Below are 54,842 nucleotides of genomic sequence, written 5' to 3'. Positions count from 1 at the left end.
TGGGCGGGAAGAGGCGGCAGCCAAGGGAGCGGTCGAATGACTGCCTCCACAATCAGGTCTGTCATCCCGGGCGCCCGCAGGGCGACCCGGGACCCAGGGGCGGCCAGTCGTGCCGGTGGCTCCTGGGTCCCGGCTCTCCGCTTCGCTGCGGCCGGGATGACAGGATTTGTTCTGTTGGGGATTGTGCTGGCGCTCGTCGCCATCCGCCCAGCCCACGCCGCCACCGGCCCCGTCATCACCGCCCCCGCCGGCGCCGTCCGCGGCGTCACCGCCGACGGCATCGACAGCTTCCGGAACCTGCCCTTCGCCGGTCCCCCCACCGGCCAGAACCGCTGGAAACCCCCGACCCCCGCCCCGACCTGGCCTGGCATCCGCGACGCCACCGCCTTTGGCCCCGCCTGCATCCAGCCGCCGGCCCTGCCGGGCAGCATCTATTCCGAGGATCTCAAGGCCTTCAGCGAGGACTGCCTCTCCCTCAACATCTGGAAACCCCAAGGCGCCTCGCAAGAGAACGCCGCCAAGGCCCCCGTCGTCGTCTGGATCCACGGCGGCTCCCTGGTCAGCGGCGGCGCCCGCTCGGGCCTGTACGACGGCGCCCTGCTGGCCAGACGCGGCGTCATGGTCGTCTCGATCAACTACCGCCTGGGCGTCCTCGGCTACCTCGCCCACCCCGACCTGTCGGCGGAATCCCCCGACGGCGTATCCGGCAACTACGGCCTGCTCGACCAGATCGCCGCCCTCGAATGGGTCCGGCGCAACATCGCCGCCTTCGGGGGCGATCCGGACAACGTCACCGTCGCCGGGGAGTCGGCGGGCGGCCTCTCGATCCTCTATCTGATGACCGCGCCCAAGGCCCGGGGCCTGTTCCACAAGGCGATCATCCAGAGCGCCTACATGATCTCGACCCCCTCCCTGAAGGAGGCCCGCCACGGCGAACTGGCGGCCGAAACCATCGGGACCAACCTGGAATCGAAGATCGGCGTCAAAGGCCTCGTGCGCCTGCGCGCCATGGACCCCACCGACCTGACCTGGAAGGCGGTTCTGGCCGGCTATCCCCCGTTCGGCAACATCGACGGCAAGGTGCTGCCCAAACAGCTGGTCGACGTCTTCGACGCCGGCGAACAGGCGCCCGTCCCCGTCCTTGTCGGCTTCAACAGCGGTGAAATCCGCTCCCTGCGCTTCCTTGCCCCCAAGCCGCCGGCCAGCGCGGCCGTCTACGAGGCGACCATCCGCGAACGCTACGGCCCCCACGCCGAGGCCTTCCTGAAGCTCTACCCCTCCAGCGACATGCAGGAGAGCATCTACGCCTACGTCCGCGACACCATCTACGGCTGGACCGCCGAGCGGGTCGCGGCCAAACAGACCGCCGCCGGCCAACCCGCTTACCTCTACCTGTTCGACCACGGCTACCCTGACGCCGACAGCCGCGGCCTGCACGCCTTCCACGCCGCCGAGATTCCCTACTTCTTCGGCGCCTCAGACCGCTTTCCGACCGCCTGGCCGAAGATGCCCGGGACGCCGGAAGAGGCCGCCTTCGGCAACGCCCTGGCCGGCCAGTGGGTCAGCTTCATCCGGACCGGCGACCCCGGCCAGGGCTGGAACGCCTACGGCTCGGCGCGCAACTACATAGCCTATGAAGACCAGCCCAGGCCCAGGGCCGGCCTGATGCCGGGCATGTACGCCCTGCATGAGGACGTCATCCTGCGCCGCCGCGCCGTCGGGACCATCCCCTGGAACTGGAACCACGGCCTGCTGTCGCCGCCGCTGCCCCTGAAAGCCCAAGAAATGCCTGGTGCTCAACGCCAATGATTGACGGAGCCATGCAGTCCTATGCGCTGACCCTCGACAAGGTTCTGACGCACGCCGAGAAGTGGCATCCCCGCGCCGAGGTCGTCACCGCCCGTGAAGGCGGCCTGCGCGACCGCGTCACCTATGCCGATCTGGCCGACCGCAGCCGCCGCGTCTCCGGTGTCCTGCGGAACCTGGGGGCAGGGCAGGGGGATCGCGTCGCCACCCTGGCCTGGAACAGCCAGCGCCACATGGAGGCCTGGTACGCCATCATGGGCATGGGCGCGGTCTGCCACACCCTGAACCCGCGCCTGCACCCCGACCAGATCGCCTGGATGCTGGGCCGCTCCGGCGCCCGGATCATCGTGGTCAGCGCCGACCTCCTGCCACTGGCCCGCCAGATCGCCGAGCAAGCAGGCGGCGTCGAACGCCTGCTGGTCATCGACGGCCAGGCGCAGGAGAGCGCTGCGGGCCGCCCGGCCGTCCAGCAGCTCGAACCCCTGCTCGAAGCCTGCCAGGACCGCCCGGCTTGGGGCCAGTTCGCCGAAACCAGCCCCTGCGGCCTCTGCTTCACCTCGGGCACCACCGGCGCCCCCAAGGGCGTGACCTTCACCCATCGGTCCAGCTTCCTGCACGCCCAGCGGCTGCTGCAGGTCGACGCCATGGCCGTGTCCTGCGCCGACAGCGTGCTGGCCGTGGTGCCGATGTTCCACGCCAACGCCTGGGGCCTGCCCTTCGCCGCGCCCGCCGCCGGGGCCAGGCTGGTCCTGCCCGGCCGCCACAATGACGGCGAGAGCCTTAGCCATCTGATCCGCGCCGAGGGGGTGACCACCGCCGTCGGCGTGCCCACCGTCTGGCTCGGCCTGCTTGAGCATCTGGAAGCCACTAAAACCGAGGTCCCGACCCTCAAGCGCATCGTTGTCGGCGGCGCCCCCATGCCCGCCGCCCTGATGGAGCGGCTGGAGAGCCGACTCGGCGTCAAGGTCCAGACCACCTGGGGCATGACCGAGCTGTCGCCGTCCGGCACCGTCACTCCGATCAGCGACCCGGTGCGGCCCGCCGGCAATTCCGGCAAGCCGACGCTGGGCGTCGACCTCCTGATCACCGATCCGGAAGGCCGGCCGCTGCCCGAACAGCGCAACACCGAGGGCAGCCTGCGGGTCCGCGGGGCGGCTGTGGTCGAGCGCTACTTCGGCGAGACCACCACCGCGCTCGACGCCGACGGCTGGTTCGATACCGGGGATCTGGCCCGCATCGACGACGAGGGAAACCTGGTGATCACGGGCCGCGCCAAGGACCTGATCAAGTCCGGCGGCGAATGGATCAACCCGGTCGAGATCGAAACCGTCGTCAGCGCCCTGCCGCAGGTTTCGCTGGCTGCGGTGATCGGCCGCGCCGACGCCAAATGGGGCGAGCGGCCGCTGCTGCTGGTGGAGTTGCGCGGCGCCGGCGAGGTGTCGGATGAGGCGCTTCTCGCCCCGTTGAAGGGCAAGGTGGCCCCCTGGTGGATCCCGGACGGCATTGTCCGCCTGCCCAGCATGCCCTTGGCGGCGACGGGCAAGATCGACAAAATCCGGTTGCGCAGCGAATACGGCCGGGCGGCGCCTTGACGCTCGCCGGGTCAGTCCTGAAAGAGTACCGCGTGCCCCAAGCCCAGACATCGCCGCGTCGCTCCACCAAGGCCGAACAGCGCGCCGAGTCCATGGAGCAGATCCTCGACGCCGCCGAGCTGCTGTTCTCCAAGAACGGCCTGCACGGCGTCACCCTGAAGGACGTCGCCAAGGCCGTCGGCGTGCACCACACGCTGCTCAACTACTATTTCGAGGACAAGAAGAAGCTGTTCGACGCGGTGTTCGCCCGCCGCGCCGGGGTGACCATCGAGCGCCGGATGAAGGCGCTGAACGACTATGACGCGGCCACCGGCGGCAAGCCGACCGTCGAGGGCGCCCTGCACGCCTTCCTCGACACCGACCTCGATCTCTACATCCAGGGCGGCGAGGGCTGGCGCAACTACGGGGCCCTGGGGGCGCTGGTCTCCAACACGCCCGAAGGCTCGATGCTGATGGACGAGCATTTCGACCGCGTCGTCCTGCGGCTGGTCGAGCTGCTCGAAAAGGCCATGCCCGACTGCAGCCGCGAGGACATCTTCTGGGGCTACCACTTCGTTACCGGCGCCCTGATGCTGACCCTGGCCCGCACCGGCCGGATCGACCGCCTGTCCGGCGGCCTCTGCAGCTCCGAGGACTTCGAGGCCATCAAGCTGCGCATCGCCACCTTCATGGCCGCCGGCTTCCACGCCATCTGCAAGTCGCGCCCGGCCCTCTGAATTTTACCCAGGCGGAATTATCAGGTCCGCGAGCGACCCTCGCGCCGCGGCCGCATGCCAGGGCCGTTCTAGGTGGATCCCGGTTGGTCCTCCGATAGGCGCCGGGGCGGTCCTCCAGACGGCTTCAGGTGGTCCTCAAGGTGGTCTTAGATGGTTGATTTTAAACGAGAATAATTTTCGCCCGTCGCCGATTTCCTGCTATACTCGCTTCAGAGGCCGCAAGAGCCTTCCGGGGTGGTTTGATGTTCGACCAGCATGTCCAGCGGCTGAAGACCGACGGCTACACCATCGTCGAGGACGCCATCGCGCCTGACCTCATCGCCGAACTGCTGGAAACCGTAGAGCGGCTCGAACGTGACCTCGGCGCCAAGCCGGCGATGAACCCCTTCGAGGGCGACAACACCGTCCGCATCTACAATCTGCTGGCGCTCGGCGAGGTGTTCGCCAAGGTGCCGGTCCATCCCGCCGTCCTGCCGCTGATCGACGCCGTGCTCGGCCCCGAGTGCCTGATCTCGTCCCTGGCCTCGATCGCAATCGACCCCGGCCAGATCGCCCAGCCGATCCATGCCGACGACCAGATCATCCCCATCCCCAAGCCGCACCCGGCCGTAGTCTGCAATTCGATGTGGGCCCTGACCGACTTCACCGACGAGAACGGCGCCACCCGCCTGGTCCCCGGCAGCCACCGGCTGGGCAATCCCGAGTACGGCGGCGACTACGAGACGATTCCCGCCGTCATGAAGGCCGGCTCGGTGCTGATCTGGGATGGCGCCCTGTGGCACGGCGGCGGGGCCAACCGCAGCCGTGGCCGCCGCACCGGCATCGCCATGAACTACTGCGCCGGCTACATCCGCCAGCAGGAGAACCAGCAGCTGGGCCTGCCGGTCGATCTTGTGAAGACCTTCGAGCCGCGCCTGCAGGAACTGGTCGGCTACGGCGTCTACCGCGGCCTGATCGGCCAGATCGAAAAGCAGAGCCCCGCCCAGCGGCTGCTGGACGGGGCTCCATACAAGGTCATGTGGGACCGCGAGGCGGATGCGGCGGCTAGAAAAGCTCGACCGTAACCCGCAGGCCGAGCACGATCGCCGGGTCAGCTCCGGACTCGCCGCCCGGATCGAGGATGATCTGCAGGTCGGGCTGCAGGGTCACCCGGTCGTGGATGCGGTCCGAATAGGTGATCTCGAAGCCGGTCTCGGCGTCCGAGGCGTCCAGGCCGCCGCCGGCCATGTTGGCCTGCATCTTTGAGGACAGATAACCTTGCTGGACCCCCACCGAGAAGGCGCTGTCGGGACGGTCCTTGACCACCCGCTCGACCAGCACCCCGGCCTGCCAGCCGCCCTTGAAGGGGCTGGTGTCGCCGTCGGAGACGCCGGCCCGGAAGAAGCCGGTGACCTGGGTCCCGTTCTCGTCGCCGGCCAGCACCCGCTCGCCGGTGACATAGAGGCCCTGGGCGGTGCGTTTGACCGGATCGCCGGCCAGGGTCACATCGCGGATGTCGTCCTGCTCGTCGGTGTAGCGCCAGACGCCGACCGACAGGCGGATGTTGCCCGTGATGCCGACCTCGGCGATGGCCAGAGCGCCGGAGTCGAACTCCGTATGGACGCCGCCGGGGTCGCCCGGCACGCCGGCGTGGGCGTTGAGCACGGCGCCTCGCACATAGCCGCCGTCCCACTCATGGTTCAGCCGCACGGCCAGGGCCGTGGAAGGGAAGATCGACGGACCATTGGGACCCGTCGCCGCCAGCTCCGAGCCGATGCCGAAGGAGGGATTGATCAGCAGGCCGGCGCTGTCGTTGGCGTAGAACTCGCTGTTGAGGTCGTACAGCCCGGCCAGCACCGTGGTCTTCTCGCCCAGCGGCGCCTGCAGCCACAGTTCATAGAGGCGGACGCCCTGACGGCCGACCTCGATGTTGTCGACGCCCTGCAGCGTGCCGGCGTTGTCGTTGGGGATGCCGCCCTGGTTGGACAGCACATAGCCGTGCAGGACGGCGCCGTCCCAGCCCATGGCCTTGCCCAGGTCGAGGTCGGCGATGATGTCGAGGTTGTCGAGCAACTCGCCCTTGCGCTGGATGCCGCCGGCCACCGGGCCGATGGCGTCCGCCGTATAGGCCGCCTCGACGCTCCAGGCGCCGGACTCTTCCTCTTGAGCAAAGGCAGGTGTCGAGGCGGCGAAGGCAGCCGCGGCGAAGATCAGGGCCGCGCGGTTCTGCGCGGACTTCAAAGAAAACATTCCGTCCTCCCGACGTGTTCGAGAGTCAGAATTGACGAGACTGTCTAAATCCCGGTTAATTTTGAGAATTTCCGTGAGAACTCAGGAACAGTCTGTGAGAACTCAAGCATAACGCAATACCGGTTTTGGGTCGGGCCGAAGAGTCTGGCCAAGCGAACGCACTCTATAAGAATATACTTCCCGGGTCGGAGAAAAGGCGCTGTGGGCGCGTCGTAGGGCTTTGTCCCGTCCATGGAGAGGGCGATTCTCAAAGTTAATCGTACGGCAAGGTTCTCTGGATACTTCATAAACCATCCCGGACCCGGGGGTGGGAGACTGCAATGAATTTCTCGTCGATCAACGGCAAGGTCATGGTGGCCGGCATCGCCGTTCTGGCGCTGGCGGGCGTGACCGCGGGCGCGGGCCTGTGGGCCGCGATCAACCTCAGCGGCAACCTCGACAACGCCACGCGGTCCTCTTCGGTCCTGCGCAACCACCTCTATTCGGACATGATGCACGACGCCTTGCGCGCCGATGTGCTGTCGGCCCTGCGCGCCGCCGATCCGACGACGGGCGTCAGCTTCGACGAGGTCAAGGCTGACGTGAAGGAACACACCACCGCCTTCCGCGAGGCCGTCGCCCGCAACAAGACCCTGGCCACCGACCCCGCCGCCAAGGCGGCCCTGGGGGCGCTCGAAGCTCCGCTGGCCAGCTACATCGCTTCGGCCGAGAGCACGGTCGCCGCCGCCGAGCAGAGCCTCGAGGCCGGCGCCGACGCCACCCCTGACTTCATGGCCCAGTTCCAGGTCCTTGAAGGCAAGATGGAGGAGGCCTCCGAGAAGATCGAAACCGCCGCCAGGGCCGAGGCCGAAAAGGCCACCGCCGAAGCGGGTCTGGCCCAGATCCTGATGCTGGTCATGCTGGGCTTCGGCGTCGTGTTCGCCGGCCTGCTGATCGTTGTGGCCCGCAAGGCCCTGGTGGGGCCGCTCAGCGACATCACCGTCGCCCTGACCCGCCTGTCGAAGGGCGACATGTCGGTCGAGCCGCCGCACTCGGGCCGCAAGGACGAGCTTGGCGCCATGGCCAAGGCCCTGTTCTCCTTCCGCCAGGCCGTCATCGACCGCCAGGCCGAGCTGGAAGCCGCCGACGAGCGCGAGAAGATCGAGGAAGAGCGCCGCGAGAACGAAAAGCGCCGCGCCGCCGCCGAACAGACCCAGAAGGACGTCGTCGAGTCCCTGGCCCAAGGGCTGTCCAGCCTGGCCGAGGGCGACCTGACCTTCCGCATCAACCAGCCCTTCACCGCCGACTACGAGCGCCTGCGCAGCGACTTCAACGCCGCCGTCGACCGCCTGCAGGCGACCATGCGCACCGTCCGCGAGTCGGCCGATGGCATCCATACGGGTACGGATGAAATCTCCCAGGCCTCCGACGACCTGTCGCGCCGCACCGAGCAGCAAGCCGCCAGCCTCGAGGAAACCGCCGCCGCCCTGGACGAGGTGACCGCCACCGTCCGCCGCGCCGCCGAGGGGGCCATCCAGGCCCGCCAGGCCGCCGAGTCCGCCACGGCCGAAGCCGAACAGAGCGGCGCCATTGTCCGCGACGCCACCGCCGCGATGAGCGCCATCGAGGAAAGCTCGCGCCAGATCGGCCAGATCATCGGCGTCATCGACGAGATCGCCTTCCAGACCAACCTGCTGGCCCTCAACGCCGGCGTCGAAGCGGCGCGGGCCGGCGAGTCCGGCCGCGGCTTCGCGGTCGTCGCCCAGGAAGTGCGGGCCCTGGCCGGCCGCTCGGCCGACGCGGCGCGCGAAATCAAGCAGCTGATCTCGGCCAGCGGCGAGCATGTCGGCCGCGGCGTCTCCCTGGTCGGCCAGACCGGCGAGACCCTGCTGCGCATCATCGACAAGGTCGGTGGCGTCAACGTCCTGGTCTCGGAGATCGCCGCCTCGGCCAACGAGCAATCCACGGCCCTGGCGGAGGTCAACACCGCCGTCAACCAGATGGACCAGGTGACCCAGCAGAACGCCGCCATGGTCGAGGAGACCACCGCCGCCAGCCACGCCCTGGCCCAGCAGGCCGAAGGTCTGGCCACCCTGATCGGCCGCTTCCAGGTCGGCGACCAGAGCCGCCGGGCAGCGCCTGCGGCCCACAGCGCGCCGGCCACGCCGGCCGCCCAGGCCCCGGTCCGCACCTACACCGCCATGAAGCCCACGGGCCGTGGCGGCGCGGCGCCCAAGGTCGACGAGTGGGAAGAGTTCTAGGCGTCTAGGCCCCGGCGACGGGGCCGTTGTAGGCGAAGCCGATGATGTCGCGGGCCAGCGCCTCGTCGTCCATCGTCGAGACCAGCACCTCGCCCAGCATCTCCAGCAGGGCCTCCATCCGGCCCTCCGGCAGGCGGTTCAGGGCGTCGCGGTTCCAGTCCCGGATTGCGGCGAAGCCCCGCTCATAGGCCGCCCGCCCGTCCGGCGTCAGGGCGACCAGCACCTGGCGGCGGTCGTGCGGCGGAGTAGAGCGCGTCACCATCCCCTGGTCTTCCATCTGGTCCAGGGTCCGGGTCAGGCTGGAGCGCTCCAGCGTCGTGTATTTCGCCAGTTCGTTCATCGTGCAGGGCTCCATCCGCTGCACGGCCAGCAGCGAGCGCCACACGCCCATCGGCAGGCCAATGGCCTTCAGCGCCTGTTCGATGCGCACCTCGCGGCGGCGATGCACCTGATAGATCAGGTAGAACAGCCGCTCCGGCGTTTCGGCCAGGAAGTCGCTGCCGGATCGCGGCGTCTCGCTCACGCCGGCTTCGCCATGTCGGGTTTGGGGGGGCTCTTCATGCGGCGGAAGGCCATCAGATCCTCAACCCAGTCGGGATCGTCCAGCACGTCGTCCAGCACCCGCCGGATCATGCCTTTCAGGACCGACAGCTCCTCGGGCCGGATCACCCGCGAGACCCGCCGGTTGAACGGCTCGACGGCGTCCAGGCCCTGCAGGAAACGGTCGCGGCCGGCGGAGGTCAGCACCAGATGCACCTGACGGCGGTCGGTGCGGTCGCGTTCGCGCTGGATGAGGTCGGCCTCGACCATCTTGTCGACGGTTCGGGTCAGGGTGGTGCGGTCGGCGGCGCAGAAGGCGGCGACATCGCCCATCGTCGCCCGCTCCAGCCGGTTCAGCGTCGACATCACCTGCCACTGCAGCAGGCTCAGACCCACCGGGGCCAGGACATCGCCCAGCGCCGACTCACGCTGGCGGACCAGATGATGCAGCAGGAAGAACAGCTGGCCAGGGGCCAGGCGTTCGTCCAGGGGGGCGTCCAGCGGGCCTTCATCCGCCGGTCCCAGGGGCTTCGGGCGCCCGCTCATGACTGTCTGGTCCTGGCCATAAGGGAGTGCATCAGGTTCCGACCTGAATGGCAATCATTTACAGCAGTCCGGGCTACGAATAATCGTCGCTGATGATTAACGGATGTTGCGATATTTGCATGACCGAAATTCGGTAACGCCGATATATGTAAATGCACATTTTCCTTGACTCACGCACATTCCACCGGTACCTCGATGCTCAAGTTTGCGTAGGGACGGGCCGATGACGCAGGGCTCCTCTCCGAACCAGCGTCAGAACCTCGGGGATACCGTCTTGCTGACCATCACGACCAATGACGACCTGCGCGCCCGTCTCGACGCCCTGGACATCGACGTCGGTTGCGCCCTGGCCTTTGGGCGCGCCACTCTGCAGGCCCTGGCTTCGATGTCAGCCGAGGCGCGCCACGCCATCGACCGCAGCCTCGCCGACGAAGCCGCCATCGTGCGGGTCGAGGAAGTGAACGCCAGCGCGGCCATCGCCGCCATTCTGACCGAGACCCGTCAGTCGATCGTCGCCCCGCCGAACGAGGTGGCCGACGCCGTGCGCGAAATCGAGCGCCTGCTCGTCGAGCAGGCGGCCAAGCTGCCGCGCGTTTCCGAACTGTCGGCGTTCAGCCGCAAAGCCTCAGCCTGCGGCTGAGGCTTCCCGCAGGCGGGTTGTCATGGCCTCGAGCGAGGCCAGAACGGCCGCTTCCTCGGCCCTTGAGGCCCCGTCCAGCAATCTGACCATCGAGGCGGCGTAGAGACGGGCCGCATCGACCCGCCAGCCCTCCTCGCCCATGCATTCGATGGCCCGGCCGAACAGCCCGCCGCAGCGGGCCAGGGCCTCGAGGCCGCAGGCTCCGGCGACGCCCAGCACGCCATTGGCCAGCCAGGCCAGTCGGTCCCGATCAGGGGCCGGGGCGGCGGCCAGGGCGGCGATCTCGCCGACCCAGCCCTTCAGGGACTCGCGCATGGGACTCTGCATGCGCTGGAGCTGGTCGTCGGCGCTCTTCAGCACCGTATCGACGCGCAGGCCGGTGTCCGTATTGACCGCGGCGGCCAGCGGGTTGTGGGCCTTGAACATGCGGACGGCGCTCACAGCACCACCCGCGAAGGCTTGATCAGCATATCGATCGCGTCCTGAGACATGTTGGGCTCCGAGGCCAGTCCGATTGCGGCGTTCAGGTCGCCCCTGCGGCGTCCCTTCATGCCCAGCGGCGGCCCAAAGGCTTTGAACCGCCTATCTGGACCCACATAGCTTTCCGCTTCGACAAACATCCGCGAATCGCGGCCCAGCCAGATGATCCGCTGCAGAAGGATCATCGGGGTCACGGGCTTGGCGACCACGAAGTTGGCGCCGCAGTCGCGGGCCATGGCCACTTCGTTGGCGTGGGTGGCGCCGGTGACCACGAGGACGGGAACGGTGCGGTTGTTTTCCGGTCCGGCGCGGCGCAGCCAGCGGATGAAGCCGAATCCGTCTTCCTTAGACATCGCCGCCTCGACCATCACCAGATCGAACTGGGCGCCATAGAGGGCGTCCTTGGCCGCCTCGACCCACTCGCACTTGTTCTGCTTGCGCAGGTCAAAGCCGTTCAGGACCCCGCCCAGCATGTCCAGATGCGCCCGGTTGTCGTCCAGCAGCAGGGCGCGGCTGCGGGAGAGGTCAACCTTGGTGCTCGATGACAGGGGAGGAAGGGTCGTCATCGGTCAGAACAGGTCGAAGTCGCCCGACTGCGGGTCCTCGAAGATCAGGGAGTCGCCACGGGCGGCGGCGGACAGACGGCCGGCGAGGTCGTGCAGCGTGACACCGCCCAGAAGGCCATTGAGGTCCAGGCCGATGTCGTCGGGGAGCTGGTCGATCAGTCCCCAGACGAACTGGGCCAGGGCCTGCAGGCTCTGGGTCATCAGGTCGAGCGCCTGCAGTTCCTGGACCATGGCCGGGTCCGGATCGGGGCCGTTGCAGACCTCCTGCAGGCGGAGTGCCTGGGCCTGCAGCCGGTCCAGCTCGTAGGCGACGCCGTCCAGCACGCAGCTCAGCCGATGGGGGGCGGCGGAGGCGTCGGGAACAGCGGCGACCTGAACGGCGGCTTGGCTCATCAAAACAGCTCCAGATCGCCGGAAGAGACAGCCGCCACGGGCGGGGCGACGGCCAGGGTGCGTTCGCGCACGAAGACCACGGGTTCGTTGTCGCTCAGCAGCTTCTGCTGGGCCTGGCCGGTGGTCGGCCAGTAGCGGATGCGGCGAGCCTTGTCCCCGCCGGTGTCGCCGCCGACCACGGCAATGCCTTCGGCCCCCAGGAAGCGGTGGGCGAAGGCGGCGTTGTCGGCCCCGATGTTCCGCAGCCGGTCGAACATGCTGGCCCCGCCGAACAGCTTGGCCTCCAGGCGCTCGCGGCGGGCGCCGGCGACCAGCAGGCTGTTGATCAGCCGTTCCATGGCGTTGACGCCATAGCGGCGGCCGGCGTCGCTGTCGGCGGCGGCGTCGCCTTCGGGCAGCAGGAAGTGGTTCATGCCGCCGACGCCGGCGACCGGATCGCGGATGCAGGCGGCGATGCAGGAGCCGAGGATGGTGGTGATCGCCACCCCGGCATCGGACGAGACCTGATGCTCACCCTGACCGATGTGCAGGGTGCGGCCACGCGCTTCGGCGACAGCTTGGGACAGGCTTGTCGTCATGCGGTCAGCGCGCCAAACACGGCTTCGATCTTCTCCTTCAGGACCTGAACGGTGAAGGGCTTGACCAGGTAGTTGTTGACCCCGAACTGCACGGCCCGCTGCACCAGATCGGTGTCGGCGCGGCCGGTCAGCATGATGAAGGCGGTCGTTCGGAAGGGCGGGTGTGCCCGCACGGCCCGCAGCAGGCCCAGGCCATCAAGCTTGGGCATGTTGTAGTCGCTGATGATCAGGTGGGCCGGCTTGGCGAGGAGCTCGCGCAGGGCGGCCTCGCCGTCGGCGGCCTCGCGGATATCCTTGAAGCCCAGCTGCTGCAGACCCGAGCGCACAAGCGAGCGGATGGTCATCTGATCATCGACGACGAGCACGGAGATGGCGGAAGAGGCGGGCATTTTGCTCTAACCTTCGGAGATCTGGCCGCAGGCCGCGAGAATGTGCGCGCCCATGCGGGAAATGGAGGATTGGCGCTCGACCGCGCCAAGTTCGAAGGCCGCCCTGGGCATGCCGTAGACAACACAGGTCGCCTCGTCCTGACCCAGCGTGCGCGCCCCCGCCTCGCGCATGCTGAGCAGACCTTTCGCGCCGTCGCGGCCCATCCCGGTGAGGATGGCCCCAACGGCCTTCTTGCCGACGGCCGTGGCCACCGAGCTGAACAGAACGTCCACGGACGGACAGTGTCCGCTGACCGGCTCGCCTTCCGTCAGGCGGCACCGCAGGACCCCGCCCGAGCGCACCACCGTCAGGTGGCGATCGCCGCCGGGCGCCAGGAAGACGCGGCCCGGCTCCAGCACCGCGCCGTCCTCGGCTTCGGTGACATGGGCGGCCGAGGCGCTGTCGAGGCGCTTGGCGAAGCTCTTGGTGAAGGTCCCGGGCATGTGCTGGGTGATCACCGTCGGCGGACCGTTGGCCGGCAGCGTCGGGATGACCGACAGCAGGGCCTCGACCCCGCCGGTCGAGGAGCCGATGGCCACGACCGAACCGTTGGGCTTGAAGCTCGACGCCGGCACGGCGGCCTGGACCGGGACCGCATCGCCCAGCGGGCGCAGGCGCGAGCGCGCGGCGGCCTTGACCTTGTCGGTCAGGGTCCCGAAGGCGTCTGCGGCGTTCATGCCGGGGCCGGGCTTGCCGACGCAGTCAACGGCGCCCAGAGCCAAGGCCTCGATGGTGATGTCGGCGCCGGCCTGGGTCAGGGTCGAGATCATGATCACCGGCGTCGGGCGCAGGCGCATGATCTTTTCCAGGAACTCGATGCCGCTCATGTTCGGCATCTCGACGTCCAGGGTGATGACGTCGGGGTTCAGCCGCTTGATGGCCTCGCGGGCCTCCAGCGGATCGCCGGCCTGGCCGATGACCTCGATCTCCGGATCGCGGCGCAGCACGGCGCAGATCAGGCTGCGCATGGTGGCGCTGTCGTCGACGACCAGGACGGAGACGCGGCTCATCGAGCGTTCCCCAGCCGGTAGGCGGTGAGGCCGTCACTGACCAGCCGGCCGCCGTCGCCGCTGACGCGCTCGGAGTGCCCGATGTAGAGCCGGGCGTCGGGGTTCATCACGTCGATGAACTTCTTCCAGACCTGCTCCTGGGTGGCGTCGTCGAAGTAGATGACCACGTTGCGGCAGAAGATGACGTCGAACTTGCCGCTCATCGGCCAGGGGCGGATGAGGTTCAGCTCGCGGAAGGCGATCAGGTCCTGGACCTCGTCCGACAGCCGCCACATGTCGGCGCCGGCGTCGGGGGCGCGCACCAGGTGCTTGCGGTCGCTGCTCGGCACCGACTCCAGCGCCTCGCGGCTGTAGACGCCGGCGCGGGCGGTGGCCACGACGTTGGGGTCGATGTCGGTGGCCAGGATCTTGACGTCATGGCGCGCCGCGTCGGGCAGGACATTGAGCAGCGTCAGGGCCATCGAATAGGGCTCGGGCCCGGTCGAACAGCCGGCCGACCACAGGCGCACCCGGCCTCCGCTGCGCGCCTTGGCCGCCAGGGCCGGCAACACCTTGTGGCGCAGGTCCTCGAAGTGGTGCGGCTCGCGGAAGAAGCGGGTGACGTTGGTGGTCAGGGCGGCCAGCATGCTCTGGCGCTCATCCAGCCCGTCCTTGCCCTGGATCAGGGCGCAGTACTCACGGAAGCTCGAGAGGCCCAGGATGCGCAGCCGCTTGGCCAGCCTGGAGTAGACCAGGGTGGCCTTGGTGTCGGGCAGGTAGATGCCCGCGTCACCATGCAGCACGGCGGCGATGGTGCGGAAATCCTCGCCCGTGAAGGCGAATTCCCGACCACCGCTTTGCGCGGAAGGAGCGTCCAGAGCAGCCATGGAGATCAGGCGGCCTCCGCCGTCGTCTGATCGAGGATCAGATCGAGGTCGAGCAGGCTGATCATCCGGCCTTCCAGGGCGATCAGGCCCCGGACGAAGTTCTGCATGGCGTCGCCCGCCAGGTCCGGCGTGCGCTGCACCTTGTGCTCGGCGGTCGAGAGGATGTCGCAGACTGCATCGACCAGCAGGCCGACGATGCGGCTCTTGATCTGGACCACGATGATCACGTGGCGGGCGCTTTCCTCGGCGACGCCGATGCCCAGCCGGTCGGCCAGATCGACGACGGGCAGGACCGCGCCGCGCAGGTTGATCACCCCGCGGACGAAGCGCTGGCTGTGGGGCACCGGCGTGGCCGGCGTCCAGCCGCGGATTTCGCGCACGGCCATGATGTCTACACAGAACTCCTGCTCGCCAATGCGGAAGGAAATCAGTTCACTGCCCTCACGGGCGCTGGCGGCGGCTTCGGTCATCGGGGTCATCCTGCGAGGGCCATCGGAGTGGGGGTTGGGACATCGGCCTTGGGGCTGCCGCGGCGATGCGTGGCGACCAGGCCGTCGATGTCGAGGATCAGGGCGACACGGCCGTCGCCCAGAATGGTGGCGGCGGCGACGCCGTCCGTGGACTGGTAATTGGTCTCGAGGCTCTTGATCACGACCTGCCGCTGGCCCTGGATGAAATCGACCATCAGGGCCACGCGGCCGACCTCGCTCTCGACCAGCAGGGCGACGCCCTCGCAGGGATCGAGCGGCGAAACGCCGAAGCCGAGCGCGGCGCCGGTGTCGATCAGCGGCACATACTCGTCGCGGATCTGCAGCACCCGCTGGGTCGGGCCCAGCTTGCGGACCTCGCCGGGGCGAGGGCGCAGGCTTTCGATGATGGCGGTCAGGGGCGCGACCAGGGTCTGCTCGCCTACCGTCACCACCATGCCGTCCAGCACCGCCAGGGTCAGCGGCAGGCTGAGGCTGAAGCGCGAGCCCTGGCCGGGGATCGAGGTGATCGAGATGCGGCCGCCGAGGGCCTGGACCGAGCGCTTGACCACATCCATGCCGACGCCGCGGCCGGAGATGTCGGAGACGGCGGCGGCGGTCGAGAAGCCCGGGGCGAAGATCAGGTTGTCGATCTCCTCGTCCGACAGCTGGGCGTCGGCGGCGATCAGGCCGTTCTCGATCGCCTTGGCTTTCACCCGGGCGCGGTCGACGCCCTTGCCGTCGTCGGCGACCTCGATGACGATCCGGCCCGAGCGGTGCGCGGCGGTCAGGCGCACGACGCCCTCGCTGGACTTGCCGTTGGCTTCACGCTCGGCCGGCGTTTCCAGCCCATGGTCGATGGCGTTGCGGATCATGTGGGTGATCGGGTCGCTGAGGCGCTCGACCACGGTCTTGTCGACCTCGGTGCCTTCGCCCTCGGTGACCAGGCGGACGCGCTTGCCGGTGGCTTCGGCGACTTCGCGGACCAGGCGCGGCATGCGCTGGAACACCGACTTCACCGGCTGGGCGCGGATGGCCATGACGCTGTCCTGGATGCCGCGGGTCAGCAGCTCCAGTTCGGTCAGGGCCAGGTTGACGTCGGCGGCCTTGCCGGCCCCGGATTCCATCACCCGCTGGGCCAGCATGGCCTGGTTGATGACCATCTCGCCGACCAGGTTGATCAGCCGGTCGACGCGATCAAGGTCAACGCGGATGGTTTGCGGAATGACCGCCTGTGGGGCGCCCGTGGCGGCGGCCTCGGGTTTTGGGGCAGCGTCAGCCACCGCCACGGGGCTTGCCGGCGGGGAGTGGGGCTCTGCCACCGGCGCCTCCTGAACCTGCGCCAGCAAACTCCCGAGCAGGTCCTGGGAAGAGGTGTCTTCCTCGATCGGCGGCTGGATCAGCGCCGAGATGTCGAATTGCGGGTCTTGCGGTTCATCGGCCATGGCCACGTCACCCCATGAGGGCGTCTCGAAGGACGGCGCCTCGGTTCCTTCGCGGACGATGTTGAGATCGCAGTCCTCATCCACGAAGGCGAAGGCTTCGCGGATGTCGTCTTCGGCCACCGCGCCGGGCAGGCGGATGGTCCAGGCCAGGTAGGTCTGGCGCGGCTCCATCTCGTCGAGCCCCGGCAGGTCCCTGTCGTCAAGGGCGACGATGGCCTGACCCATCTCCGCCGTGCAGAGGCCGGTCAGTTCACGCAGCACCAGGGCGGCGTCGTTGGCCTTGGCGTAGAGGGCGTTGTGCGGGCGGAAGTTGACGACCCATTCGGCCTCACCGGCCGGAGCCGCGTCGTCCAGCGACAGCGGGAAGGGCTGCGGCTCGAAGGCGATCGGCGCGAAGTCAGCCGGGCCGTCCAGGGAAATGGTCAGCGGCTTGAAGCTAAGGCCTTCGATCTCGGCCGGTTCCGGCTCGAATTCCCCGCCGCCGCCACCGACGGTCAGGGCCATCAGGGCGGCCCCGATCTGCTCGGAGCGGGCCTCGTCGGCCACCGTGCCGCCCCGGGCGGCCGTGACGTGGTCGGCCAGCATGTCGGCGGCCCGCAGCAGGGCGGCGACGATGGTCTCGGAAGACTCGACCTTCCCTGAGCGGATCTGGTCCAGCAGGGTCTCAAACACGTGGCTGAAGCGCACCAGCGGGTCGAGGCCGAAGGCGCCGGCGCCGCCCTTGACCGAGTGCACGGCCCGGAACACCGAGTTGATGGTCTCGGAGTCGGCCGCGCCTTGCTCCATGGCGAGCAGGCCTTCTTCCAGCTGCGCCAGCAGCTCATCGCATTCGATGAAGAAGGTGGCCCGGATGGCCTCCATCGGATCTTCAGCCATGGGGTCAGGCCACGCGCTTGATGGCGTCGACCAGCTTGACCGGGTCAAACGGCTTGACGATCCAGCCGGTCGCGCCGGCGGCCCGGGCGCGGGCCTTCTTTTCCGGCTCGCTCTCGGTGGTCAGCACCAGGATCGGCTTGGACTGGGCCCTGTGGCCGGCCCGCACCGCCTCGATGAAGCCGAAGCCATCCATCCGGGGCATGTTGATGTCGGTGACGATGACGTCGGGCGTTTCCTGCTCGAGGGCTTCGAGGCCGGCGACGCCGTCCTCGGCCATCACCACCCGATAGCCGGCGGCGCGCAGGGTATGACCCAGCATTTCACGAATGGTGCGGGAGTCGTCGACGGCGAGAATGGTCAGGCTCACGAGGCGATATCCTCTTGGATCCAGTCGGTCGCGCCGAGGACGGCGAGACCGGCGGTGAAGGCAGGCGAAGGTTGGGTGAAAATCAGGTTCTGGCCGTCCTCGGCCCAGGTCTTGCGGGCGGCCGCCAGCACCTGGAAGCAGGGCCCGCCGAGGCGTTCAACCTCACCGGCGTCCAGCGTCAGGGCGCCGCCCCGGTGGCTGAGCAGGCTGTCGCGCAGGGGGCCGGCGTGGTCGGCGGTCAATCGGGCGTCGAGTTTGACGGTGGTCATGCTTAGAACTCCTCCCAGCCGTCTTCGGCGGGGGCGAGGGCAGGGGCCGGCTTGCGCACGGTGGCGCCGCCGAGCGAGTAGTTGCGGAGGTCGGGGCGAGCCCCGAAGTGATTGTCGGCGCGCGCGGGCGGCGCGGCGATCACGGTCGGCGCCGGGCGGCGGTCACGCGGGGCGGCCAGGGCAGAGGTGAGGTGCGAAGGGGCGAGGTGCGCAGGGGCGACGTGCGCGGACGCGCTGGCGGCCAGCCGGAACCCGGCGACCAGCCCGCTCAGGCCATCGGCTTCCCGGACCAGGCTATGGGTGGCCGCCGTTGCCTGCTCGACCATGGCGGCGTTCTGCTGGGTCACCTGGTCCATCTGGTTGACGGCCACGTTGACCTCGCCAAGGCCCGTGCTCTGCTCCTGGGCGGACGCGGCGATCTCGGCGACCAGGCCGTCGATCCGCGCGACCTGTCCGACCATCTTCTGCAGGGCCTGGCCGGTCTTGCCGACCAGCTCGACGCCCTGCCCGACCTGGACGCCGCTGGCCGAGATAAGCGTCTTGATTTCCTTGGCGGCGCCGGCGGAGCGCTGGGCCAGGGCCCGCACTTCCGACGCCACGACGGCGAAGCCGCGACCGGCGTCGCCGGCCCGGGCCGCTTCGACGCCGGCGTTGAGGGCCAGCAGGTTGGTCTGGAAGGCGATCTCGTCGATCACCCCGATGATCTGGCCGATCTGGCGCGAGCTTTCCTCGATGGCGCTCATTGCAGCGGTGGCCTTTTCGACCATCTCGCCGGTGGCGACGGAATCGGCGCGGGCGACGGTGACCACTTCGCTGGCCTCACGGGCGCCCGAGGCCGTGCGTTTGACCGTGGCCGTGATCTGTTCGAGGGCCGCGGCGGTCTCTTCCAGGCTGGCGGCCTGCTGTTCGGTGCGGCGCGACAGGTCGTCGGAAGCGACGCTGATCTCGTCGGCGCCCGAATGGATGCCCCGGGCGCCGCTCGCGACCGCCGCCAGGGCCTGGCCCAACCGGGCGACCGCATCGTTGAAGTCACGCCGCAGGGGCTCGTAGGCGCCGGTGAAAGCCGCATCGATGCGGCAGGTCAGGTCACCGTTGGCGAGGCTGGAAAGCGCCTGGCCCAGGCCCGCGATCATGCGGGTCTGTTCGTCCTCGGCCGCCTGGGTCATCGCTTCGTGGCGGCGCCGCTCTTCTTCAGCCGCCTGGGCGTCGCGGGCGGCGTCCGCCGCGGCCGCGTCGCGGGCCTGACCGGCCTGGCGCAAGGCCTCGATCTGGCGCGCCAGCTCGCCCAGCGCGTCAGTGCGGCCCAGGTGCGGCACCGGCGACTGCACGTCGCCGGCGACCAGCGCCTGCGTTCGGTTGGCCAGGGCGGCGATCTTGCCGCCGGACCCCAGCGAGGAAATTGCGAAACTCATCCGTTGAAGCGCCCCAGAGGACAAACGTCCACGGAATCACGTTTCTCGGATGTGAGAAAACATTTGGTTAAGCTTGAGCGCTCTGACCCAAATCCGGATACTCAATCGGTCTGGATCGGGTCTCGAAGACCTGTCAGGCCTGCCGATCGCCGGCCATGACCAGCAGGGCGCGGCAAGGTGTCGCCCCCTCCCTGAGCAGGGCGTATCCGGCCCGGGCGTCGAAGTAGACCCCGTCGCCGGCCCGCAGCTTCAGCGGGGCGTAGATTTCCGAATGGACGGCCAGGGCCCCGTCCAGCACCATCACATAGGCCTCGCCCTCATCGCGGTGGAAGCCGCCGTGGGCTTCGAGGTCGCCCGCCGTCACCTCGATGACCACCGGGGTAAAGGCCTTGCTGATCAGTTCACCGCCGGCGATGCGGCCGGACCCGAAGGGCAGGGTGATGGGATCGCCCTCGCCGGCCCGCGCCACCGCCCGCCGCCCGACCGCACCCGGGTTCTGCGGCGGGCCGGCCGTGGTTTCGCCATCGGCCTCGGCGCCGATCAGGCGCTCCATGTCGATCTCGAGGCCGCGGCAGATGCGCAGCAGGTTCTCATAAGACAGGGAGGTCTGGCCCAGTTCGACCTTCGACAGGGTCGATAGCGGCACGCTGGCCTTCTTTCCGAGTTGGGCCAAGGTCCAGCCCCGCGCCAGCCGAAGCTTGCGGATCGCCAGACCAGCCTTTGCGGAAAGACGTGAACTCATACGGGTAGTCGCCCTGCCCCCTGGGTGACCAAATTCGTCGAACGCGAATCGGTGATTGTGTCTGCTGTTCCCTATTATGGGATATGGAGGTCTATATTCGCAACTGTGTGAGGATAGTGACCAGCGCCTTGAACGGCCGCGCCGGAAGGTCGTTCAATGAAAGAGCCATTTCCGCAGCGCCTGCATGTCGGATTTCGACAGAATTGGTGGACTTCAAAAGTTGTATCGCCTTATGGGGCGCTAAATAGTCGTGTCGATGCACTCATTTTAGGCTCGGCCAATAGTCGCCGTGGCGGGCAAGCGACGCACATCTACGGGCCGCTCAGACCGCAAGGCCAGGATCGCCCTCGAGGATCTCCTGCCTCAGCTGAGGATGTTCACCCGGCTTCCACAGCGAAACGCGGTGAGCCACGCGATAGCGCATCGGGCCGCCATCATCCGTCTCGCTGCGTTCGAGCGGCACAGGGATGCAGACGAACTCGGCCTCCAGCTCCTGGGCCGAGGCCCGCACGGTCGTGTAGCCGTGACCGGCGTAGTCGACGAACTTCAGATGCGGCGCCAGTTCGGGATTGCGCGCCGCCCGCGCCTTGGCCGCATCGCCGGTCTCCTTGAGCAGGAAGGCGGACTTGATCCCGTGCATGATCGTCATGCCGAAGCTGCACTCCATCGAACCGTCCGGTCCGTCATGGATGTAGAGCGGCCGCAGGGGCCGGTCCCTGGGCATGGTCAGGGCGTTGACCTCGCCCATCGTCTGGGCCGAGATCGAGCCGGTGATGAACTCGACGCCGACTGGATCGAAGGTACGCGGCGGCAGGGTCTTGCTGGGATAGCCGGCCCAGAAGGCGTGCCGGTCGCCGGCCACGACGGTGAAGCCGGTAATCCCCTCGGCCTTGATCATGTCGAAGATTTCGCCGTGCTCGACGGTGTAGCCGCCGGCGGTCACGCCATATCCCGCGCCCTTGGGCCAGCGGTCGGCCAGCGCGGCCGGCAGGTTCGCGGGGTCGGTCCGTCCGGTCAGGGTGCCGAACGAATGGCCCCAGATCTTCCACGGGGCCTTGGCGGCGCGCAGCCGGTCCTTGAACCAGGCCATCTGCTCGATCCCGAGATAGGCTTCCGGCGGGGCGGTCACATGCGGATTGTCGATCTCGATGTCGCCGACCTTGATCCTGGCGGGCGGGTTGCCGCCGTTGTAGGCGCTGGCCGCGTCGAGCACGGCGTGCAGCGCCTCGGGCATGGCGTTGAACTTGATCTCGGGCAGCCCGCTGTAGTCGCCGCCCGGCGACATCAGCGACCGGTTGTCGGTCAGGATCATGTCGATGTTCTTGCCGTACCGGAATGACCGCTGGATCTGCAGCGCCTTGATCGCCGCCAGATTGTTCGGCTCCCGCGCCAGGCCCCGCGCGTCCAGTTCCTCGACCGGCTTGTTCTCCACGGCCGGGGCCTCGAAGACGTCGCCGCTTCCCGGCTTGCGGACCCGGGCCGGCTGATACTCGTACCAGGCCTGGCTGGCCGCGACTTTCAGCGTCTGGGCCGGACGGATCTTGCCATCGACGATCTGCTGGCTCTGGAAGGAGCGCCAGTTGAACTCGTGGTTGTCCCACACCGGAACGAAGGGCCACCGGGCCCGGGCGTCCTGCAGGTCCGGGTCCGACAGATAGCCGCGATAGGCCGTGCGGTAGTCGTCCAGATCGGTCGGAATGTGGAAGGTGGTGACCTTCTCCCCGTGCGGGTAACGCACCACGTCGCGCAGCCGCCGGCCCCGCTCCATGCCGCCCGGCCGCTCGTCGCGATACCAGACCAGCTCGTAGATGAAGTCACCCAGATGCAGCACGAAGCCCAGCTGTTCGGCGCGCGGCCGGCGGGCGTCCTCATACATCATCCGGCGATAGGCGTTCATGGCGCCCTGGGTAACGTCCTGACAGCTGACGAAGGCGAACCGGGTCGGCCGGTCATCATCGTCGGCCGGCGCGGTCAGGGTGCGGCCGACCCGGCTGGTGTTCCCGGCCTCGTCGATAAAGCGATACCAGTACTCTCGCGCCGGCTTGAGGCCCGCCGCCAGGAAGCGGCAGGTCCAGTCGGTGGCCGGGGTGACCGCCACCTTGCCGCGCGCCACCACCCTGGCGAACTTCGCATCGCTGGCCACCTCGACGCTGAGCCGGTGCGAGGCGGCGTCCTTGTCCGGCGCCCGCCGGGTCCACAGGATCACGCTGTCGCTGCGCGGATCGCCCGAGGCCACACCCTGCGGATAGAGGTCACGGCGCTCGGCGCGGGCCGCCGGCCTGGCCTGGGCGGCGGTCCCGCCGAAGGCCAGCGCCGCGCCGAGGGCGGCGGCCTGGACGGCAAAGGCCCGCCGCGACAGTGCAAACTTGTCCATGGTCCAACCCTCCCGAAAGACCGGCAGGTTCACGGACGACTTTCGCCTCGGGGCGGCAAGTTAAGTTTCGTTCAGAAGGGCGCGGCCCGGCTGGCGGAGAGAGCGGGATTCGAACCCGCGGTAGAGTTTCCCCTACACACGCTTTCCAAGCGTGCGCCTTAAACCACTCGGCCACCTCTCCACGCATGCCGTTGGCCTGCGGTTGCGCCGCTAGGGCCTGTCGGCCCCCGGCGCGGGAAGGCGCGCAATATACTCAGGGGCGCCCCCGTAGCAAGCGCGGTCTTCAAGGGGCGCGCCGCGCCAGTCTGGCGGGGTTGAAAAGCGAGCCTTCGGCCTCGCGCTCAAGGGTGTCGGCCAGATCGCCGGGACGCCAGGCGGCGAGTCGGGCGGCTGCGTCCCGTTCCCGCCCGCGGACGGCCCGGGCGGCATCGGCGAGGGCGGCGTCGGCCCGGCGTAGGGCGGCGCGGCTGGCCTCCAGCCCGGCGTAGCGTTCGTCGATCCTGCCAAGCCCGGCCCGGGCGGCCCCGATCATGGTCAGGGCGGTGGCGGCGTCGCCCCCGGCCAACGCGTCCCGGGCGGCGGCGACGGCGCGGTCGGTGTCCTCGAGCAGGGCCCGGGCCGTACGGGCCTGTCCGCCGGCCGGGCAGGCGGCCGGGTCAAGGGCGCGGACATAGGCCGACAGGCCCTCCAGCACAGCGGAGCTGGGCGGCGGGCCGTCAAACTCCTCGGTGACCAGGCCTTCGATGAAGCGCGGCAGGTCGCGGCGGGCCGGGTCCTGCGACACCTTCAGCCCTGCCTTGGGGCCGGAGAGGTCGGGGATGATCACCGGGTCGTCGACGCCGTTGCCGCGATGGCTGCTGAAGCGGGAGGTGGTGACATCGGCCGTGCCCGGCGGGCCGGAAACGCCCGGGAACTGGAACAGCCGGTTGTCGCGCCCGTCGCGATGGCAGCTGTCGCAGCTGAGGCCCGCCCGCGCCGCCGCTCCGCCGAGCACCAGCGGGCTGCGGAAGGCGGCGCGGCCGACCTCGACGCTGTGGCGGGCTTCAGGATCGGCGGGGAGGGTCAGGCATTCGCCGGGCCCCTCGACCAGCGCCCGGTCACGGTCCGGTCCCGTCGCCAGCCAGCGCATCTCGGCCAGCAGCGGCGGGGCGGCGGCCGCAAGCAGGACCGTGGCGACGGCTAGGAGGGCTGGCCGCCGGCCGAAATCCATCGCCTCAGTTCCTCCGCTTCCGGACAGCCGAAGTCGCAGGCCGCATCGAGCCGGGCCAGCAACCCCTCCGCCCCGGCCCGATCCCCGCGCACCACCTTCAGCTCGCCATAGTATTCCAGCGCCCCCCGGTGGGCCGGGGCGATGGCCAGGGCCTGCTGGTAATAGCTTTCGGCGATGTCGTACTGGCCCATGCGCCGCTGCACATAGCCCTGGTAAGTCAGCACATCCGGATGCGGCCCGAACACCAGCCGGGCCCGCGACAGCTCACCCCAGGCCTCGGCCCAGCGCTTCTCGTTGATCAGCCCGGTGGCGTTGGCGTAGGCCAGATCGCCCTCGGCGGCCCCCGGAATCGTCAGGAAGGACTGCGGGGCCGGCGCGGGAGCGGCCGCCGGCGGGGCGAGGGCCGCCTCGATGGCCGCGATGCTGGATTTCAGCAGGGCCGCGTCGGCGCAGGCGCCGGCGCAGGTCGCCGCCCGCGCCTTCAGGCCAGCCAGTTCCTCATTGGCCTTGTCGGTCTCGCCCAGCCTGGCCTGGGTGACCGCGAGCTCGCGCCGGGTGGCGATGTCGTCGGGCTTCAGTTTGGCCGCCTTCTCGTAAGCCTTGCGCCCGCCCTTGAGGTCGCCGCCCTGAGCCTTGGAATAGCCGAGCAGGAACCAACCCTCGGGCAGCTTGGGCGCCGCCTCGGTGACCCGGCTGAAGGCCCGCTGGGCGTCCTTCCACTTGCTGGCCTTGAGGGCCTCGACACCCTTCTGGTATTCGGCGGCCGGATCGAACATCGGGCCGGACGCGCTTGGCGCGCCGCCGCCGCCGCCCCCTCCGCCGCCGGCGGCGAGCAGGGGCGAGGTCGGGACCGAGATCAGGGCAAGGGCCGTCAGCGCGGCCAGTACGGGACGGGACATGGCATCCTCCCAGGAGCTGCTTGAGCCACACCACTGTTACACCGAAGCGGGGCCTTCGCCAGCCTCTGTGGTGAAACCGGCCACGAGTCCCTATCTTGTCGCCAACAGCTTCGGAGCCCCGCCATGTTCTTCAAGAAGACCGCCGAATTGCCGACCGCCGACACCGCCCTGCCCGGCCGGGGCCAGCCGATCCTCGGCGAGCATGAGCGTCACTTCGTCAATGGCGCCCCCCTGCACGGCCCCTGGCCGGAAGGCCTGGAGACGGCGGTGTTCGCCATGGGCTGCTTCTGGGGCGTCGAGCGCATCTTCTGGCAGATCCCCGGCGTCTATTCGACGGCGGTCGGCTATGTGAACGGCTTCACCCCCAACGCAACCTATGAAGAGGTCTGCTCGGGCCGCACCGGCCACACCGAGGCGGTGCTGGTGGTCTACGACCCCAAGGTCGTCTCTTACGGCGACCTCCTGAAGGCCTTCTGGGAAAACCACGACCCGACCCAGGGCATGCGCCAGGGCGGGGACATCGGCACCCAGTACCGCTCGGGCATCTATCCGCTGAACGACGCCCAGGCCTCCGCCGCCGTCGCCTCGAAGGCTGCGTTCCAGCAGGCCCTGTCCGACAAGGGATACGGCGAGATCACCACGGAGATCGCCGAGGCGGGCCCCTTCTACTACGCCGAGGACTACCACCAGCAGTACCTGGCCAAGAACCCGGGCGGCTACTGCGGCATCGGCGGGACGGGCGTGACATGCCCGATCGGCGTCGGGGTGGAAGCGTGAGCCCAGAGGAGTTCGACAAGGCCGCCCGCGCCCTCCCGGGCGTGACCATGGACGTGCTGTGGGGCGACCATCAGGTCTACAAGGTCGGCGGCAAGATGTTCTGCATCTATGGCCCTGACACCGGCAGCTTCTCCTTCAAGGCCAGCGACATCGCCTTCGAGGCGCTGACCGAGACCGGCCGCGCCATCCCCGCCCCCTACATGCAGCGCGCCAAATGGGTGCAGTTCGCCTCGCTGAAGGCCGAGGACGCGGCGGAGGTGGCCGACTGGCAGACCTCGGCCCACGGCATCATCGCCGAGAAGCTGACCAGGAAGGCCCGTAAGGAACTGGGGATCGACTAGTCCACGCAGAGGGCCGGGCCGTCGGCCTTGCCGTTGTCGACCTCGGCATAGCAGCCGAAGCGATGGTTCTCCGCCTGGCATCGCGCCGGTCCCAGACCATTGCCTTCGGCCGGCGCCAGGCAGAGGCCCTCGCAGTCCTTCCGATCACGACAGGGTTTGCCGGCGTCCTTGTAGCGAATGACGCAGGTCTCCATGCCCATCATGCCGCGACCCTCGACCGTGCCGCCCCGGTCGAGGCAGGCCTGCCGTTGGGCGGGCGGCATGGCCTTTTCTTCCGGTCCGCCGGCGGCGGCGACGGCGGCGACGGCGTCGATGGCCGGTTCCGGTGTCGCCGGCCCACAGGCCGAGGCGACGAGAACAATGGCCAGCAGGGCGAGGATTGACCGTGTCAGGGACTACTCCGTCCCGCTCTCGTCCAGCGCCTTGCGCAGCTCCTGCACCGCCCTGGCCGTCGGGCTGCCGGTCTGGCGCCAGGCCAGCAGCAGGACGGCGCCCAGGGTGGCGATGGCGAAAGCCGCCGGGCCGAACATCCAGGCCGCCGCGGCCAGCGCGAAGTAGTAACCCCGCACCCCGGTGTTGAAGGCGCTGAGCGCTCCGTTCAGCACCCTCGCGCCGGCCTGGCCGATGGCGTCGACGATCTTGGGATCGGGGGCGGGCTGGCCCTCGATCGTGTCCGGCGCCGCGCCGAAAATGGTCAGGGTGTAGTTCATCTGGCGGATCGCCCAGATGAAGTCGAGCAGCCCCCGCGCCAGGGTGATCAGGATCAGCGCCAGCTGCGTCTCGAACAGCAGCCGGCCCTGGGTCTTGATCAGGGCCAGCGACGAGAGCGAGCGGAAGCTGTCCTCGCCGCCCAGCAGCACACCCGACACAGCCGCGATCAGCAGCAGGCTGGAGCTGGCGAAGAAGCTGGCCGAGTTCAGCGCGTGGCCCAGCAACTGGCCGTCCATGAACCGCCCCTCGCGCCGGCTCATGGCCAGCATCCAGGCGACCCGCACCCGCGCCATGTCGCTGTTCAGCGAGCCCTCTGCCCCGCGCAGCCGGCGCAGCACCGGCTCGTAGAAGACCCAGCACAGTACATAGAAGCCGAGCGCGGCGAGGTCGGCCGGGGCGATCATCAGTCCTCCAGGATCTGGCTGTGCGTCTTGGTGTCCCGCAGCAGGATGCTGACCACCAGGCCCAGCACCATCACCATCGTGACATAGACATAGAAGCCGCTCTCGATCTTGGCCTGCTTGAAGGCGAGGGCCGCGTACTCGGCGCTGCCGCCGAATACGGCGTTGGCCACGGCGTAGGGCAGGGCGACGCCCAGGGCCCGCACATGGGTCGGATAGAGCTCGGCCTTCACCACCGCCGAGATCGAGCTGTAGCAGGACTGGAACAGCAAGGCGGCCAGCAGCAGCAGGAAGGCAGTGACCGGGCTGGTCGCCGTGGCGATGGCCGACAGGATCGGCCAGGTCAGCACCACCCCGCCGGCAAAGGCAGTGATCAGCATCGGCTTGCGGCCGAACTTGTCCGACAGCCAGCCGAACAGGGGCTGGGCCAGCATGAACAGGAACAGCGCCGAGACGCTGATCAGGGTCGCGGTGTCCTTGGTGAACCCGGTCGTGTTGACCAGGAACTTCTGCATGTAGCTGGTGTAGACGTAGTAGCCGAGCGACCCGGCGGCGGTCAGGCCCATGACCGCCAGCGTCTGTCGCGGATGGGCCTTGATCGTCGGCCAGATCAGCGAGGCCAGCAGGGCGAAGAACAGGACCACCGCGGCGATCTGGGCCGGGCCCTGGATGGCCTTGACGGTAAAGGCCAGGATGGCGGCGACCACCACCCCGCCCAGCATGCCGGACACCCACCAGATCTGGGCCGGCGGCACCTTGACCTGTTCGGTCTTGGCCTTGAACGACTGGCTCTCTTCCAGCCGGCTGCGGATCCAGAACACCACCACGGCCAGGGCCGCGCCGATGAAGAAGGGGATGCGCCAGCCCCAGTGGTCGAGGGCCTCGTCGCTCATCGTCTGCTGCAGCACCACCAGCACCAGCTGGGCCAGCAGGCTGCCGGCGATCAGGGTCACATACTGGAAGCTGGACCAGAAGCCGCGCCGCTGCTTGCCGGCCACCTCGCTCATGTAGGTGGCGCTGGCCCCGTACTCGCCGCCGACCGACAGGCCCTGCAGCAAACGCGCGCCTAGCAGGATGACGGGGGCCAGACCCCCGACCACGGCATAGGTCGGCGCCACCGCGATGATCAGGCTGCCGGCGCACATCAGTGACACCGACAGGGTCAGCGCCGCCCGCCGTCCGGCCCGGTCGGCGTAGAGGCCCATCAGCCAGGCTCCCAGCGGCCTTGCCAGGAACCCGACCAGCGACACCGCCGCCGCCTTCAGGAGCTGGGCGGTCTGGTCGCCCTCGGGGAAGAACTGTTTGGCGAAGTAGAGGCTGAGGAACAGGTAGGCCGACCAGTCGTACCATTCGACCAGATTGCCGGCCGATCCGCCGAGGATGGCGCGCAGGCGCTGGCCGGCGGTCATGCCGGGCGCGGAGGCCTCCGGCGGCAGCGGACCTTCGGCCCCGGTCTCGGTAACGCTCATGCCCGCACCCCCTGGAGTCTTGGCCCCTCGATTTGAGGCGAGGTTAGGCGACTGATTCCGGAAAGGGGAGGGCGAAACGAAAAACGCCGGCCCTGAAGGCCGGCGCTTCGCAGCTCAAAGGCAGAGCAACTAGTTCAGAACCCAGCCGCGGGCCGGCAGGACGAAGGCGTCCTCGTCGTCGGTCACCAGGCCGAGCAGTTCGTTCAGGCTCGGACGCAGCACGCTCGGCAGCAGGCTGTCGCCGACCGCGAACGGGGTGTCGATGATCAGGAACGACAGCGACTGATAGGCCCGGCCGCCGATCATCAGCGGCTCGTCGGCGTCATAGCCGCTGGTCGGCGTCAGGATGGCGCTCGGGTCTTCGACATTCGAGAAGGCCGGGATCGGCGGGATGGCCAGATCCAGGTCGAGGACGCTCAGGTCGCCGTCGCCACCGTCGGAGCCCGAAATCAGGACCAGCGGCTCAACGGTCTTGCTGTGGCTGGGCAGGGCCTGGCCGTCGGGGCCATCATCGTCATTGGCGGGGACGACAGGATCTTCCGCCTGATCCCCGGTGTCGGCCTGGTCGACCACGTCGTGGGTGATGATTTCGGCCAGCTCGGTCTGGGCGAATTCCAGCGGCTGGATGTGCTGCAGGCCGTATTCACCGGCCGAGAAGTCGTCGATGTAGAGGGCGCCCGGCACCCGTCCGGTGATCACGATCTCGCCGATGTCGTAGCCGAAAACGCTGTCGCCGAACCCGTTCCCCCGGAAGTCCAGCATGCTGTCGTCGTTGAAAATCATAACCGTCAGTCCCCAACCATCGCCCACAATCCCGGACGATCAGCGTTATTGCTAGCACGCAGAGGGCAAAACGCCAGCCCTTGCACCGCAAGGCGGTACGGATTCTGTGCAGAACCGTGGCCCATGCGGCACAAACCGGATTGGTCACCGTTCCCTCACGGAATTCTGCTACTAAGTAGGGGACAGGGAGAGACAACGACCATGGGCCCAACCGGCCTTGCAGTGAGGGGATCGCGCGGCCTGCTGCGGCAGATCCGTGAGGCCATGGCCGGGCAGATTCCGGCCCAGGCCAAACTCGACATGGTCGTGCGCATCATCGCCCGCTCGATGGTCGCCGAGGTCTGCTCCCTCTACCTGCGCCGCAGCCACGGCGACCTGGAACTGTTCGCCACCGAGGGCCTGGCCCGCGAGGCCGTTCACGTCACCCGGCTGAAGGCCGGCGAGGGCCTCGTCGGCGAGATCGTCCGCCTCGGCCGCCCGCTGAACCTTTCCGACGCCCCCAACCACCCGGCCTTCGCCTATCGCCCGGAGACGGGCGAAGACCCCTACCACGCCTTCCTGGGCGTGCCGCTGCTGCGCGGCGGGCGGGGTATCGGGGTGCTGGTCGTCCAGAACGCCACCACCCGCAACTACAGCGAGGAAGAGGTCGAGGACCTCCAGATCATCGCCATGGTGCTGGCCGAACTGGTCGGCTCGGGCGACATCCTCGGCGAGGCCGAGCTCAAGGACGTCGAGATCGCGCCGCACAAGCCCGAAAGGGTCAAGGGCGCCAAGTTCGCCGACGGCCTGGCCTATGGCGTTGCGGTGCTGCACGAGGCCCCGGTCGCCGTCGGCCATCTGCTCAGCGACGATCCGGTGGCCGAAGAGGCGCGGCTGAAAGAGGCGGTCAGCGGCCTGCAGGCCCAGATCGACCAGATGCTGGACGGCAAGGACGGCCTGATCGGCGCCTCCTACGAGGTCCTCGACACCTACCGCATGTTCGCCCACGACCGCGGCTGGAACCGGTCTCTGGAAGAAGCCGTGCGATCCGGCCTCACCGCCGAGGCCGCCGTCGAACGCGTCCGCTCCGAACACCGCGCCCGCCTGGGCAAGGCCAAGGACCCCTACCTGCGCGAACGCCTCCACGACCTGGAGGACCTCAACGACCGGCTGCTGCGCCACCTCTCCGGCGAAGGCGCCGTGGCCCGCGAGCTGCCCGACAACGCCATCCTCATCGCCCGGAACCTCGGCCCCGCCGACCTCCTGGAATACGACCGCACCAAGCTGAAGGGCATCCTGCTGGAGGAAGGCTCGACGGCCAGCCACGCGGCCATCGTCGCCCGGGCCCTCGACATTCCCTGCGTCGGCCGCCTGCCCGGCCTGCGCGACCGCTTGAGCCAGGGCGACCCGGTCATCGTCGACGCCGAGAGCGGCGAGGCCTTCCTGCGGCCGCGTCCCGACGTCATCAAGGCGATGAACGCCCGGCTGGAGGTCCGCACCCAGCGCAAGGCCGAGTTCGCCAAGCTGCGCGACACCCCGGCCTTCACCCGCGACGGGTCCAAGATCACCCTGCTGATGAACGCCGGCCTCGCCGTCGACCTCGACATCCTCGGCGAGACCGGGGCCGAGGGCATCGGCCTGTTCCGCACCGAGTTCCAGTTCATGGTCGCCGAGGAGCTGCCGCGCCTCGAGGCCCAGACCGCCCTCTACAGCAAGGTGTTCGACGCCGCCGCCGGCATGCCGGTCACCTTCCGCACCCTGGACCTCGGCGGCGACAAGCTGCTGCCCTATATGGAGGCCGAGCGCGAAGAGAACCCGGCCCTCGGCTGGCGGGCCATCCGCATGGGGCTGGACCGTCCGGCCCTGCTGAAGATGCAGGTCCGCGCCCTGATCTGGGCCGCCAAGGGCCGGCCGCTGCGGATCATGTTCCCCCTGGTCGCCAACGTCGACGAGTTCCGCGCCGGCCGCGCCATGGTCGAGGCCGAGATCGCCTGGGCCCTGCGCCGGGGCCGCCCCGCCCCCAGCCGCCTCGACGTCGGGGCGATGATCGAGGCCCCGTCGCTGATCTGGCACCTGGACGCCCTGTTGCCGATGACCGACTTCGTCAGCGTCGGCACCAACGACCTGATGCAGTACCTGTTCGCCGCCGACCGGGGGAACCCGCGCGTCGCCGACCGCTACGACCCGCTGTCGCCGCCGGCCCTGCGCGCGTTGAAGATGATCCAGTCGGCCTGTGCCGAAACGGGAACCCCTGTCTCGGTCTGTGGCGAAATGGCGGGCCGGCCGCTGGAGGCCTTCGCCCTGACGGCCCTCGGCTTCGATCGCCTGTCGATGCCGCCGGCCGGCATCGGGCCCGTCAAACAGATGGTTTTGTCCTGTGATCGCGAGGCCGCTTCACGCGGCGTCAACACCCTGATCAAGAGCGCCGCCGGGTCCATCCGGGGCGAGATCGAGACCCTGGCCCGGAAATTGTATGTCGCGGTGTGACCATTAACCTCACGGGGGGTTACCGCATTGAAATCCGGGCCTTTTCTTGTTATCCACAAAGGATCGTTAACGCTTCTCGCGGTAGGAGAAGCGAACGGCGGGACTCTCGCCTCATGCGCGAGCTTCGCTGTTTGCGTTGAGTGGGGGCTTTCCTAGTCATGGCGCTGGATACCGGCGGGGTTACGTCTTTGTATCGCACGGGTGAGTACGATCCTTCGGCTGAGGTTACGCGCAACGATGCGCCGACCCTGCAGGACGGCTACGACATCGGCGCGGCCCTGAAAGCCATCCGTCAGTTCCACGGCGTGACGCTGCAGGACCTGGCCGACGCCACCCGCATCCGCCAGACCTATCTCGAGGCGCTCGAGGCCATGCGGCTCGACGAGCTGCCCTCGCGCCCGTTCGCCGTCGGCTATGTGAAGGCCTACGCCCGCCACCTCGGCCTCGACGCCGACGAGGCGGTTGAACGCTTCCGCAACGACCACCCCGAGCATGACGAGGGCCTGCGGGCGCCGGTCGGCGTGCGCAAGGAACGCGATCCTCGCCTGGCCCTGGTGCTCATCGCCGGCCTCCTGATCGGCGCCTCGATCCTGTTGTGGAATGTCGCCCAGCGCGCCATCGCCGAAAAGGCCCCGAGCAAGGCCGTTGTCGCCGAGGCTCCGGGCGTCGGCGCGCCCACTGACATCGGCGGCCCCATCCAGGTCGGCGGGGCCATCCCGCCGCCGGTGGAATCGACCACCCCCGACGCCTACGTCACCCCCGGCATGGCCAACAACGGCGACGGCAGCGAGACCGCCGCCAAGGCCGCTGAAGCCCCGGTGATGTCGCTGCCGGTCGGCGCGGCCTTCAAGCCGGAAGGCGCCATCTACGGCGCTCCGGCCGGGGCGACCGTTGTCATCAAGGCCCGCCGCAACGGGACGTTCGAGGTCAAGGGCGCCGACGGCTCCAACTACTTCACCCGCGTCCTGCAACAGGGCGAGGCCTACCGCGTCCCGGCGCTCAAGGGCCTGACGGTCACGGTCAGCGACCCCGGCCTGTTCCAGGTCTTCGTCGCTGGCCGCTACACCGGCCCGCTGCCGGGCCTGGTGACGCAGACCGGCTCGCTGGCGGCGCCGGCTCCGGCGCCGGCGGCTCCGGCGGCGCAGTAACCCTCCCTCCCCGAATGGGGAGGGCAGACGCGCGGTTACGCGCGTCGGGTGGGGAAGTGGGATCCTGACTTCAACGACGATGCACTGAGACGCCTAACTGGCGGGGCCGGTGGCTCACCGCCCCACCCGGCGCGCAACGCGCGCCTGCCCTCCCCATTCGGGGAGGGAGGTTAGAGCCCGAGCCACTCCGGCTTTTCGACGGATACCGGCCGACCCTCGACCGTCAACGCCCCGTCGATCCGGTCCAGCCGCATCAACCCCAGCGCCAGCCCATCTACCCCCGAGGCCGTCACACCGGCGCGAAGTTCGCCATTCAACACCTCGGCCCCCGCCGCCACCGCCGGCCCCTCGACCCGCAACGGCAACATCCGGCTCTTCACGACCCCGCGCCGCTTCATCCGGCTGGTTGTTTCCTGGCCGACAAAGCAGCCCTTCTTGAAGTCGATGGCGTTCAGCAGATCGAGGTTGGCCTCGATCGGATAGGTGGCGTCCTCACCGAAGTCGGCCATGTCCGGCACGGCCAGCGCCATCCGGTGCGCGTCCCACGCCTCGCGCCGGGCCGTGTCCTCGACCGCCAGCCCGTAGCCACGCCATCCCAGCGCCGCCAATCTCGGATCAACGATCCAGCCCGCCCCCGGCCCCTCGCCGAACGCGACAAACACTCCGGCCTCGTCCGCCGCGATCACGACCTTTGACCGCAGCCGGTACATCGTCAGCCGCCGGATCAGATCCTCGCGCCGGTCCGCCGCCACATCCAGCAGCACCCCGTCGGCCTCGCCCAGAATGAACAGATCGACCAGCAGCCGCCCCTGCGGCGTCAACAACGCCCCATAGCGCAACTCGCCCACCCCAATCGTGTCGACGTCCTGCGTCAGCAGCCCCTGCAGGAACCCGCGCCAGTCCTCGCCGGACACCCGGACCAGCGCCCGGTCGGTCAGCCTCAATCGCGACATCGTCATGCGTCCATAAGTGGCGCGCCCAACAATGGAGCGCCAGAGGCAACACGGCTACACTCCCGCAAATGGCCTCAACGCCCTTCCCGATTCTCTTCATTGGCCCCGGCCGCATCGGCGACGCCGTGCTCAGCACCGGCCTGATCCACAAGCTCGCCCGCGAAGTCCCCGGCGCCCGCTTCACCATCGCCGTCGGCCCCGCCGCCGCGCCCCTGTTCGCCGATCTGCCCGGCCTCGACCGGATCATCGTCATGGAGAAGCAGAAGGGCAGCGGCCACTGGTTCAAGCTGTGGAACCAGGTGCGCCACACCGCCTGGGGCCTGGTCATCGACATGCGCGGCTCGGCCGTCTCCACCTTCCTGCGCCGCAAGCGCCGGGCGGTGCACAAGAAGAGCTTCGGCGAACCGGTCCACAAGGTGATCGAAGCCGCCCGTCTGCTGCAGATCGACGGCGAGCCGCCGGCCCCTCACCTCCATGTCTCCGACGAGCGCCAGGCCGCCGCCGACGCCCTGCTGGCCGGCGGCAGGGAGCCGATCCTCGCCATGGGCCCCGCCGCCAACTGGTTCGGCAAGACCTGGCCCATCGACCGCTTCGCCCAGGTCGCCAAGCGCCTGATCGCGCCCCAAAGCGCAGGAGGGGCCGGCCCGATGGCCGGCGGCCGCCTGGTCATCCTCGGCGGGCCGGAGGACGTGCGCTACGTCGACGAGCTGCGCCGCTCCCTGCCCAGGGACCAGTGCCTAGACCTCACCGGCCAGCTCGGCCTGCTCGACGTCTATGCCGTCCTCAATCGCGCCCGCCTGTTCATCGGCAACGATTCGGGGCTGATGCACCTGGCCGCCGCCGCCGGCTGCCCGACCGTCGGCCTGTTCGGCCCCTCCGACGACCGCCTCTACGCCCCCTGGGGGCCTCAGAGCCGCGTTGTCCGAGGCCCCCGCACCTTCGAGCAGTTCAAGAAGGTCGACCCCGGCCTCAACCAGACCATCGGCCACATGCTGGACCTCAAGGTCGAGCCGGTCGTCGAGGCGGCCACGGAATTGTTGGCCGCTACGGCTTGATCCCGGCGGCCCCCGGCGGGACAAGAGCCCAGCCTTGCAGGAGCCGCTGATGACCCAGACCTACGACCTGATCGTTCGCGGCGGCGAAGTGGTGAACCATTCCGGCCGGGGCTTCGCCGACATCGGCGTCCGGGCCGGCAAGATCGCCGCCATCGGCGACCTCTCCCAGGCCAGCGCCGGCGAGATCTTCGACGCCACCGGCCTCACCGTCCTGCCGGGCGTCATCGACAGCCAGGTCCACTTCCGTGAACCCGGCCTCGAATGGAAGGAAGATCTCCAGACCGGCGGCCGCTGCGCCGTGCTCGGCGGCGTCACCGCCGTCTTCGAGATGCCCAACACCGAGCCGACCACCACCGACCCGGACGCCCTGGCCGACAAGCTGGCCCGGGCCAGGAACCGCATGGACTGCGACCACGCCTTCTACATGGGCGGCACCCATGAGAACGCCGCCTTTCTCGGTGAACTCGAACGCCTCCCCGGCTGCTGCGGGGTGAAGGTGTTCATGGGCGCCAGCACCGGCACCCTGCTGGTCGCCGACGACGAGGGCGTCGAATCCGTCCTCAAGTCGATCAACCGCCGCGCCGCCTTCCACTCGGAAGACGAATACCGCCTGGCCGAGCGCCGCCCCCTGGCCCGCACCGGCGACTGGACCAGCCACCCGGAGGTCCGCGACGCCGAAAGCGCCATCCGCTCGACCGAACGCCTGGTCCGCCTGGCCCGCAAGGTCGGCCGCCGCATCCACGTCCTCCACGTCACCACCAAGGAAGAGGTCGCCTTCCTCGCCCACCACAAGGACGTGGCCAGCGTCGAATTCACCCCCCAGCACCTGACCCTGCACGCGCCGGAAGCCTACGAACGCCTCAAGGGTCTTGCGCAAATGAACCCCCCGATTAGAAGTTCGGACCACGTCGAAGGCCTGTGGGGCGGCATCGCCAGCGGCGTCGCCGACGTCCTCGGCTCCGACCACGCCCCCCACACCCTCGAGGAAAAGGCCCGGCCCTATCCGGCCTCGCCGTCGGGCATGCCCGGCGTCCAGACCCTCGTTCCCATCATGCTCAATCACGTCGCCCAGGGCCGCCTCAGCCTCGAACGCTTCGTCGACCTGACCAGTCACGGCCCCCAGCGCGTCTTCGGCATCGCCGGCAAGGGCCGCCTGGCCGAGGGCTATGACGCCGACATGACCATCGTCGACCTCAAGGCCAGACGGGTCCTCAAACACGCCGACATGGCCACCCGCAGCGCCTGGACCCCCTTCGACGGTATGGAGGTCACCGGCTGGCCGATGGCCACCATCATCCGCGGCCGCGTCGTCATGCGCGACGACGAGGTCGTCGCCCCGGCCCTCGGCGAACCGGTCCGCTTCCAGGAAACCCTCGGAGCCTGAATATGAATATGTCTAGACATATTCATCGAGGTTCAGTCGCCCGAAACGAGATTCCGCGCTACCGGCGCTCTCGACGCGGCGGAACAGGGTGGTTCCGGATGGTCGCCCGGTAGGTCCCGAAGAGGTCGAAAACGCGTGTGCGGGCGGCTGGATGCAGGGCTATGGTGGTCAATACACCGTTGAAAACAAACAATAAAAATCTCGCCTGGGGTCGTGTCCGTGGTATAATCGCTTCGATCGTCACCCGCCTGTCGAATCCACCCCGCACCACCCGTCTATGCTATCAGACGCGGGCGCTGCGCCCGGTCGCAGCCAAACGGGGACTCTGACCCATGCAGTACATGATCCTGATCTACGAACCCGAAGCCCACTACGCGACGGCCAGTGAAGCCCTCCTCAGCGAGATCGTCGGCAAGCACATGGCCCTCTCGCAGGAGCTGCGCGAAAAGGGCCTGCTGGTGTCCGGCGATGGCCTGCAGGGCACCGACACCGCCACCACCGTCGCCACCGGCCCCGGCGGCGTCCAGACCGTGCATGACGGCCCCTTCGCCGAGACTCGCGAACAGCTCGGCGGCTACTATCTGATCGACGTCCCCGATCTCGACGCCGCCCTCGCCATCGCCAAACGCATGCCCGTGGTCGAAGGCGGCAAGGTCGAGATCCGACCCATCATGATCTACTGATGGAGGGACGGCTGATCGAGGCCGCGCGGGGGCGTGTCGTGGCCGCCCTGGCCGCCCGCTTCCGCGACCTCGATCTGGCCGAAGAGGCCTTCGCCGAAGCCGCCGCCAGCGCCGTCGAGGCCTGGCGGCGCGACTTCCCCGATGATCCGCCCGCCTGGCTGTGGCGCACCGCCTACCGCAAGGGGCTCGACGCCATCCGCCGGTCGGCGACCCGCAAGAAGGCGCTGCACGACGCCCCGCCGCCGCAGCCGTCCCCCGAAGACGCCATGATCGCCGCCGACCAGCCGATCCCCGACGAGCGCCTGCGGCTGATCTTCGTCTGCTGCCACCCGGCGCTCGACCCGGCCGCCCGCGTCGCCCTGACCCTGAAGATCGTCCTCGGCCTCTCCACCGACCGGCTGGCCCGCGCCTTCCTGGTCGCGGAAGCCGCCATGCTTGCGCGTATCACCCGGGCCAAGAAGAAGATCGCCGCCGCCGGCGTTCCCTTCGAAATCCCCGGCCCGGACCAATGGCCCGAACGCCTCGACGCAATCTTGAGCACCCTCGAGGTCGCCTACGCCCAGGCCTACGAGGACGCCGCCCTGACCAGCGAGACGGCCGCCACCTTCGCCCCCGAAGTCCTGCGCCTCTCCGGCCTCCTCGCCGACCTGCTGCCCCAGGAGCCCGAGGTCCTGGCCCTGGCCGCCATGGTCCGCTTCGCCGAAGCCCGCCGCCCGGCCCGCCTCGACGAGACCGGCGCCATGGTCCCCCTCTCGCTGCAGGAACCCCACCTGTGGCGCGGCGACCGCATCGCCGAGGGGGCCCAGCTGCTCGACCGCGCCGCCGACCTCGCCCGTCCCGGCCCGCGCCAGATCCTCGCCGCCATCCACGGCGCTCACCTCTCCCGCCAGGAAACCGGCGTTACCCCCTGGGGCGACATCGCCCGCCTCTACGACGCCCTGGTCATGCTGCGTCCCGGCCCGGTCAGCGAGGTCAACCGCGCCGTCGCCTATGCTGAGGCCTACGACCCCGACGAGGGCCTGCGCGCTTTCAACCGCATCGCCCCGCAACCCGCCTGGCTGCCCTGGCAGGCGGCCCGCGCCTTCCTGCTCGACCAGACCGGCCAGCGGGCGGCGGCGGCTTCGGCCTACGACGCCGCCCTGGCCCTCGATCCTCCGCCGGCGGAACGCCTCTACCTCGAAAGCCAACGACAACGCCTCGGCTAGAGAAACCGCGCCCGGCATGCGATAGCGAAACCATGGACGGCAGCCAGACCCCCGCACCCTTCCGCGACGCCCGCTATGCTCCGCGCCGGCTCGATGTCGAGCGCCGCGGCGACGGCAGCATTGTTCTGACCAACCCCACCCCCTGGTCGGACCGCTTCCTGACCACGACCGCCCCGCTGGTTCACTGGGCCGCCGCCGCCCCCGACCGCGTCTGGCTGGCCGAGCGCGACGGCGAAGGCTGGCGCACGGTCACCTACGCGCAGGCCCACAGCCAGGTCGCCGCCCTCGCAGGCGCGCTCAAGGCGCTCGACCTCCCGCCCGCGCGCCCGATGCTGATCCTCGCCCGCAACGGCGTCGATCACGCCCTGATCTCCTACGCCGCCATGGGCCTGGGCATCCCGATCGCGCCGGTCTCGCCGCAGTACGGACTGAAGGGCGCCGATCTGGCCCGCCTCGAATACGCCTGCCAGGTGCTCCAGCCCGCCGTCGTCTATGCCGACGACGCCGACGCCTTCTCCGGCGCCCTGGCCGCGCCCTTCCTCGCAGGCCTGCCCGTCATCGCCAGCCGGAACCCCCGCTCCGGCGACATCCCCTTCGCCGAGGCCCTGCAAAGCCCGCCCGCCGCCTTCACCGCCACCCCCGACGATACGGCCAAGTATCTTCTGACCAGCGGCTCCACCGGCCGCCCCAAGGCGGTCATCGGCCTGCACCGCAACGTCTCGCTGAACGCCGCCCAGATCGCCGCCTGCTTCGACGACCCCGATCCGCCGGTCGTCGTCAACGCCGCCCCCTGGAGCCACAGCCTCGGCGCCAACGCCATCCTGCACATGGTCCTGCACCGCGGCGGGACCCTCTTCATCGACGCCGGCCAGCCTGTTCCCGGCCGCTTCGACGAGACCGTCCGGAACCTGAAGGAAGTCTCGCCGACCTACCACAACATGGTCCCGGCCGGCTGGGCGCTGTTCGCCACCGAGTTGGAGCGCGACGAGGAGCTGGCAAAAACCTTCTTCGCCCGCGTCCGCATCCTGCAGTACGGCGGCGCCTCGCTCGGCCAGTCGATCATCGACCGGGTCCAGGCCGTGGCGACCCGCGTCTGCGGCCAACGGATCACCTTCGCCACCGGCTATGGCTCCACCGAGACCGGCCCGACCGCCTGCAACATCCACTGGCTGAACGCCCGCTCGGGCATGTGCGGCCTGCCGGTGCCCGGCACCAGCGCCAAGCTGGCCCCCGTCGGCGAGAAGTTCGAACTGCGCATCCGCGGGCCGCAGGTCAGCCCCGGCTATCTCGGCGAGCCCGACCTCTCCGCCGCCGCCTTCGACGAGGACGGCTACTACAGGCTGGGCGACGCCGCCCGCCTGGCCGACGACGCCGACCCGGAAGCCGGCCTGGTCTTCGACGGCCGCCTGGTCGAGAACTTCAAGCTGGCCAGCGGCACCTTCGTCGCCGCCGGCGCCCTGCGCGTCGCCGCCGTCTCGGCCATCGGCGGCGCCGTGTCCGACGCCGTCGTCTGCGGGGAAGGGGAGGAGGGCGTCGGCCTGATGCTGTTCCTCGACCCGGCCTACAACGCCCGCCACACCCCGGACGAGACCCGCGCCGCCATCACCGCCGGCCTCTCCAGAATGAACGCCGCGGCCAAGGGCGGCGGCGGCCGCATCTGGCGCGCGGTCATCCTCGACGGCGCCCCCGACGCCGCCAGCGGCGAACTGACCGACAAGGGCTACATCAACCAGGCCCTGGCCCGTGGCCGTCGGCCGACCGAACTGGCCCGGCTGTTCGCGGCGGAGCCGGACGAGGGCGTGATCGTCCTCTAGCCGGCGGGCCCGCCCCCAATTCTGTCCGGTTTGACCGACTACCGCCCGCGCCGCCAAGGCCCTATCACCGGGTCATGAAGCGCCTTCTTCTCGCCCTCGCCCTGCTGCTCGGCCTCGCCGCGCCCGCCGCCGCCCAATCCTCTGGTTCGGCGCCCTTCGCCGGCCCCGGAACCCCCGTCGTCATCGGCCAGGGCTATGATCTGCCGACAAAGCACTACCCCAAGCCCCGCCGCATCAATGTCCAGCTGCCGCCCGGCTACGACGACGCGGAGAACAAGGACCGCCGCTACCCGGTCCTCTACCTGCTCGACGGCGGCGCCGGCTGGCAGGACTTCGCCCATATCGCCGGTATCGTGCAGCAGGGCGGGACCTGGGGCATCAACCAGCCGGTCATCCTGGTCGGCATCGAGAGCGGCGACCGCCGGGCCGAACTCACCCGGCCTTCGACCGACGCCGGTGAGCAGAAGGACTTTCCCACCCACGGCAAGGCCGGGATCTTCCGCCAGTTCCTGGTCGACGACCTCAAGCCCGCCATCGACGCCGCCTACCGCACCGACGGGACCGACGGCCTGATCGGCGAGTCCCTGGCCGCCCTGTTCGTGGTCGATGAATTCCTCAATCACGGCGGCGACTTCGATCGCTACATCGCCATCAGCCCCAGCCTCTGGTGGGGCCAGCAGGCCCTGGCCAAATCCGCCGATGCCAGGCTCGCCGCCCCGAACCAGCCGCCGCGCACCCTGTGGCTGTCCATCGCCGATGAGGGCGGGACGATGCAGTTGGGGGTCGATCTGGTGGTTGCGGCGCTGAAGGCCCACCCCAACCCGGCGGTGACCTGGACCTACGCCCCGTATCCGGCCGAAAAGCACAGCACCATCTACCACCCGGCCGCCACCCGGGCGATCCGCGAGGTCTTCCCGGCGCCGCCCGAGAAATAGACCTTGAGCGAGATCATGGCGCGCCGACGCCAGCCATGCTCTGAAGAGCCGCTGCTCATTCGGAACCCGCCATGGCCCGCCTTCACCGAGAGACCCACCGCATCGACCGCGTCGGCTGGCTGCGCGCCGCCGTGCTCGGGGCCAATGACGGCATCGTCTCCACGGCCAGCCTGATCGTCGGGGTCGCCGCCGCCTCGCAGGGCCGGGGGCCGATCTTGGTGGCCGGGGTGGCGGCGCTGGTCGCCGGCGCCATGTCGATGGCGGCGGGCGAGTATGTCTCGGTCAGTTCGCAGTCCGACACAGAACGGGCCGACCTCGCCAAGGAGCGGGGCGAACTGGAGACCCAGCCCGAGATGGAGCTGGAGGAACTGACCCAGATATACGTCAGCCGTGGCGTCGAGGCCGGCCTGGCCCGCCAGGTCGCCGTCCAGATGACCGCCAGGGACGCCCTCGGCGCCCACGCCCGCGACGAGCTGGGCATCTCCGACTTCACCACCGCCCGGCCGATCCAGGCCGCCCTGACCTCGGCCGCCACCTTTGCGGCGGGCGCGGCCCTGCCGCTGCTGCTGGCCGCCGTCACGCCGCTGAACCTGCTGGTCCCGGCGGTGTCGGTCGCCTCCCTGCTGTTCCTGGCCCTGCTGGGCGGGGTCGGCGCCCGGGCCGGCGGCGCGCCGATGCTCAAGCCAGTGCTGCGGGTGACCTTCTGGGGCGCCATCGCCATGGCCCTGACCGCCGGGGTGGGGGCGCTGTTCGGAGTGGCGGCCTAACGCCCGTCCTCGGCCAGCTTTCCGCTGACCCCCAGGCAGATCATCGTCTGGCCGCCGAAATAGAGGCCCCAGACCGCAAGGCCGACGGCAAGGCTCGGGGTGATCGGCCCCATGCGGGCGAAGATCAGCAGGTCGGACACGAGGAAGAAGATCGCCCCCAGACCCGTCCAATAGCGCGGAAACCGGCTGATCCAGGCGCAGGCCGCCATCACCGACAGCCCGGTCGCATAGAGGGCGATTCCCGGCGCCTGGGCCCGGTCCGAGGGCAGCAGGAATGCGATCGTCACCCCGGCCGGGACCAGCAGCAGGGCCAGGGCCAGCTGGCTGCGCGTCAGGGCAGGGCGGCGGTTGCGCAGGTAGAGGACGATGGCCACCAGGTGCCCGGCGAGAAAGGCCAGCGCCCCGACGATGAACGCGATGCCCAGCAGAATGTCGCCCAGCATCCCGAACGCCATGACGGCCGCGAGCAGCCAGCCGTCGAGACTACGCGCCCGCAAGGCCGCGAACACCGCCAGGAACCCGACCCCGGTCCCCTTCCAGGCCAGGTCCCAGCCGTCCGGCAGATCGAGCCCCCAGGCCAGGACGTAGCTGGTCCCACCGATCACGGCGGCCAGCAGCGCGAGCTTGGCGAGATTGTCTCTGGTCATCCCCATGCGGGAGGCATACCCCACAAGCTCTCCCCCCGCGAAGTGGGGGGAGGACAGATTTCGAGCCTTAGTGAGAAATCAGGAGGCGGGCCCCACCGGCGGCAGGGAGGTTCCTCCTGCAACGGACTTGCCCCCCTCCTGCTTTGTCGCTCACGCTCCAAAGCGGTCCTCCCCCCGCAAAGCGGGGGGAGAGCTGGGAACCGCACCTCGCCTGCCATTCCCTCAGGCCCGGGAATCCGGCATGACCCACCGTAACGAGGAGACATCCCCCATGAACGGCGCCGACGCCCTGATCACCACCCTGTGCGACAACGGCGTCGAAGCCTGCTTCGCCAACCCGGGCACCAGCGAGATGCAGTTCGTCTCGGCCCTCGACCGCGAGCCGCGCATGCGGCCCATCCTCTGCCTGTTCGAAGGCGTGGCCACCGGCGCCGCCGACGGCTACGGCCGTATCGCCGGCAAGCCGGCCTGCACCCTGCTGCACCTGGGGGCCGGCTACGCCAACGGCGGGGCCAACCTGCACAACGCCCGCCGGGCCGCTACTCCGGTGGTCAACGTCATCGGCGATCACGCTACCTACCACCGCCAGTACGACGCCCCGCTGAACAGCGACATCGCCGGCTGGGCCGCTCCCAACTCGCTCTGGGTCAAGTCTGCAGAAACCGCCGATGAGGTCGGTCCCCTGGCCGCCGAGGCTGTCCAGGCCAGCTTCGGCGCCCCCGGCGGCTGCGCCAGCCTGATCCTGCCGGCCGACACCGCCTGGCTGGAGACCACCGTCACCGGCCCGGTCCTGCAGCCCCGGCCGCGCGCCCAGGTCACGGGCGATGAAGCCGCGACCATCGCAGCCCGCATCAAGGCCGCCAAAAAGCCCGTCATCCTGATGGGCGGCAGCTGCACCCAGGCCGCCGGCATCGCCGCCGCCGCGCGCGTCTCGACAACCGGCGTGCGTGTCCTGATCGACACGTTCGTGGCCCGCCATTCGCGCGGCGCTGGCCGCTTCGCCCCCGACCGCCTGCCCTACTTCGGCGAGATGGCCCTGGCCGATCTCGAGGGCGTCGACCTGATGGTGCTGGTCGAGACCACCATGCCGGTCGCCTTCTTCGCCTATCCGGACCGCCCCAGCGTCCTGGTGCCCGAAGGCTGTGACCTGGCCAGCCTCTGCGGCAAGGAGGCCGACGGCCCCGCCGCCCTGAACGCCCTGGCCGACGCCCTCGGCGCTCCCGCCCACGGCCCGGTGGTCGAACAGGCCCTGCCCGCCGCCCCGACGGGCCGCCTCGATCCCTATTCGATCGGCGCCGCCATCGCCCGCCATATGCCGGAAGGCACGCTGATCTCCGACGACGCGGTCACCGCCGGCCTGCCGATCTTCACCCAGACCAGGACCGCCCGCGCCCACGAGTGGCTGTGCCTGACCGGCGGCGCCATCGGCCAGGGCATCCCGCTGGCCATCGGCGCGGCCGTGGCGGCGCCCCATGCCAAGGTGCTCAGCCTCAACGGCGACGGCGCCGGCATGTACACGGTCCAGGGCCTGTGGACGATCGCGCGGGAGAACCTCGACGTGACCACGGTGGTGTTCGCCAACAATGCCTACCGTATCCTCGGAATCGAGCTGGGCCGCACCGGCGCCGGCAATCCCGGCCCGGCCGCCAAGACCCTGCTGGACCTCTCCAACCCGAAGATCGACTGGCAACAGATCGCCGGCGGCCTGGGCATCCAGGCCGAACGCGCGGCCACCGCCGAGGAATTCGACGCCGCCTTCGAACGGGCCATGAACCAGCGCGGCCCGCGCTTCATCGAAGCGGTGCTGTAAGTTCCTCCCCCATCGGGGGAGGGGGACCGCGCGCGGTACGCGCGTGGTGGAGGGGGTCCCCACCGGCGGGTCAGCTGCGAACAGGTTTACCCGTCGGCTTGAGTAAAAACCCCCTCAGTCAGCCGCAGCGCGGCTGCCAGCTCCCCCGAAGGGGGAGCAACTTGGGTTTACGGCTTGCGCTTGGGGCCTTTGGCGAAGGTCTTGCCGGGCGGGCCCTTGAACGGCGGCTTCTTGTCGTAGGGCTTCCTCTCGAATGGCTTCTTCTCGCCGTACGGCTTGCGCGGGCCGCCGGGGCCGGCGCCCGAACGGGTCGCCGGACGCGGAGCCGGGCCGGCTGGGCGCGGCGAGCGGGTGTCGCCCATGCCCGGCGCGCTCGAGGGCTCGATCTTCACGTCCTCGCGGCTGGTCGCCCGCACCGCTTCGGCGAAGCGCACCGAGGCCTCGGCGCTGATCTCGAACTTGGTCTCGTTGTCGAAGATCTTGATCGAGCCGACGTCCTTCTTGGTCACGTGACCCAGGCGGCAGATCATCGGCAGGATCCACTTCGGGTCGGCGTTCTTGCCGCGGCCGACGTTCAGCCGGAACCAGATGCCGTCGGTCATGCCGCCTTCGCGCGGCTCACGCGGCGCATATTCCACACGCTCGGGACGGTCATAGCCGCCGCGCGGCCCTTCCGAGCGCTCGGCCCGCTCGCGCGGCGCGCCCTTGGCCGGACGGGCATCGGCGCCGCGACCGTCGTCGTACAGCTCTTCCGGCTCGGGCAGGCCGCCGCGTTGCAGGCGCATGAAGGCCCCGGCGATCTCTTCCGGCGTCTTCTGTTCCAGCAGCAGCTTGCCCAACGCCATGTCCTCTTCGCCGACCGGCTCGAAGGTCATCGCCGTTTCCAGGAGGCGCTGCTTGTCGCGCTCGCGGATTTCCTCGGCCCCGGGCGGGCCGCTCCAGCCGGCGTCGATGTTGGCCGAGCCGAACAGCATCTCGGCCTTGCGGCGACGGGTGTAGGGCACGATCAGAACGCTGGTGCCCTTGCGGCCCGCGCGGCCGGTGCGGCCCGAGCGGTGCAGCAGGGTCGCCTTGTTCTGCGGCAGGTCGGCGTGGATGACGAGGCCGAGGTCGGGCAGGTCGAGGCCGCGCGCGGCGACGTCGGTAGCGACACAGACGCGGGCATGGCCGTCGCGCAGGGCCTGCAGGGCGTCCGACCGCTCCCGCTGGGAAAGCTCGCCGGACAGGCCGACGACGGCGAAACCGCGCTCCTTCAGCGACGCCTGCAGGTGCCGCACCGCTTCACGGGTGTGACAGAAGACCAGGGCGCCGGGGGACTCGAAGTAGCGCAGCACGTTGACGACGGCATGCTCGACCTCGTTCGGCGCCACGCGGACGGCGCGGTAGTCGATGTCGACGTGCGGCTGGTCCTTGCTGGTGGTGTCGATGCGCAGGGCGTCGTTCTGGAACTTGCGGGCCAGCAGGGCGATGTCCTTGGCGATGGTCGCCGAGAACAGCAGGGTGCGGCGCTCTGCGGGCGCCGTCTCGAGGATGAATTCGAGGTCCTCGCGGAACCCCAGGTCCAGCATTTCGTCGGCCTCGTCGAGGACGACGACCTTCAGGCTGGTCAGTTCCAGGTTGCCGCGTTCCAGGTGGTCGCGCAGGCGGCCGGGGGTGCCGACGACGATATGGGCGCCGAAGTTCAACGCGCGGGCCTCGGCCCGGGCGTCCATGCCGCCGACGCAGGAGACGATCTTGGCGCCGGTCTTGGCATACAGCCAGGTCAGCTCCCGCTGCACCTGGATGGCCAGTTCGCGGGTCGGGGCGATGATCAGGGCCAGCGGCGCGTCGGCGCGGCCGAACCGTTCGGCTTCACCGAGCAGGCTCTCGGCCATGGCGATACCGAAGGCGACGGTCTTGCCCGAGCCCGTCTGGGCGCTGACCAGCAGGTCCTGGCCGTCGGAGGCTTCCAGCACGGCGGACTGGACGGAGGTCGGGGTTTCATAGCCGCGCTCAAGGAGCGCCGCGTCGAGGGCGGGGTGGCTGGCGGGGAAGGTCATTCAGGGTCGTTTCATGGTGCAGTGCACAATGGCGCACGCGGGAGGGCGGGGCTGATACGCCCTATTGGCACAAAACGCCAGCTTTGCGCGATGGCTGCAGCATTTCTGAACCCGCTTCCTTGAGAGCGAGGGGTGCGGCCCGCCCCCTCGCGCCTATATTCCGAGCATGACCAAGCTTTCCGTCCTCGACCTCGCGCCGATCACCCAGGGCAGCGACGCGGCCCAGGCCTTCGCCAACAGCGTCTCCCTGGCCCAGACCGCCGAGCGGCTCGGCTACGAACGCTTCTGGCTGGCCGAGCACCACAACATGAAGGGCATCGCCAGCGCCGCGACCAGTGTGGTCATGGGTCATGTCGCGGGCCAGACGAAAACCATCCGCATCGGGGCCGGCGGCGTCATGCTGCCCAACCACGCCCCGCTGGTCATCGCCGAGCAGTTCGGCACGCTTGCCTCGCTCTACCCGGGCCGCATCGATCTGGGCATCGGCCGCGCCCCCGGGACCGATCAGCTGACCGCCCAGGCCCTGCGCCGGAACCTGTCGGGCAACATCGACCAGTTCCCGCGCGATGTGCTGGAGATCATCCAGTACCTCGGACCCGACAACCCCGACGCCCGGGTCCGCGCCGTGCCCGGCTACGGCACCAATGTCCCGGTCTGGATACTCGGCTCCAGCACATACGGCGCCCAGCTCGCCGCGGCGCTCGGCCTGCCCTACGCCTTCGCCAGCCACTTCGCTCCCGGCGAACTCGACTTCGCCCTCGAACTCTACCGCCGCCAGTTCCGTCCCTCGGAGTTCCTCGACAAGCCCTACGTCATGGCCGGCTTCAACATCTTCGCCGCCGACACGACGGAGGAAGCGAAGCTCCTGTTCACCTCCCTGCAGCAGGCCTTCGTCAACCTGCGCACCGGCAACCCCGGCCAGCTGCCGCCGCCGGTCGAAGGCTATGGCGAACGATTGGACCCGCAGGCGGCGGGTATGCTGGCCAATGCCTTGAGCTGCGCCGCTGTCGGCGACCGCGACGTGGTGCGGTCGGGACTGGAAGCCTTCATCGCCCGCACCCAGGCCGACGAGGTCATCGTCACCGGCCAGATCTTCGACCATGCCGCGCGATTGAAATCCTTCGAGATCGCGGCGGAGGTCCACGCCGGCCTGAGGCAGGCCGCCTGACACGTTTGTCTTCCTACACCCGCGCCAGACCCTCGGGCGCAATGGCGTCGTCGCTGAGCGGCTTCCACAGCACCCGGCGCTGATCCACCGGCCCCGGCATCCGCACGCCCGGCGCCGGGACAAAGCCCAGCCGGCCGAAGTAGGGCGCATCCCCGACCAGAAACACACTCGACCAGCCGGCTTCGCGCGCCGCTTCGCAGGCCATCTCCACCAGCCGCGCCCCGATGCCGTGCTTGCGCTCATCGGCCTCGACGGCGATCGGCCCCAGGAAGACGCAGACCCCATCCCCGACCCGCACCGGCCACATCCTCACCGAGCCCAGCAGGGCCTTCCCCCGCCAAGCGCTGATCGACAGGTCGCGCAGCACCCCATTGCCCTCGCGCAGCCGCTCGGCCGCCTTGGCATAGCGCCCGGGCCCGAACGCCCGGTCTGTCAGTTCGAGGATCAGGTGCGCATCGGCGGGCGCTTCGGGACGGTAGGTGATGTCGGTCATGGGCCTTGAGGCGATCAGCAACGGGAACGGGAGCTCGCCTGGCCTCGCCAGGGAGCGGTCAACGGCGCCCGGGTCGGACGCGGAAGGTGGTTCGTCGCAGAGCCTTCATCACGGCGGGGCCAATAGGGCCCCAACGTTCCACCGTCAACGGCGTTGCGGCGCGGCGGCCCACAGGCCAAGTTGTCGCCGCCCATGAGCGACTCCCCAGACACGCCCGCTGACCCCGCCCCCGAGGACACCTCCGTCCGCGCCCTGCTGCGCGAGCGCGACTACGTCTTCTTCTGGTTCTCGCGCTGGACCGCCGTGCTCGGTGTCCAGATCCAGAGCGTGGCCCTGGGCTGGCACGTCTACGACATCGCCCGCCGCACCATGGACGTGAAGCAGTCGGCCCTGATGGTCAGCCTGATCGGCCTGGTTTCCTTCTTGCCGGTGCTGCTGCTCGCCCTGCCGGCCGGCGAGACCGCCGACCGTCACAACCGTCGCCGCATCGTGCTGCTCTGCTACGCCGTCGAGATTGTCGTCGCCGCGGCCCTGGCCGCCGCCGCCTTCTGGCGTCAGGAGACGATCCCCATCCTGCTGGGCGCCGCGATCGTCTTCGGCGCCGCCCGCGCCTACTTCTCGCCGGCCAACACCGCGCTTGGGCCGATGCTGGTCCCCCGCGCACTGCTGCCTCGCGCCATCGCCTGGAACTCCCTGGCCTGGCAGACTGGTTCGATCATCGGCCCGGCGCTGGGCGGCTTCCTGATCGCCGTCTCACTCAGCGCGCCCTACACCGCCGCCCTGGCGCTCTACGTCATCGCCGGCTTCTGCATGCTGATGATCCGGGGCAACGCCCAGCCCCAGCTTCAGCCCGGCTCCCGCTGGGCCCTGATGAAGGAAGGCCTGGCCTACGTCTGGAACAACAAGATCGTCTTCGGGGCCATCTCGCTGGACCTGGCCGCGGTCATCCTCGGCGGCGCCGTCGCGCTGCTGCCGGTGTTCGCTCGCGACGTGCTGGTCCTCACGCCGGATCAGCAGGCCTTTGCCTTCGGCCTGCTGCGGGCCTCGCCGGCCATCGGCGCGGCCCTCGTCGCGGTCTACCTGGCGGCCAACCCGATCCATCGCCGCGCCGGCCCCATCATGTTCATCGCGGTGGCCCTGTTCGGCGCCTTCACCATTGTCTTTGGCCTGTCGAAATCTCTCTGGCTGTCGGTCATCGCCCTGGCCGTCCTCGGCGGGGCGGACATGGTCAGCGTCTATGTCCGCCAGACCTTGATCCAGCTGGCGACGCCCGACCAGATGCGTGGCCGGGTCGCCACCGTCTCTTCGCTGTTTATCGGCGCCTCCAACGAGCTGGGCGAATTCGAGACCGGCCTCGTCGCCCGCTTCCTCGGCCCGGTCGGCGCCGCCGTCTTCGGCGGCGTCGGGGCCCTGGCCGTCACCGGCCTCTGGGCCTGGATGTTCCCGCAGCTGCGCAAGGCCGACCGGCTGGTCTGACCGCTCTTGCCTGACCCTGCGTAGGACCCTTAAACCGCTACCCAACAATCGTTTGAGGGAGAGCTTCCATGGGCGTTCTGTCGGGCAAGGTCGTGATCGTCACCGGCGCCGCCGGCGGCATCGGCAAGGAGTGCGCGCTTCTGGCCGCCCGCGAGGGCGCCAAGGTGGTCGTCAATGACCTGGGCGGCAGCGTCGGCGGCGGCGACGAGGGCGACGCCGGCCCCGCGCAGCAGACCGCCAACGAGATCAAGGCGGCCGGCGGCGAGGCCGTCGCCAACTCCGACAGCGTCACCAGCATGGCTGCCGTCAAAGGCATGGTCGAGCAGGCCAGGGACGAGTTCGGCGGTCTGCACGCCATCATCAATCCGGCCGGCATCCTGCGCGACAAGATGTTCCACAAGATGGACGATGAGGACTGGGACCGCGTCATCGAGGTCCACCTGCGCGGCGCCTACAACGTCTCCCGCGCCGCCGTCGAACTGTTCCGCGACCAGCAGGAGGGGTCGTACGTCCACTTCACCTCGACGTCCGGCCTGATCGGCAACATCGGCCAGGCCAACTATGCCGCCGCCAAGCTGGGCGTCATGGGCCTCTCGCGGATTCTCGCGATGGAAGGGGCGCTGAAGAACGTCCGCTCCAACATCATCGCCCCCTTCGCCTGGACCCGGATGATCGCCACCATCCCGGTCAAGGACGAAGCCTCGGCTGAACGCGTCGGCCGGATGAAGAACGCCATGCGCGCCGACCAGGTCGCCCAGCTGGCGGTCGCGCTCGCTTCTCCGGAAGCCAAGGACGTTTCGGGCCAGATCTTCGCCGTGCGCGGCAACGAGGTCATCCTGTTCGACCAGCCCCGGCCGATCCGCAACATGGCCAACCTCGAGGGCTGGACCCCCCGCTCGCTGCTCGACGTCGCCCTGCCGGCCATGAAGAACAGCTTCTTCGACGCCGGCGCCTCGGCGTCGGTCTTCCCCTACGACCCGATCTAGGAGCCGCCATGCGCCGCGCCGCCATCGTCAGCCCCCTCCGCACCGCCGTCGGCAAGTTCCAGGGGGCGCTCGCCTCCATGACCGCCGGCGAGATCGGCGGCGTCATCATCAAGGAACTGGTCGAGCGCACGAAGATCGATCCCGAGCGGATCGACGACGTGACCTTCGCCCACGGCTATCCCAACGGCGAGGCGCCCTGCATCGCCCGCTGGTCGCTGCTGCAGGCGGGCCTGCCGATCGGCATCCCCGGCGTCTCCATGGACCGCCGCTGCGGCTCAGGGCTCCAGGCGGTGATTGACGCGGCCATGCGCATCCAGACCGGGGCGGCCGACGTGGTCATCGCCGGCGGCTGCGAGAGCATGAGCAACGTCGAATACTACTCGACCGACATGCGCAACGGCGCCCGCGCCGGCAGCGTCACGATGCACGATCGCCTCGCCCGCGGCCGGGTGATGAGCCAGCCGATCGAGCGTTTCGGCGTCATCAGCGGCATGATCGAGACCGCCGACAACCTGGCGCGCGACTACCAGATCAGCCGCGAGGAGGCCGACGAGTACGCGGTCATGAGCCACCAGCGCGCCGCCAAGGCCTGGGCCGAGAACCGTTTCGCCGACGAGCTGGTCCCGGTCAGCGTCAAGCAGCGCAAGGGCGACCCCGTCGTCTTCGCCCATGACGAAGGCTACCGCGCCGACGCCACCATGGAGACGCTGGGCAAGCTGCGCGCCATCGAGAAGGACGGCGTCGTCACCGCCGGCAACGCCAGCCAGCAGAACGACGCCGGCGCCGCCTGCCTGGTGGTCGCCGAAGACAAGCTGGAGGAGCTGGGCCTCGAACCCATCGGCTGGTTCCACAGCTGGGCCGCCGCCGGCTGCGAGCCCTCGCGCATGGGCATCGGTCCGGTCCCAGCCGTCGAGCGGCTGTTCAAGCGCAATGGCCTGGGCTGGAACGACATCGATCTGGTCGAACTGAACGAAGCCTTCGCCCCGCAGGTGCTGGCCGTTCTGAAGGGCTGGAACTGGGACGACTGCGACAAGCTCAACGTCAACGGCGGCGGCATCAGCCTGGGCCACCCCATCGGCGCCACGGGCGGGCGCATTCTCGCCAACCTGCTGCACGAAATGCAACGCCGCGAGGTGCGCTACGGCCTCGAGACCATGTGCATCGGCGGCGGTCAGGGCATCGCGGCCGTGTTCGAGCGCGCCAGCTAGAAACGAAAACGGGCGGGCCCGAGGAGCCCGCCCGTCAAGGTCGCAAAGGCTGGACGCCTACATCCTCGGCTGGCTCTGCAGGCTGCGCCGGGTGACGTCGTCGAGGTTTTCCTTGGCGTTGCGCTCATCGGCGGCCCACTCGCCCGCCGTCCGGCAGATCTTCTTGCCGGGCGTGCGCGAACCGGACGGGTTCATCCGCTTGCAGACCACCCGCGACTTGTCGTCGTCATGACTCTTCTTGTCGCCGCCCACCGCCACCGGGGTGACCGTGGTGGCGGCAGGCTCGGCGTCACGCAGGGCGCCCGGCCCGGCCAGGGCCGGCATGGCCAGGGCGGCCATCGCCGCCGAAATGATCAGGGTGCGAACCAGCATCGTTCTTCTCCTTATCTAGCGGCCGCCACCGGTGTTCGGGATGCGGTTGATGGTGCTGTTGAGGCGGATCTGCAGTTCCAGCTCACGCTTGGCCTCGTCCGACTGGCGGTCCCATTCCTCGGCGGTCTTGCAGACCTTCTTCGTCGGCATGCGGCTGCCGGTGACGACCAGCACCTTGCAGAGCCGGCCGTCCTTGTCCTTCACCTTGCGGCCGTCCGAGCCGACGGTGCCGGCTTTCGGCGCGATGGTGTTGACCTGGGCCAGGGCGGCGGTCGGCGCGAGCAGGGCGAGGGCGCAGGCCCCGGCGATGAGTCGTTTCAAGGTGGTCCCCTCAAGTTTGATCATGACTGGATGCAGACCCCGTTGGGGCCGATGACGCAATTGCGCATGGCGCCGTTGTGCTGAATTTTCTCCAGCTCTTCCTTGGCGTGCTTTTCCTCGGCCGCCCATTGATCGGGCGTGCGGCAGACCTTGCGGGTCGGCAGCCGGCTGCCCAGCACCGTGCGGCTCTTGCAGATGGTCCCGTCGGAGCGCTTCGACTTCTGCTCGACCTTGGCCTTGGGACTGGCGGTGATGGTATTGACCTGAGCCTGCGCGGCCATCGGCAGCGTCAGCATGGCGGCGGCGGCCAGAAGAACAGCAAGTCGCATCAAATCCCCCACGGATCGTTTCAGGCAAACACCGTCCGCTGAATTGGACGGTTGATCAAGACCTTTGCCCGATTTGGGCGTCAGCCGATCTTCACCCCCGGCGGCGGCGGCATGTTTTCGGGCACGAAGAAGTCGGGCATGAGCGGCCGGCTGGGATCGACCCGGTAGGGCTCGAAGTCGCGCACGCCCTCGCCGTAGAGGAAGGTATCGTCGATCAGGAAGTTGCCGGTGAACTCGGCCGCCTGCTTGTTGAAGATGGCATAGGCCGCGTCGGCCATGATCTCCGGGGTCCTGCACATCCGCATGCCGTCATCGCCGGCCAGGGCGAACTGGATAGCCGCCGTCGCAATGCCCGTGCGCGGCCACAGGCCGTTGAAGGCGATCTGTCCCCGGTACTCGTCGCTCATCCCCAGCATGCACAGGCTCATCCCGTACTTGGCCATCGAATAGGCGACATGCCGGCCGAACCAGTGTGGCGCCAGATCCAGGGGAGGGGACAGGGCCAGCACATGCGGATTGGCCGCCTTCTTCAGGTGCGGGATGCAGGCCTTGCTGGTCAGGAAGGTGCCCCGCGCATTGACCTGGTTCATCAGGTCGAACCGCTTCATCTCGGTCTGTTCGGTCCCGGTCAGCTGGATAGCCGAGGCGTTGTTGACGCAGATGTCGATGCCCCCGAAGGCCGCCACGCACTTCTCGACCCCCTCATAGACCGACGCCTCGTCCCGTACGTCGACGATCAGCGGCAGGGCCTTGCCGCCCGCCGCCTCGATCTCCTCGGCGGCCGTGTAGATGGTCCCGGGCAGGTGCTTGTGCGGTTCGGCCGTCTTGGCGGCGATGGCGATGTTGGCCCCGTCCTTTGCCGCCTTCAGGGCGATGGCCAGGCCGATGCCCCGGCTGGCCCCGGTGATGAAGAGGGTCTTTCCGGCGAGGCTCATGCGCCGGCTCCCGTCGTCTCGACGCTCATCGCCCAGAGCCGCTCGGCGCTCTCGGGGTTCAGCGCATGCGGCATGACTCCGGCCCGCGGGTTCTCTTTCGACCAGGGCACGGCCTGGGCGCAGTCTTCCAGATAGAGGCCGCCGACGCCCTCAAGTTCCGGCCCCACCGCCGCCCAGACGCTGGTGCTGGCGCCCTGCTCGGTGGTCTTGAAGCCGGTCACCGCCTTGTCGTTCTCGTCCAGCCAGCCCATGGCCCGCTGCTCCTCGATCGGCAGGTGGCGCTGCAGCGGGGTCAGGATGCCGCCCGGCATGACGGCGTTGGCGGTCACGCCCTGGTCCTTGAAGCGACTGTTGAAGCCGACCGCGAACAACGCATTGGCCGTCTTGGCCTGGCCGTAGCCGGCCCACTTCTCATAGTCGCCCTGGCGGAAGTGGGGGTCGTCCCAGCGGATGTCGCTGCGCACATGGCCGATCGACGACAGCGACACCAGCCGCGAGGTCTTGCCCGAGGCCTTGGCCCCGGCCACCAGGGCCGGCGCCAACAGGACGCTCAGCAGGAAGTGGCCGAAGTGGTTGGTGCCGATCTGCATCTCCAGCCCGTCCTTGGTGTGGTCGAGCGGACAGGCCATGACGGCGGCATTGTTGATCAGGATGTTCAGCGGCCGCGTCCCCCACCGCGCCCCGAAAGCCCGGATCGAGGCGAAATCCGACAGGTCCAGCATCTCGAAGCTGACCTTGCCGGGCGCCGTCTGTTCGATGTCGGCGATGGCCGCCGCCGCCAGGTCCGGCTTGCGGGCGGCGATGACCACATCGGCCCCCCGCTCGGCCAGCGCCCGCACCGTCTCCACCCCGATGCCGGTTGCGGCGCCGGTGACGATGATGGTCTGGCCGGAGAGGTCATGCCCGGCGGCCACCTCCCGTGCGGTGGAGTATCGCTGGAAGGGCGAGGTGATGCGGTCGGTCATGGCGTTTCCTTGTTTTGCCGCCACTCTGGCCCGACCGCCGCGCCCTGTCAGCCCACCTTGCTGAAATCCGCCGGTCGCTTCTCGAAGAAGGCCGCCAGGGCCTCCGCCGCCTCGGCCGACTGCAGGCGCTCGCCGAAGTAACGGCCCTCGACATCCATCAGCTCGGCGATCTTCGCCGCGTCGCGCATCAGCCGCTTGGTCACCTTCAACGCCCCGATCGGCCGCTTGGTCAGGGCCACCGCCGCCGCCTTCGCCGCCGCCTCGACCTGATCGGCCGGCAGGCAGCGATAGGCCACCCCGATCCGCTCGGCCTCCTCGCCGCCAAGCGCTTCGCCGAGCGCGAACATGGCATAGGCTCGCCCATGGCCGATCCGCTGCGGCAGCAGCAGGCTCGACGCCGCCTCCGGCACCAGCGCCAAGCCCACGAACGGCGTCGTCAGCTTCGCCTCGGGCGACACGAACACCAGGTCACAATGCAGCAGCATCGTCGTCCCGACCCCGACGCCCAG

At 69.3% G+C, this 54,842-nt stretch carries 55 protein-coding genes, 1 tRNA gene and 1 pseudogene (2 of these 57 cut by a window edge); 23 read left to right on the top strand and 34 right to left on the bottom strand.

The annotated features are described in order from the left end of the window. The 5 genes from AC2YG9_RS09715 to AC2YG9_RS09695 form a co-directional block, all read left to right on the top strand. Positions 1-40 carry the end of a spinster family MFS transporter gene (locus AC2YG9_RS09715; RefSeq protein WP_487297758.1) on the top strand. It extends 1,202 nt beyond the left edge of the window, so only the last 40 of its 1,242 coding nucleotides appear in the window; its start codon lies beyond the left edge, outside the window; it ends in the stop codon at positions 38-40. Between the two features lie 143 nt (positions 41-183). Further along, a complete protein-coding gene (locus AC2YG9_RS09710; RefSeq protein ID WP_487297990.1) occupies positions 184-1,809 on the top strand; it encodes a carboxylesterase/lipase family protein in 1,626 nt (541 codons plus the stop codon). Continuing rightward, positions 1,806-3,398 (top strand): long-chain-fatty-acid--CoA ligase, encoded by a 1,593-nt coding sequence (locus AC2YG9_RS09705; RefSeq protein WP_487297757.1) that lies wholly within the window; start codon positions 1,806-1,808, stop codon positions 3,396-3,398. The genes AC2YG9_RS09710 and AC2YG9_RS09705 overlap by 4 nt, the downstream gene beginning before the upstream one ends. 92 nt (positions 3,399-3,490) lie before the next feature. Continuing rightward, positions 3,491-4,114, top strand: coding sequence for a TetR/AcrR family transcriptional regulator (locus tag AC2YG9_RS09700; protein WP_487297989.1), 624 nt, complete (start codon positions 3,491-3,493; stop codon positions 4,112-4,114). A 242-nt stretch (positions 4,115-4,356) separates the two neighbouring features. After that, on the top strand, positions 4,357-5,178 hold the full coding sequence (locus tag AC2YG9_RS09695) for a phytanoyl-CoA dioxygenase family protein (protein WP_487297756.1): 822 nt from the start codon (positions 4,357-4,359) through the stop codon (positions 5,176-5,178). Here AC2YG9_RS09695 and AC2YG9_RS09690 read toward each other — a convergent pair. Next, positions 5,159-6,343, bottom strand: a complete 1,185-nt coding sequence (locus tag AC2YG9_RS09690) for a carbohydrate porin (RefSeq protein WP_487297755.1) — start codon at positions 6,341-6,343, stop codon at positions 5,159-5,161. The two genes, AC2YG9_RS09695 and AC2YG9_RS09690, sit on opposite strands and share 20 nt — an antisense overlap. Before the next feature lie 320 nt (positions 6,344-6,663). Between AC2YG9_RS09690 and AC2YG9_RS09685 the strand changes: the two genes are divergently transcribed. After that, positions 6,664-8,583 (top strand): methyl-accepting chemotaxis protein, encoded by a 1,920-nt coding sequence (locus tag AC2YG9_RS09685; protein ID WP_487297754.1) that lies wholly within the window; start codon positions 6,664-6,666, stop codon positions 8,581-8,583. Positions 8,584-8,587: 4 nt separating this feature from the next. Here AC2YG9_RS09685 and AC2YG9_RS09680 read toward each other — a convergent pair whose 3' ends face one another. Together AC2YG9_RS09680 and AC2YG9_RS09675 are read right to left on the bottom strand one after the other, a co-directional pair. Continuing rightward, positions 8,588-9,106 carry a MarR family winged helix-turn-helix transcriptional regulator gene (locus tag AC2YG9_RS09680; RefSeq protein WP_487297753.1) on the bottom strand — a complete coding sequence of 173 codons (519 nt, stop codon included), beginning with the start codon at positions 9,104-9,106 and terminating at the stop codon, positions 8,588-8,590. Further along, positions 9,103-9,669, bottom strand: a complete 567-nt coding sequence (locus AC2YG9_RS09675; RefSeq protein ID WP_487297752.1) for a MarR family winged helix-turn-helix transcriptional regulator — start codon at positions 9,667-9,669, stop codon at positions 9,103-9,105. The genes AC2YG9_RS09680 and AC2YG9_RS09675 overlap by 4 nt, the downstream gene beginning before the upstream one ends. 274 nt (positions 9,670-9,943) lie before the next feature. On the opposite strand from AC2YG9_RS09675, the gene AC2YG9_RS09670 reads away from it, so the two are divergent. Next, positions 9,944-10,309 carry a hypothetical protein gene (locus AC2YG9_RS09670; protein WP_487297751.1) on the top strand — a complete coding sequence of 122 codons (366 nt, stop codon included), beginning with the start codon at positions 9,944-9,946 and terminating at the stop codon, positions 10,307-10,309. Here AC2YG9_RS09670 and AC2YG9_RS09665 read toward each other — a convergent pair. The 17 genes and pseudogenes from AC2YG9_RS09665 to AC2YG9_RS09585 all read right to left on the bottom strand — a co-directional run bounded on the left by AC2YG9_RS09665 (position 10,295) and on the right by AC2YG9_RS09585 (position 24,692). Continuing rightward, on the bottom strand, positions 10,295-10,750 hold the full coding sequence (locus AC2YG9_RS09665; RefSeq protein WP_487297750.1) for a hypothetical protein: 456 nt from the start codon (positions 10,748-10,750) through the stop codon (positions 10,295-10,297). The two genes, AC2YG9_RS09670 and AC2YG9_RS09665, sit on opposite strands and share 15 nt — an antisense overlap. Next, positions 10,747-11,355 carry a response regulator gene (locus AC2YG9_RS09660; RefSeq protein ID WP_487297749.1) on the bottom strand — a complete coding sequence of 203 codons (609 nt, stop codon included), beginning with the start codon at positions 11,353-11,355 and terminating at the stop codon, positions 10,747-10,749. Before AC2YG9_RS09660 ends, AC2YG9_RS09665 begins: the two co-directional genes overlap by 4 nt. Positions 11,356-11,358: 3 nt before the next feature. Then, positions 11,359-11,748: a hypothetical protein gene (locus AC2YG9_RS09655; RefSeq protein WP_487297748.1), complete on the bottom strand. Its 390-nt coding sequence runs from the start codon at positions 11,746-11,748 to the stop codon at positions 11,359-11,361. Then, entirely contained in the window at positions 11,748-12,326 is a 579-nt protein-coding gene (locus AC2YG9_RS09650; protein ID WP_487297747.1) for a chemotaxis protein CheD, read from the bottom strand. Before AC2YG9_RS09650 ends, AC2YG9_RS09655 begins: the two co-directional genes overlap by 1 nt. Further along, positions 12,323-12,715, bottom strand: a complete 393-nt coding sequence (locus AC2YG9_RS09645; RefSeq protein ID WP_487297746.1) for a response regulator — start codon at positions 12,713-12,715, stop codon at positions 12,323-12,325. The genes AC2YG9_RS09650 and AC2YG9_RS09645 overlap by 4 nt, the downstream gene beginning before the upstream one ends. A gap of 6 nt (positions 12,716-12,721) precedes the next feature. Beyond that, positions 12,722-13,765: a protein-glutamate methylesterase/protein-glutamine glutaminase gene (locus tag AC2YG9_RS09640; protein ID WP_487297745.1), complete on the bottom strand. Its 1,044-nt coding sequence runs from the start codon at positions 13,763-13,765 to the stop codon at positions 12,722-12,724. Then, positions 13,762-14,631 carry a CheR family methyltransferase gene (locus AC2YG9_RS09635; protein ID WP_487297744.1) on the bottom strand — a complete coding sequence of 290 codons (870 nt, stop codon included), beginning with the start codon at positions 14,629-14,631 and terminating at the stop codon, positions 13,762-13,764. Before AC2YG9_RS09635 ends, AC2YG9_RS09640 begins: the two co-directional genes overlap by 4 nt. 5 nt (positions 14,632-14,636) lie before the next feature. Next, positions 14,637-15,101 carry a chemotaxis protein CheW gene (locus AC2YG9_RS09630; protein ID WP_487297743.1) on the bottom strand — a complete coding sequence of 155 codons (465 nt, stop codon included), beginning with the start codon at positions 15,099-15,101 and terminating at the stop codon, positions 14,637-14,639. 5 nt (positions 15,102-15,106) lie between these two features. Next, positions 15,107-17,419 (bottom strand): chemotaxis protein CheA, encoded by a 2,313-nt coding sequence (locus tag AC2YG9_RS09625; protein WP_487297742.1) that lies wholly within the window; start codon positions 17,417-17,419, stop codon positions 15,107-15,109. A 4-nt stretch (positions 17,420-17,423) separates the two neighbouring features. After that, positions 17,424-17,786, bottom strand: a complete 363-nt coding sequence (locus tag AC2YG9_RS09620) for a response regulator (protein ID WP_487297741.1) — start codon at positions 17,784-17,786, stop codon at positions 17,424-17,426. Further along, positions 17,783-18,055: an STAS domain-containing protein gene (locus AC2YG9_RS09615; RefSeq protein ID WP_487297740.1), complete on the bottom strand. Its 273-nt coding sequence runs from the start codon at positions 18,053-18,055 to the stop codon at positions 17,783-17,785. The genes AC2YG9_RS09620 and AC2YG9_RS09615 overlap by 4 nt, the downstream gene beginning before the upstream one ends. Positions 18,056-18,057: 2 nt before the next feature. Then, positions 18,058-19,011: pseudogene (locus AC2YG9_RS09610) on the bottom strand (methyl-accepting chemotaxis protein); the annotation flags it as partial. Positions 19,012-19,600: 589 nt separating this feature from the next. After that, positions 19,601-20,209: a helix-turn-helix domain-containing protein gene (locus tag AC2YG9_RS09605; RefSeq protein ID WP_487297739.1), complete on the bottom strand. Its 609-nt coding sequence runs from the start codon at positions 20,207-20,209 to the stop codon at positions 19,601-19,603. Between the two features lie 322 nt (positions 20,210-20,531). Further along, positions 20,532-22,583: an alkaline phosphatase D family protein gene (locus tag AC2YG9_RS09600; RefSeq protein WP_487297738.1), complete on the bottom strand. Its 2,052-nt coding sequence runs from the start codon at positions 22,581-22,583 to the stop codon at positions 20,532-20,534. 91 nt (positions 22,584-22,674) lie between these two features. Next, positions 22,675-22,764 (bottom strand) — tRNA-Ser (locus AC2YG9_RS09595). 102 nt (positions 22,765-22,866) lie between these two features. After that, the gene (locus AC2YG9_RS09590; RefSeq protein WP_487297737.1) at positions 22,867-23,793 is read right to left on the bottom strand and encodes a hypothetical protein; all 927 of its coding nucleotides are present in this window, start codon (positions 23,791-23,793) and stop codon (positions 22,867-22,869) included. Further along, complete coding sequence (locus tag AC2YG9_RS09585) at positions 23,763-24,692, bottom strand: tetratricopeptide repeat protein (protein WP_487297736.1); 930 nt, start codon at positions 24,690-24,692, stop codon at positions 23,763-23,765. Before AC2YG9_RS09585 ends, AC2YG9_RS09590 begins: the two co-directional genes overlap by 31 nt. A 123-nt stretch (positions 24,693-24,815) precedes the next feature. Between AC2YG9_RS09585 and msrA the strand changes: the two genes are divergently transcribed. Both msrA and AC2YG9_RS09575 read left to right on the top strand, forming a co-directional pair. Then, entirely contained in the window at positions 24,816-25,469 is a 654-nt protein-coding gene (msrA, locus tag AC2YG9_RS09580; protein WP_487297735.1) for a peptide-methionine (S)-S-oxide reductase MsrA, read from the top strand. Then, complete coding sequence (locus AC2YG9_RS09575; protein ID WP_487297734.1) at positions 25,466-25,810, top strand: MmcQ/YjbR family DNA-binding protein; 345 nt, start codon at positions 25,466-25,468, stop codon at positions 25,808-25,810. Before msrA ends, AC2YG9_RS09575 begins: the two co-directional genes overlap by 4 nt. Here the strand turns inward: AC2YG9_RS09575 and AC2YG9_RS09570 are convergent. The 4 genes from AC2YG9_RS09570 to AC2YG9_RS09555 form a co-directional block, all read right to left on the bottom strand. Then, positions 25,807-26,073: a hypothetical protein gene (locus tag AC2YG9_RS09570; RefSeq protein WP_487297733.1), complete on the bottom strand. Its 267-nt coding sequence runs from the start codon at positions 26,071-26,073 to the stop codon at positions 25,807-25,809. The two genes, AC2YG9_RS09575 and AC2YG9_RS09570, sit on opposite strands and share 4 nt — an antisense overlap. A gap of 132 nt (positions 26,074-26,205) precedes the next feature. Continuing rightward, entirely contained in the window at positions 26,206-26,925 is a 720-nt protein-coding gene (locus tag AC2YG9_RS09565; RefSeq protein WP_487297732.1) for a DUF599 domain-containing protein, read from the bottom strand. Then, positions 26,925-28,391, bottom strand: coding sequence for an MFS transporter (locus AC2YG9_RS09560; protein ID WP_487297731.1), 1,467 nt, complete (start codon positions 28,389-28,391; stop codon positions 26,925-26,927). Before AC2YG9_RS09560 ends, AC2YG9_RS09565 begins: the two co-directional genes overlap by 1 nt. A gap of 129 nt (positions 28,392-28,520) precedes the next feature. Next, positions 28,521-29,174 carry a hypothetical protein gene (locus AC2YG9_RS09555; protein WP_487297730.1) on the bottom strand — a complete coding sequence of 218 codons (654 nt, stop codon included), beginning with the start codon at positions 29,172-29,174 and terminating at the stop codon, positions 28,521-28,523. A gap of 201 nt (positions 29,175-29,375) precedes the next feature. Here AC2YG9_RS09555 and ptsP point away from each other — a divergent pair, with 201 nt between their 5' ends. Both ptsP and AC2YG9_RS09545 read left to right on the top strand, forming a co-directional pair. Then, positions 29,376-31,640, top strand: coding sequence for a phosphoenolpyruvate--protein phosphotransferase (gene ptsP, locus AC2YG9_RS09550; protein WP_487297729.1), 2,265 nt, complete (start codon positions 29,376-29,378; stop codon positions 31,638-31,640). 158 nt (positions 31,641-31,798) lie between these two features. Beyond that, positions 31,799-32,788 carry a RodZ domain-containing protein gene (locus AC2YG9_RS09545; protein ID WP_487297728.1) on the top strand — a complete coding sequence of 330 codons (990 nt, stop codon included), beginning with the start codon at positions 31,799-31,801 and terminating at the stop codon, positions 32,786-32,788. A gap of 170 nt (positions 32,789-32,958) precedes the next feature. Here the strand turns inward: AC2YG9_RS09545 and ygfZ are convergent, their stop codons facing one another. After that, positions 32,959-33,741 (bottom strand): CAF17-like 4Fe-4S cluster assembly/insertion protein YgfZ, encoded by a 783-nt coding sequence (ygfZ, locus tag AC2YG9_RS09540; RefSeq protein ID WP_487297727.1) that lies wholly within the window; start codon positions 33,739-33,741, stop codon positions 32,959-32,961. 68 nt (positions 33,742-33,809) lie between these two features. Between ygfZ and AC2YG9_RS09535 the strand changes: the two genes are divergently transcribed. The 7 genes from AC2YG9_RS09535 to AC2YG9_RS09505 all read left to right on the top strand — a co-directional run bounded on the left by AC2YG9_RS09535 (position 33,810) and on the right by AC2YG9_RS09505 (position 41,584). After that, positions 33,810-34,796, top strand: coding sequence for a glycosyltransferase family 9 protein (locus AC2YG9_RS09535; protein ID WP_487297726.1), 987 nt, complete (start codon positions 33,810-33,812; stop codon positions 34,794-34,796). A 49-nt stretch (positions 34,797-34,845) separates the two neighbouring features. Then, positions 34,846-36,180 (top strand): dihydroorotase, encoded by a 1,335-nt coding sequence (locus AC2YG9_RS09530; RefSeq protein WP_487297725.1) that lies wholly within the window; start codon positions 34,846-34,848, stop codon positions 36,178-36,180. A gap of 332 nt (positions 36,181-36,512) precedes the next feature. After that, positions 36,513-36,863 carry a YciI family protein gene (locus AC2YG9_RS09525; RefSeq protein ID WP_487297724.1) on the top strand — a complete coding sequence of 117 codons (351 nt, stop codon included), beginning with the start codon at positions 36,513-36,515 and terminating at the stop codon, positions 36,861-36,863. Next, positions 36,863-38,068: an RNA polymerase sigma factor gene (locus tag AC2YG9_RS09520; RefSeq protein ID WP_487297723.1), complete on the top strand. Its 1,206-nt coding sequence runs from the start codon at positions 36,863-36,865 to the stop codon at positions 38,066-38,068. The genes AC2YG9_RS09525 and AC2YG9_RS09520 overlap by 1 nt, the downstream gene beginning before the upstream one ends. 32 nt (positions 38,069-38,100) lie before the next feature. Then, positions 38,101-39,882, top strand: coding sequence for a feruloyl-CoA synthase (locus AC2YG9_RS09515; protein WP_487297722.1), 1,782 nt, complete (start codon positions 38,101-38,103; stop codon positions 39,880-39,882). Positions 39,883-39,956: 74 nt separating this feature from the next. After that, positions 39,957-40,817, top strand: a complete 861-nt coding sequence (locus AC2YG9_RS09510; RefSeq protein ID WP_487297721.1) for an alpha/beta hydrolase — start codon at positions 39,957-39,959, stop codon at positions 40,815-40,817. A gap of 71 nt (positions 40,818-40,888) precedes the next feature. Then, positions 40,889-41,584: a VIT1/CCC1 transporter family protein gene (locus AC2YG9_RS09505; protein WP_487297720.1), complete on the top strand. Its 696-nt coding sequence runs from the start codon at positions 40,889-40,891 to the stop codon at positions 41,582-41,584. Here the strand turns inward: AC2YG9_RS09505 and AC2YG9_RS09500 are convergent. Beyond that, on the bottom strand, positions 41,581-42,237 hold the full coding sequence (locus AC2YG9_RS09500) for a lysoplasmalogenase family protein (protein ID WP_487297719.1): 657 nt from the start codon (positions 42,235-42,237) through the stop codon (positions 41,581-41,583). The two genes, AC2YG9_RS09505 and AC2YG9_RS09500, sit on opposite strands and share 4 nt — an antisense overlap. Positions 42,238-42,502: 265 nt before the next feature. On the opposite strand from AC2YG9_RS09500, the gene AC2YG9_RS09495 reads away from it, so the two are divergent. Then, positions 42,503-44,041, top strand: coding sequence for an acetolactate synthase large subunit (locus AC2YG9_RS09495; RefSeq protein ID WP_487297988.1), 1,539 nt, complete (start codon positions 42,503-42,505; stop codon positions 44,039-44,041). A 167-nt stretch (positions 44,042-44,208) separates the two neighbouring features. Here AC2YG9_RS09495 and AC2YG9_RS09490 read toward each other — a convergent pair whose 3' ends face one another. Beyond that, complete coding sequence (locus tag AC2YG9_RS09490; protein ID WP_487297718.1) at positions 44,209-46,080, bottom strand: DEAD/DEAH box helicase; 1,872 nt, start codon at positions 46,078-46,080, stop codon at positions 44,209-44,211. 166 nt (positions 46,081-46,246) lie between these two features. Here AC2YG9_RS09490 and AC2YG9_RS09485 point away from each other — a divergent pair, with 166 nt between their 5' ends. After that, a complete protein-coding gene (locus AC2YG9_RS09485; protein WP_487297717.1) occupies positions 46,247-47,248 on the top strand; it encodes an LLM class flavin-dependent oxidoreductase in 1,002 nt (333 codons plus the stop codon). Between the two features lie 13 nt (positions 47,249-47,261). On the opposite strand, the gene AC2YG9_RS09480 is transcribed toward AC2YG9_RS09485, so the two are convergent. Further along, entirely contained in the window at positions 47,262-47,741 is a 480-nt protein-coding gene (locus tag AC2YG9_RS09480; protein WP_487297716.1) for a GNAT family N-acetyltransferase, read from the bottom strand. A gap of 192 nt (positions 47,742-47,933) precedes the next feature. Between AC2YG9_RS09480 and AC2YG9_RS09475 the strand changes: the two genes are divergently transcribed. The 3 genes from AC2YG9_RS09475 (at position 47,934) to AC2YG9_RS09465 (ending at position 51,411) form a co-directional block, all read left to right on the top strand. Beyond that, entirely contained in the window at positions 47,934-49,217 is a 1,284-nt protein-coding gene (locus tag AC2YG9_RS09475; protein ID WP_487297715.1) for an MFS transporter, read from the top strand. Positions 49,218-49,285: 68 nt separating this feature from the next. Beyond that, positions 49,286-50,203: an SDR family NAD(P)-dependent oxidoreductase gene (locus tag AC2YG9_RS09470; protein WP_487297714.1), complete on the top strand. Its 918-nt coding sequence runs from the start codon at positions 49,286-49,288 to the stop codon at positions 50,201-50,203. Positions 50,204-50,211: 8 nt separating this feature from the next. After that, the gene (locus AC2YG9_RS09465) at positions 50,212-51,411 is read left to right on the top strand and encodes an acetyl-CoA C-acetyltransferase (RefSeq protein WP_487297713.1); all 1,200 of its coding nucleotides are present in this window, start codon (positions 50,212-50,214) and stop codon (positions 51,409-51,411) included. Positions 51,412-51,468: 57 nt separating this feature from the next. Here AC2YG9_RS09465 and AC2YG9_RS09460 read toward each other — a convergent pair whose 3' ends face one another. The 6 genes from AC2YG9_RS09460 to AC2YG9_RS09435 all read right to left on the bottom strand — a co-directional run. Further along, positions 51,469-51,783, bottom strand: coding sequence for a hypothetical protein (locus AC2YG9_RS09460; protein ID WP_487297712.1), 315 nt, complete (start codon positions 51,781-51,783; stop codon positions 51,469-51,471). Between the two features lie 15 nt (positions 51,784-51,798). Further along, a complete protein-coding gene (locus tag AC2YG9_RS09455; RefSeq protein WP_487297711.1) occupies positions 51,799-52,104 on the bottom strand; it encodes a hypothetical protein in 306 nt (101 codons plus the stop codon). Between the two features lie 20 nt (positions 52,105-52,124). Beyond that, positions 52,125-52,433 (bottom strand): hypothetical protein, encoded by a 309-nt coding sequence (locus AC2YG9_RS09450; RefSeq protein WP_487297710.1) that lies wholly within the window; start codon positions 52,431-52,433, stop codon positions 52,125-52,127. An 80-nt stretch (positions 52,434-52,513) separates the two neighbouring features. Next, positions 52,514-53,368, bottom strand: coding sequence for an SDR family oxidoreductase (locus AC2YG9_RS09445; RefSeq protein ID WP_487297709.1), 855 nt, complete (start codon positions 53,366-53,368; stop codon positions 52,514-52,516). After that, positions 53,365-54,333, bottom strand: coding sequence for an SDR family NAD(P)-dependent oxidoreductase (locus AC2YG9_RS09440; RefSeq protein ID WP_487297708.1), 969 nt, complete (start codon positions 54,331-54,333; stop codon positions 53,365-53,367). The genes AC2YG9_RS09445 and AC2YG9_RS09440 overlap by 4 nt, the downstream gene beginning before the upstream one ends. A 47-nt stretch (positions 54,334-54,380) precedes the next feature. Next, positions 54,381-54,842, bottom strand: the 3' portion of a protein-coding gene (locus AC2YG9_RS09435; protein WP_487297707.1) for an enoyl-CoA hydratase-related protein. Its footprint extends 336 nt past the window's final position; only the last 462 of its 798 coding nucleotides appear in the window; its start codon lies beyond the right edge, outside the window; it ends in the stop codon at positions 54,381-54,383.

The organism is Caulobacter sp. SRI_014, from assembly GCF_057586315.1.
This window is presented reverse-complemented; position numbering and strand designations above follow the sequence as displayed.

Bases quoted from the DNA above. Each gene is read 5' to 3' on its own strand.
- AC2YG9_RS09705 (WP_487297757.1), top strand. From the start codon at position 1,806: ATGATTGACGGAGCCATGCAGTCCTATGCGCTGACCCTCGACAAGGTT.
- AC2YG9_RS09475 (WP_487297715.1), top strand. From the start codon at position 47,934: ATGAGCGACTCCCCAGACACGCCCGCTGACCCCGCCCCCGAGGACACC.
- AC2YG9_RS09690 (WP_487297755.1), bottom strand. From the start codon at position 6,343: ATGTTTTCTTTGAAGTCCGCGCAGAACCGCGCGGCCCTGATCTTCGCC.
- AC2YG9_RS09500 (WP_487297719.1), bottom strand. From the start codon at position 42,237: ATGGGGATGACCAGAGACAATCTCGCCAAGCTCGCGCTGCTGGCCGCC.
- AC2YG9_RS09635 (WP_487297744.1), bottom strand. From the start codon at position 14,631: ATGGCTGCTCTGGACGCTCCTTCCGCGCAAAGCGGTGGTCGGGAATTC.
- AC2YG9_RS09515 (WP_487297722.1), top strand. From the start codon at position 38,101: ATGGACGGCAGCCAGACCCCCGCACCCTTCCGCGACGCCCGCTATGCT.
- AC2YG9_RS09440 (WP_487297708.1), bottom strand. From the start codon at position 54,333: ATGACCGACCGCATCACCTCGCCCTTCCAGCGATACTCCACCGCACGG.
- AC2YG9_RS09685 (WP_487297754.1), top strand. From the start codon at position 6,664: ATGAATTTCTCGTCGATCAACGGCAAGGTCATGGTGGCCGGCATCGCC.
- AC2YG9_RS09445 (WP_487297709.1), bottom strand. From the start codon at position 53,368: ATGAGCCTCGCCGGAAAGACCCTCTTCATCACCGGGGCCAGCCGGGGC.
- AC2YG9_RS09650 (WP_487297747.1), bottom strand. From the start codon at position 12,326: ATGACGACAAGCCTGTCCCAAGCTGTCGCCGAAGCGCGTGGCCGCACC.
- AC2YG9_RS09640 (WP_487297745.1), bottom strand. From the start codon at position 13,765: ATGAGCCGCGTCTCCGTCCTGGTCGTCGACGACAGCGCCACCATGCGC.
- AC2YG9_RS09510 (WP_487297721.1), top strand. From the start codon at position 39,957: ATGAAGCGCCTTCTTCTCGCCCTCGCCCTGCTGCTCGGCCTCGCCGCG.
- ptsP (WP_487297729.1), top strand. From the start codon at position 29,376: ATGGGCCCAACCGGCCTTGCAGTGAGGGGATCGCGCGGCCTGCTGCGG.
- AC2YG9_RS09485 (WP_487297717.1), top strand. From the start codon at position 46,247: ATGACCAAGCTTTCCGTCCTCGACCTCGCGCCGATCACCCAGGGCAGC.
- AC2YG9_RS09530 (WP_487297725.1), top strand. From the start codon at position 34,846: ATGACCCAGACCTACGACCTGATCGTTCGCGGCGGCGAAGTGGTGAAC.
- AC2YG9_RS09450 (WP_487297710.1), bottom strand. From the start codon at position 52,433: ATGCGACTTGCTGTTCTTCTGGCCGCCGCCGCCATGCTGACGCTGCCG.
- msrA (WP_487297735.1), top strand. From the start codon at position 24,816: ATGTTCTTCAAGAAGACCGCCGAATTGCCGACCGCCGACACCGCCCTG.
- AC2YG9_RS09480 (WP_487297716.1), bottom strand. From the start codon at position 47,741: ATGACCGACATCACCTACCGTCCCGAAGCGCCCGCCGATGCGCACCTG.
- AC2YG9_RS09560 (WP_487297731.1), bottom strand. From the start codon at position 28,391: ATGAGCGTTACCGAGACCGGGGCCGAAGGTCCGCTGCCGCCGGAGGCC.
- AC2YG9_RS09700 (WP_487297989.1), top strand. From the start codon at position 3,491: ATGGAGCAGATCCTCGACGCCGCCGAGCTGCTGTTCTCCAAGAACGGC.
- AC2YG9_RS09505 (WP_487297720.1), top strand. From the start codon at position 40,889: ATGGCCCGCCTTCACCGAGAGACCCACCGCATCGACCGCGTCGGCTGG.
- AC2YG9_RS09535 (WP_487297726.1), top strand. From the start codon at position 33,810: ATGGCCTCAACGCCCTTCCCGATTCTCTTCATTGGCCCCGGCCGCATC.
- AC2YG9_RS09600 (WP_487297738.1), bottom strand. From the start codon at position 22,583: ATGGACAAGTTTGCACTGTCGCGGCGGGCCTTTGCCGTCCAGGCCGCC.
- ygfZ (WP_487297727.1), bottom strand. From the start codon at position 33,741: ATGTCGCGATTGAGGCTGACCGACCGGGCGCTGGTCCGGGTGTCCGGC.
- AC2YG9_RS09470 (WP_487297714.1), top strand. From the start codon at position 49,286: ATGGGCGTTCTGTCGGGCAAGGTCGTGATCGTCACCGGCGCCGCCGGC.
- AC2YG9_RS09495 (WP_487297988.1), top strand. From the start codon at position 42,503: ATGAACGGCGCCGACGCCCTGATCACCACCCTGTGCGACAACGGCGTC.
- AC2YG9_RS09695 (WP_487297756.1), top strand. From the start codon at position 4,357: ATGTTCGACCAGCATGTCCAGCGGCTGAAGACCGACGGCTACACCATC.
- AC2YG9_RS09625 (WP_487297742.1), bottom strand. From the start codon at position 17,419: ATGGCTGAAGATCCGATGGAGGCCATCCGGGCCACCTTCTTCATCGAA.
- AC2YG9_RS09525 (WP_487297724.1), top strand. From the start codon at position 36,513: ATGCAGTACATGATCCTGATCTACGAACCCGAAGCCCACTACGCGACG.
- AC2YG9_RS09570 (WP_487297733.1), bottom strand. From the start codon at position 26,073: ATGCCGCCCGCCCAACGGCAGGCCTGCCTCGACCGGGGCGGCACGGTC.
- AC2YG9_RS09590 (WP_487297737.1), bottom strand. From the start codon at position 23,793: ATGGATTTCGGCCGGCGGCCAGCCCTCCTAGCCGTCGCCACGGTCCTG.
- AC2YG9_RS09585 (WP_487297736.1), bottom strand. From the start codon at position 24,692: ATGTCCCGTCCCGTACTGGCCGCGCTGACGGCCCTTGCCCTGATCTCG.
- AC2YG9_RS09565 (WP_487297732.1), bottom strand. From the start codon at position 26,925: ATGATCGCCCCGGCCGACCTCGCCGCGCTCGGCTTCTATGTACTGTGC.
- AC2YG9_RS09460 (WP_487297712.1), bottom strand. From the start codon at position 51,783: ATGCTGGTTCGCACCCTGATCATTTCGGCGGCGATGGCCGCCCTGGCC.
- AC2YG9_RS09605 (WP_487297739.1), bottom strand. From the start codon at position 20,209: ATGAGTTCACGTCTTTCCGCAAAGGCTGGTCTGGCGATCCGCAAGCTT.
- AC2YG9_RS09490 (WP_487297718.1), bottom strand. From the start codon at position 46,080: ATGACCTTCCCCGCCAGCCACCCCGCCCTCGACGCGGCGCTCCTTGAG.
- AC2YG9_RS09545 (WP_487297728.1), top strand. From the start codon at position 31,799: ATGGCGCTGGATACCGGCGGGGTTACGTCTTTGTATCGCACGGGTGAG.
- AC2YG9_RS09660 (WP_487297749.1), bottom strand. From the start codon at position 11,355: ATGACGACCCTTCCTCCCCTGTCATCGAGCACCAAGGTTGACCTCTCC.
- AC2YG9_RS09465 (WP_487297713.1), top strand. From the start codon at position 50,212: ATGCGCCGCGCCGCCATCGTCAGCCCCCTCCGCACCGCCGTCGGCAAG.
- AC2YG9_RS09675 (WP_487297752.1), bottom strand. From the start codon at position 9,669: ATGAGCGGGCGCCCGAAGCCCCTGGGACCGGCGGATGAAGGCCCGCTG.
- AC2YG9_RS09655 (WP_487297748.1), bottom strand. From the start codon at position 11,748: ATGAGCCAAGCCGCCGTTCAGGTCGCCGCTGTTCCCGACGCCTCCGCC.
- AC2YG9_RS09645 (WP_487297746.1), bottom strand. From the start codon at position 12,715: ATGCCCGCCTCTTCCGCCATCTCCGTGCTCGTCGTCGATGATCAGATG.
- AC2YG9_RS09555 (WP_487297730.1), bottom strand. From the start codon at position 29,174: ATGATTTTCAACGACGACAGCATGCTGGACTTCCGGGGGAACGGGTTC.
- AC2YG9_RS09615 (WP_487297740.1), bottom strand. From the start codon at position 18,055: ATGACCACCGTCAAACTCGACGCCCGATTGACCGCCGACCACGCCGGC.
- AC2YG9_RS09520 (WP_487297723.1), top strand. From the start codon at position 36,863: ATGGAGGGACGGCTGATCGAGGCCGCGCGGGGGCGTGTCGTGGCCGCC.
- AC2YG9_RS09630 (WP_487297743.1), bottom strand. From the start codon at position 15,101: ATGACCGAAGCCGCCGCCAGCGCCCGTGAGGGCAGTGAACTGATTTCC.